Source organism: Haloarchaeobius lipolyticus, from assembly GCF_051208015.1.
Classification (GTDB): domain Archaea; phylum Halobacteriota; class Halobacteria; order Halobacteriales; family Natrialbaceae; genus Haloarchaeobius.
On sequence record NZ_JBPKGF010000004.1, the window covers coordinates 1 to 54,909 of the forward strand.

Here is a 54,909-nt window from a genome sequence, read left to right on the forward strand (position 1 = left end):
GTGGTCCCGGTCGTTCCGTCTGGCGGCGACCTCGACGCGGTCGTAGATGTCCTCACCATCGAGGTCGAGAACGTGTTGTGTGACGAACTCGTCCACGTCGTGGCGACTCGCACGGACTCCCAGCTCGCCGCGCTCGTCGGCGGTTGCGGTCCACAGCAATAGCGGAACGTCGGGATGATGTTCGCGGAGGAGGGTGACGGTGGTGAAGACCGTCTCCGTGCTCCGGGGCGTACAGTCACAGACGACGGCGTCGACGGGTGCCGTTTCGAGGGTCGAGACGAGGGCATCGAGGGTCGAGACATCGAGCACCGTCGTCCCATCGGGAGGGGTCGGCCACCGGTCGGGGTTCTCGCTCAGGAACCGGCATATCGTCCGCTCGTCGGAGTCGGGCTGGCCGCCCGCGGGGTCACTGGCTCGGGCGTCGCTCGTAGCGTCTCCAGTTGTCTCCTCGTCCGTCTCACCCATCGCAGATCTCGTCGACGATGGCGCGGAGCCGGTCGAACTCGGCCCGCATCTCGTCGTCGAGGGTGTCCCGCCCGGCGTCGGTACGGTCGTGGATCTCCTGGAACTCCAGTCCCAGCTGCCGCGTCTGCTCGTTCTCGAACAGCTCCTCCGCAGTGTAGTTCCTCTGGAGCACGCGAAGCTTCGAGCCGATGGCGAACGCGCGTCTGAGGTCGTCTTCCGGGAACGCCGCCCGTTGGACGAGACCGTCGACCGCATCGACGACGTTCTCGCGACGGACGGGCTTCCGGAGGTAGGTATCGAGGTCGAGCTCGGCCACGTCCCACTCCGGGTCGACCGCCGTCATCATCGCGATCGGCGCCGTCACGCCGCGTTCCCTGAACTGCTCGAGCGTCTCGTCGCCGGACATCGTCGGCATCCGCCGGTCGAGCAGGATGACGTCGACGTGTGGGCCGTATACCTCGAGCGCTTCGGACCCGTCGTGTGCCATCTCGATGGTGTACTCCTCCTGGAGCCAGAGTTTGATGGTGACGGCGAGGTCGACGTCGTCGTCTGCGACGAGGATGACCTGCTCGTCGGCGCGTTCGTCCCCCGCGACATCGGTGACCTGACCACCGTCCGGTGCCAACCGTCGCCCACGCCGTCGGCCGTCCGAATACATTAGTTGGTCACTATCGGACCACAACATATAAGGGTTGGCCTGAAATAACAGGAGAATCTGATTTCTGGAGCGTTCGGAGGTCGAACGACGAGTTTTGCTCGGCGCGCTCGGCTCAGTTCGACGCCACGGCGGACTCGTTCCCGCTCGACTCCTCTTGCTCGTACTCGACGGTCGTCGACCAGGTGCCGAAGATGTCGTCGTGCTTCTTGTCCTGGTCCAGCAGGTAGACCTTCACGTCGAGCTCGCCGTCCTCGAACTGCTTCAGACCGCCGGGGTGGACGTCGATGGTGTACTCCATGTTCTCGTCGAAATCGGTGTAGTCGGTCCGCTCGACGTACTCACCGTTTATCTCGACGATGAGGAACGGCTCCCCGCGGGCGTCGCCGGCGTCCACCGGGTCGACGTTATCCCACGAGGTGTTCCCGGTGACGTAGATGTCGAAGTCGGAGACGGCGCCGTCACCATCGGCGTCGACCTCGTTCACGATTTTCGCGCTCTTGAGGTGGTCCGTTCCGGTTTCGGCCTCCTGGAAGGGCCGGTTGACCGGACGCGGTTCGGAGTACGCTGCCGTGGTCGGGACGGCGGTCGCGGTCGGGGTCGCGGTCGGCGTGTACGGCTTGGTCGTCGTCCGGGTCGGTGTGTCCGTATCGGCGGTCGTCGTCTGAGGAGAGGTCGCCGATCTGGAGGGCTTCTCGGTCGAATCGCCGCCGGTGAGGCCACCCGCACAGCCGGCGAGTGCCACCACCACCACGACGAGGATTGTCGCCAGAGAGGTACGTCGCATACCAGTGAACATGGACGGAACCGTGTTGATTCTGGTCCCAATGTACTGTGGGCTAGCCTGCGTACCGATAGGTGACATCGTAACCGAGGTTCAAAGCCCGGTTTGATACTTGATTGACTCCTTATACGTTCGTCGCATAGGGTAGGTGATGAGACGAGCGAGAGTCGGAGTCACACTCCTGCTGACGGTACTGCTTATCGTCGGTACGGGCGGGACGACAGCCATCGCGACAGAAGAGCAAGCGGAGGGCCGGTTCGGCGTCTGCGTCGTCGGCGTCGACAGCCCGTGCAACGGGGAGGGCTGGGGCGCGTCGAGCGGCACCGAGGCGTCGACCGGTGACGCCGTCCTCCCGGACGGGAGCGACGCACCGCCGATGAACCAGTCCGAGGCCGTCGATGACGACGAGTCCGAAGCCGTCGACGAGCGGGAGAACGAGGTGAAAGACGAGCCGATTCCTACGGAGCCGTGGCCAATGCCTCCGGCCGGTGAGCCGATACCGACGGACCCCTGGCCAATGCCACCAACTGGGGAACCGATACCGACGGAACCGTGGCCCATGCCGCCCGCTGCTGAGCCACTCCCGCTCGACCCTGACGACCAGTGGGTCGACCGCGAGCCACTCCCAGCGAAGCCGGAGCCCAGACAGGACCCCGACGACGTGGTCATCTACTGCATCCGGGAGCCCTGTGAACTCCCGGCGACGCTCGTCGACCCGGTCCCTGGTCCAGCGCCGACGGTGGCTGACTCACCGTCGACCGTGGCTGACTCGCCATCGGTCGACGCGCCGAGTGCCGAGTACAGCCCCGCTGTCGAACAGACCGCCGACGGTGACGCATGGAGCCTCGGTTCTGAAGCGGCAACTGGCCAGGAAGCCGCAGCTGCTGGCCAGGAAGCAGCCTCTGCCTCACCCGCCCGTGACGTCACTGTCAGCGTCTTCGAGCGAGTTCGGGCCGCTCTGTTCCGCATCTTCGCGCGACTGTTCGCTATCCCCCTCTGAGGTCTCGGTCAGTGCCATCGGCCGTTCCAGCCGACCATCTCCAGCCCCCTTCAGTACCGCTTTGATACATCGGAATCCGAATACCTGCAGACGACCTTGATACACCAATGAGCCGCGTCTTCCCGTTCAAACGTCCCGTCACCCACGAGCCGGCCGGGTCGAAGCTCGTCGGGCTCACCGACGAGGTGGCCGACGAGGTGTTCGCGACCCTCTCGAGTGCCACCGCACGAGCGATTCTCGAGGCGCTCTACGACGAACCGCACTCGCCCACCGACCTGAAAGAGGTCACCGGGACGACGCTCCAGAACATCCACTACCACCTCACGAACATGGAGAACGCCGGCCTCATCGAGGTCGTCGAGACGTGGTACTCGGAGAAGGGCGCGCCGATGAAGGTCTACGCGCCCAGTTCGCGGGCGCTGCTCGTCATGGCCAGTAGCCACGAGGACCGTGGCATCCTGTCCGAACTGCTGAAGCGGGTGTTTGCAGTCGTCCTGTTCCTCGGCGCGGCGAGTCTCGCCCTCGGGCAGGCGCTGGACTGGCTCGCTGCGCGGGCACTCGAGGCCGCCGAGTCTCCGAGAGTCGCCCCGGCTGCGGAGGCGTTCGCCGACGGGGCCTCATCGGCGCCGCCGGCGACAGCCGCTGCCGAGTCGGTCGCCTGGACGCTCCCGCCAGAGCTGGCCTTCTTCTTGGGTGGACTCGTGGCGGTGACGTTGTTCTTGGCAATCAGCCGTCTGCGGTGACCCAGTCTGAATTGGATATCTTCCCTGATGCCGTATAATTCTCTATCGATCGGTCCTCAGAATGCGATTCGAACGTGAACACCGCCTCACTCTGACTCGAAGGGTTTATTGACATCTCTTTCTCCTTTGTGCCAATTTCGTTCCCATTGTATTGGAGACGCCCTTTGGCAGTTGTGTCACCTACTGCTGAGCCGGAATTTGAAACGAGAACGCGTACTAGCAGAGCACCGTTCGCCTGCTCGAGTGAAACATCCTCGACAATGAGGGAGGGAGATTCACCGCCACCGATACATCCTGCAGCGAAACCTGACATTCCTACTGCCACTGCATTGGTCATCAATGCTCTTCTGTTCATAATATTCATCGCAACACAATCTCCTGATTTGTATCGGTGGACATGATATTATATTACTTACAATTTTCCTTTGTCATTACAATTTCTTACGTCTCAACACTTGTGTACTCTGCTATGTTACTAATTGTAGAGGTTTTAGTGGTTTTAAAGAAGGTGGGTGCGACTTCGCAAGGGCACTTTCCGTCATAGTAATCGAGATAGCCAAACTCGAACCTAGACTTTGTTTCGATCTGCGGGGTGTGTCCTCGAACCTCGTGAAGATGGACGTCTTGCGTTCGATGAGGAACGTTCGTCCCTCGATACACCATTAGACTCGTATCTCAAAAGTATAAAACAAAATCAAACAGCAAGAATTTAAGTAGTAATTTGCCGCAATATACTGCAATGCCCGACGTATCCACGCTCGAACTGCCCGGCGACGACGGTGGTCCGGAACCCGCCGCGACCGACGGGCGCGTTCCGCCACCGATTCCCCCGGGCGACGCCGACGCGTGGTACGCGCCCGACGTCCGTGCGCAGGACTCGCTCGGACTGGACACCGTCGCGACTATCCGGGAGACGGACGGCCGCTTCGAGTACTCGGTCCGCGAACCGTCACTGGCCCCGGCCGAGCACGCCGTCGTCGACCGAATCCGCACCCACTTCGCCCGTGCGAACATCAGGCTTCCCCGGACCAGGGAGGGAACTGCGGCCCGGATGCGCGATGGACTGGAGCCGAAGTACGAGCACGTCATCGACCGGCTCGCGGTGGGGACGCCCGCCGCCCGACGACGGATACACTATCACGTGGTCCGGGACGTCGCGTGTCTCGGCCACCTCACGCCGCTCGCCCTCGACGACAGAATCGAGGTCGCAGACCCGAGCGGCGACCAGCTCTCCGTCCACACGACCGATTACGCACCCGCGCGGACCGATTTACCGCCGGACGTGCAACACCTCGACCGCTTCGCCAGCGAACGGCTCGCGACCTACGAGGTGTCCTTCCGCGGCTTCGACGTACCGGTCGTCCTGTACGAGGAGAACCTCATCGGCTCGGACGCCTTCGCGACGAAGTACGCCGTCCTCGAACCCGGGCTGCTACCGGGTGACGAAGCGCTCATCGAGGAGTGCAAGGACAGGATATGGGAGACGAACGTCGCCCACGTCGTCGACGACCGGACCGCGTTCATCCGCGAGCGAGCCGAACGGTTCCTCTCCCGCCAGCTGAGCGCGGTGAACGCGAGTGCCTGGTTCGACGCGACCGGTCATCGCCTCCGCGAAGCGATGGCCGACGCGGGGATGGGCGTCCCACCGGTCGATGGCCGGTACGACGAGGGAAGACTCGCGGACCTCATCTACTACGTCGTTCGCGACTACGTCGGTCAGGGCCAGCTCACCATCCCCATCCGCGACCCACATCTCGAAGACGTCGAGGCGAACCGCGTGGGCGAGCGAGTCAAGGTCGTCCCCAGAACGTCACTCGGTCACGACGGGCGGGTCCCGACGAACCTCGTCTTCGAAGACGAAGCCGCGTTCGTCAACGTCGTTACCCAGTTAGCCGCTGCCGACGGCGTCGAGCTCAACGCCTCGAACCCCTCCGCGAAGGTCAACCTCCGGCCCGCGGAGGTCGACGACGACGTGACAATCCGCTGTGCGGTCGCACTACCGGTCATCTCCGAGGATGGCCCCCACATCTCCATCCGGAAACAGGCACCGGACGCCCTCACGCCGATAGACCTGGTCCAGGCCGACTCCGTCTCGGTCGATCTCGTCACGTTGCTCTGGATGCTGTACGAGCACCACGGCGTCGTGCTCTTCTCGGGACCGACCGGCGCGGGGAAGACGACGCTGATGAACGCCCACATGCCGTTCGTCCCCTTCGACGACCGACCCATCAGCATGGACGAGGGTTCGCGCGAGGTTCGGCTCCCGCACGAGACCGGTATCTCGCTGACCACGCGGGACCACGAGAACGAGTTCAAGGCCGTGACGATGGCCGACCTGATGACGGAGGCGAACTACCTCAACCCCTCAACTGTGTAAATACAACGCAAACATTGCTTTAGCCCCTGACTGAGCGAAGTCTCCCCCAAATCCACTTCCCTACATCAATGCACCAATCTATCAGGCTCAACGTGAATCTCCAACACCAGTGGACGAATTTCGATGTAATCGAGTACATCGAGGTTGCCAGATCTTTTGTGTGATGCGTAGGGGAGTTCCACAGGTCTGAGAATGTTCCAGTAACGAATTGGGCCAAAATGGACAAACTACCAAATACTATTGTATATAATAGAGAAACAATTGCATCTGTAGTACGGAAAAATACAATCAGTACTCGTTCTGTCCCTGAACTCACGAATCGTCCATTGAGAGGAGATTGGCGAGGGTTCTTTCGCTTCCACCACCGGTGGAGCTTTGCCAAGTTGTTCCGGAAAGCCCTGTACTGGTCGAACATACGATAGGTGTGGGTTTCGACACATAATAATCTATGCCGTCTCCGCGACCGGTGGAGCGACGGCCTCTAAGCAACTGTCGGAAGGAACCACTACCTCATCGACTGGCGAGACCATGCCCGGTTAGAACATTGAGGTACGTCCAGAATGTGGCAATTTGGTGACCGCCTCTGCAAAAATGCTGGATTCCATCTCCGATTTGTCCACAGAAGCCTCTAGAAACTCACAGAATGTCTTCTAAGAGGGTCGCTGTCTCTCTGAAGGGTAACCATCGTCTGGCGACAGGAACCCGCTGTGGTACTGCTCAGCGATTTTGATGGATGGGTGGGTTCACTCCGATTTTCCGTTGGGGTGGAATTGAGAATACTGGCTGTATGGAGACCCAGCAAATCACAGAAAATGCTAGGGTAACCCACCGCCTCGATGCATTGAGTCGCATAGAATTGAGTTACTGTGCTATCTTGTGACCGAAGGGAACGATAGCATCCGGAAAAGAGAGAAAGGAAAGGGGACTACAGGGGATAGGATAGGGAGTGTTTGAATGTCTTTCTTCGCGAGGGAAAGGAAAGGGGACTACAGGGGAAAGAAGGAGAGAGTCGGCCTACGAGAAGGGCCGAATACTGAAAGTCAGGAGAACCAGTCCAGTGGAGTGGGTCAGAATGGGGCGATCATACCAACTGAGAGAATTCGACTCACGACGCTGGGGTTTACGAGGCCTCCGTTCCAAAGGAGGAAGTCGAATACGAAGTACGCCATTGCGACGCCTGCGATTATCCGGCCCGGATTCATAGTATACCATTAGTATCGGAATATAAAAAATTAATGCTTGTGATACTGTGGCCGTCATTGCGACGAAAGGAGGTGACGGCTAGCAAAACCTATTCTGAACCTGCCCCATACCGTCTCACACTCTCCTTGATGTCGGACTTTGCGAGTCGAAGGTACCGCTCGGTTGTGTCGATCTTAGCGTGACCTAAGAGCTTCTGGAGAGTTCGAGTGTCCATACCATTCTTCAGACTCTGTACCGCGAAACTATGCCTGAGAACGTGGGCAGTCACCTTCATCTGCTCTTGACCCGCAGCGTTGGTGTAGACAGGGGACTGTAAACCCGCGGCCTTAGCGGCTTTTTTCACCGTTCGACTCACCTGCTTCGGCGAAATCTGTTCAGTCTTATACGTCGGGAACAGATAATCGCTACCAGCAGTGACCAATGCCCGTCTCTCCACGTTTATCCACCGTGCGATCAACGTGTCCAGTGAAGGCTGATAGTAGACTGTTCGGTTCAGATGGGTTTTCTGAGCGTGAACGTTGATCGAGCGCTCGTTGGTGTCGACGTCCTGCAATCTCGTTTCTGCCAACTCCCCTCGACGAAGACCAGTCTGGTAGAGCAGACGAATTATTAGCTCATTCCTGAGGATCGGGGAGGGGGCATTCTCAGCCAACTTTTCGATTTCTTCCGGACTGAGATAGTACACTTCCTTCAGCTGTTGCTGCTTCTTCGAGTCGACCTTAAGCGCCTGCCAATCGGATACATCGAGGTCGGAGGCTGGGTTCTCGAACTCAGGGATTGGATAGTCCTCCTCCACCATCTCGCCCATCTCTTTGTAGAGGGTCGCAATCGCCCATCTCCGATTCCGTACCGTACCACCTGATAACCCGCTGTCGAGCTGGGAGCGAAGGAATACTCTCAGGTCACCGGTATCAGCTTCCCACAGTTTCTTCGGTTCCCGTCGACGATGATTCCGGTCGTATTCCCTTTTCCCCGGATTCTCCAACCAATCAGCCCACTCCTTTGCGGTGCGTGAGTAACTGTATGCAGTGCTTTCGGCCTTCTTAGTTTCCTGCCTGCGTTGGAACTCCTCCACAATTTCCAACGTATCCATCATTCTGCCCTCCAGTAGTATCCAGCGGAGGACCGAACACTACCAATTTTCTTATCTAACCCCTCCAGAGTCTCTTTGACGATACTCGTATCGGAGTTAATCTTCCCAGCTACTGTGCGGGGTGTTTCTCCTACTGTGGGTGGGTCTGGATCATGTTTGCTAGCCGGAGAATAGGTTTCGGGAGCAGTGGGTAGGATTTCGAGAAGTACCTGTTCGAAATCAAAGCGTGCCACGGAACTAGTTTCCCTGCCGATTGCGTCGATCTCATCCTTGACTTCCTCAACCATGTTTTCGATGTGGGTGAGGGAATGCAGCACTTCTTCATCGGCACCGGGAACCTCGTCCGTAGGTGTCGTCGAGGAACCAGACCCAGCAATCTCTCTCTGGACGGATAAGCGGATTAGGTGGCTAAGACTGTTATATTCGGGACTTTCAGCGGCTTCCTCCCATTCCTTTTTCACTGCTTCATCGATACGGAAAGCGACGGTAGTCTTCTCTCCCATCTGTCTACGGCTAGACACCCTTCCCCCATAGTGTTTGCGTTGTATGAACAGAAATGCTGAGTACTACCTCAATCCCGACGTGGAGGTCATCGCGGAGATAAACACGCCGGCTTCGTTCTCGACGTTCGCCGAGTCGCTCAACACCGGCCACGGCCTGCTGGGAACGACCCACGCAGAGAGCGTCGAGAAGCTCGTCAACCGCGTCGTCGAACAGGGCCTCCCGCCCTATCTTCTCCGGGAACTCGACCTCGTCGTCTTCCCGAAGCACGTCGGCGGCGAACGGTACGTCGGCGAAGCGGTCGAGTTCGTCTCGGCCGAGGCCTACGAGCGATGCAGCGGCCGCTGCGGCGTCGTCGAGAAGGCCGGAACCGAGGTCTACTGGAACCAGGTGTTCCGTCGGACCACGGAGGGGACGTTCGAGTTCGGATACGCAGACCCCGATCTCCACGACGTGACGACCTCCCGGTGCGACCTCCGGAGTTTCGAATCGCTGGCAGCCCGGACCAACCGCCCCGTCGCCGAGGTCGAAGCGGAGTTCCGGCGCAAACACCGGTACGTTCAGTACCTCGTCGAGACGGATTACAGCGACTTCGACGAGCTGTTCGGCTTCCTCTGTGACCTCCGGACGGACGAGACGGCGACGGTCGAACGGGTGCGAGCCGGGAGGTCGGCGTGAGCTACACCACGGAGCCTCGTCCGCGGGACGTCGGCGACGGCGATTCACTGAGTGCGAGCGTCCACCAGCCGAGCGACCGTACCCGTCTCCTCGACCGGCTCTGTTACGTCCTGTTCTCCCGCCACGCCGACCGTCGACGGCACGACGCCGACCGCGACCACTACCGCGGCACGGCCATCGAGGTACCGTTCGACCTCTACGTCTCCCGTGTGTACGCACTCTCGTGGCTCGCCGCACTGCTCGGATTCCTCGCTGGTTGCGGTCTGACGCTCGCGCTCGCGGAATCCACGGTCGCGACGGCGGCGGAGTTCCTCTCCCTGGGGACGCCGCTCGTCACGCCAGGGCTGGTTCCGAGCCTCCCGTCGCCGGTCGTGGCTTGCGGTGTCGGCCTCGGCGTCGGTGCCACGTCGAAGGTAGCGACACGGCGGCTCGGTGGGCGGTACCTGCGCTGGGTGGCGTCCGCCAGACGGGCCGACATCGACCGGACCCTCCCGAGCGCCGTCCGGTACCTGCGGGCGCTCTCGACCGGGAGCGACGACCAGCGAGCCATGCTCGGGAAGGTCGCGGCGAACCGGGAGGCGTACGGCGAGACGGCCGTCGCGGCACGGACGGTGCTCAACAAAGCCGAACTCACGGGGAGCCTCGACGCCGGACTCCGGATCGTCGCCCGGGATACGCCGTCCCGGGACACCCTCGCGCCGTTCCTGCTCAAGTTCCGCGAACACGCCGACCAGGGAACTGACGAGCTGACGAGCTACCTGCGGATGGAAGCGCGGATGCTCGGCCACCGCCAGACCCGCGACCGAGACCGGGCCGAAGACGTCCTCGAACTGCTCGCGGAGCTGTTCATCGTCCTGCTCGTCCTTCCGGCGTTGCTCGTCATCGTCCTCACCGTGATGAGTATCCTGACGCCGGGGTTGAACCAGCCGACGCCGTCGCCCGTCGGACCCGTCACACCGCGTGCGGTCCTCGTCTACGGGTCCGCCGGATTCGTGCTCGTGGTCGGCTGGTGTGCAGCGGTTCTCGTCGCACAGCTTCGGCCGCCGACCGGGTCACCCACCTACATTCGGCCACCCGGAGTGCTGGCGACGCTCGCGACGGCGACGACCAACCCGGCGAGCGCGGCCGTCGTCTGGGTCGTCCCGTCGCTCCTGTTCGGTCTCGTCGTCTTCGTCGCTGGTGAACGGCCGCTCTCGGCGGTCCTGCTCACGTACGTCGCGTACGCGCTTCCGGTCGGCCTCGTGGCGATTCGGCGAACCCGGGTCGACGACGCGAAGGACCGGGAGATAAAGGACTTCGTCCACGCGGTTTCCGGCCACGTCGCCCTCGGTCGGCCGTTCGCACAGGCGGTCGCGCTCGTCGCCCGGGACGTCGACCTCGGCGCACTCGACGCGGACGTCGCCGACCTGGCGTTCAACGCGAACCTGACGACGCGCGACGGTGACCTCCGAGCCGCAGCGCTCGCCCGGTTCGTCACCCGCGTCGGAACTCCGCTCGCGGAGCAGACGATGGGGCTCGTGACGGGCGCGCTCGATGCCGGGAGCGACGTCGAGACCGTCTTCGACACCCTCCAGACCGAGGTCGGTCGGCTCTACCACGAGAAGAAGTCGCTCCAGAACGCGATGTTCGTCTACGTCGCCATCGGCTGGACCGTGGCCCTACTCATCGTCGGCATCATGGTCGCGGTCAACACCTACGTTCTCGACAGCTTCGTCCAGCTCTCGACCGTCTCCACGCCCGGAAGCGGCTTCGTCCTCGATTCCGACGCAGTCCAGCTCGACCGCGAGCACTTCCGGTTCTTCGTCGTGACCCAGTCGACGATGCTCGCCTGCGGCTGGTTCGCCGGCGTCGCGAACCGCGGCTGGTACGACGCGCTCTTGCACTCGAGCGCGCTGGTGCTCGTGACGCACGTGGTCTTCCGGGGGGCCGGGATGATATGACCGGTGTCGCCGACGAACGGGGTCAGTCGAACGTCATCGGAGTGGCGCTCCTGCTCGGCATCACGGTCGTCGCACTCGGTGCACTCACGGCGAGCATCGGTGTCGCCGTGGAGGAAGGCGCTGCGTCCGCGGACGCCAGCCGCGTCATCGACGGGATGGACGCGGCGCTCCGCCCCGTCCAGGTGACGGGGTCCCACGTCGGCGACCTTCACGCGACGGACGGGCGTCTCCGAACCGTCTCCAGAACGGTCAGACTCCTCAACGACTCGGGGACCGTCGAATCGGTCGAGGCGGACGCGCTCGTCTACGAGTCGGGTGGTCAACGGGTGACCTTCCTCTCCGGCGGCATCGTCCGCGGCGACGGCCCCGGCGCACGGATGGCTCGCGCACCCCCGTTCGTCGCAGCGCCCGGAGACGGTGTTCTCGTCGTCGGCGTCGCGACCCTCGACGAACGAGCGGCGGTCAGCATCGGCGGACAGCCCGTCACACTCGCGACGAACGTCTCTCACAGCCGCCGGACGCTCCCCGAGGACACCTATCGTCTCGCCGTCGAGACGGAGACGCCTGCAGCGTGGCGGACTCACTTCGAAGAGATGGGAGCGACCGTCACGAGCCGCGATATCGACGGCGACGGCGTCGAGAGCACCATCGCGACGTTCGACGGCGACCGGGTCGCCTACTTCGTCGTCCACTCGATGCGGCTCGACGTCGGGGACGACGGGAGAGACGACGAGCGCGCCGAAGCCAGTATCGACAGACGCACCGGCGTCGGCGGTGATGACGCCCGGTCCCCGAGGCTGCAACCCCCGGAGAGGAACTCCGATGCGTGACGACCGTGGCGTCTCGCCGGTCGTCGCGAAGGCGCTCGAGACCAGTCTGGTCCTGCTGTATCTCGGTCTGCTCACCTCGACGCTCTACGCCGGCGTCGTTCCGGACTACCGCTCCAGTGCCGGGGACGAGGTCGCGGACCGAACCCTCTCGGCTGCCGCCCAGCGGATCGAGGTTGCGGTGCCACCGAACGTGTCTCGCGTCTCGGTTCGCCAGCGGGTCGACCTCCCGACGACGATCCGTTCGGAGCCGTACTCGATACGGGCCGACGGGAACCGACTGCTCGTCGTGCATCCGGACCCAGCTGTACACGACGAACTCCGGCTTTCGCTCCCAGACCACGTGCTCCGTGTCGAGGGGAACTGGTCGAGTCTCGAACCTGCGGTCGTCGTCGTCGAAGACGAGCCGGGCGGCGTGGTCGTCCGACTCGAGCGGGGTGATGGCGGATGAAACGACGTGATCGAGGGCAGGCGAACCTCATCGCGGTCGGCGTGGCCCTCCTCGCACTGACGGCCGTCCTGGGTGTGGCGCTGGCCGTCGCGGACGGGGCACTCGCGGGTGCAGACCGCGACGCCCCAGAGCAACGGTTGGCCGTCTCACTCTCGAACCGTCTCGTCGCCGCGGATGGCCCGTTCTCGACCCGGGCGAACGTCCTCGACAGCGTGGCGATCGAGGCGCTGAACGAGACGACGTTGGGTGAACGACTCCCCGTCGCTGCTGGACACGACGTAGAGATTCGACTGGACGACCGGTTGCTGGCCTCGTCAGGGGACGCGACGGGTGGGGCGACGGTCCGACGGATCGTCCTCGTCGAGCGCGAGACGACGGAGTCGGTAACGCCGACGTTCGCCGCCGGACGGGCGGTGACCCTCCCGAGACGGACCGACCGCGTCGTCGTCGACCTGCAGCCGCGGCCCGGAACGAGTATCACCACCGTTCGGGCGAACGGACGGGTCGTCCTGCACGACCCAGCCGGGTTGTCGGGTCGAATCGCGGTCCAGACCTCACGGTTCGAGACGACGCGGCTCTCGTTCGACTCGACCGGGACGCTCGCGGCAGGGGACGTCGAGGTGACGTACTTCCCGACGAGCACCACGAAGGCGATGCTGGTCGTGACGGTGGACCGAAGGGGTGACGGTCGGTGAGGGACGCGACTCGTGGACGGGCTCAGCTCTCGCTCCCCGCTGTCGAAGCGGGGATCGGCGTGTTGCTGGTGCTCGGCGTCGTTACGTTGTTCGCGCTCCCAGTCGCCGATGCCGACACGAGCGAAGCACAGCTGGACACCTACGCGACGGACGCGGTGACGGTACTCGCCGGCGAACCACCGAGACACGGCGGCTCGACGCGGCTGACCGAGGTGGTCGCGTCCGAGGCGGCCTTCGACCGGGAGCAAGCCGCGCTCGAACGCCGAGTTGGGCGTATCCTCCCGGACAACCTGCTCTATCACGTCGAGACCCCTCACGGGTCGGTCGGATACCGGGTCCCGGCGGGCGTCTCGGTCGGCGTCGCTACGGTTCCGACCGCGAACGGAGACGTGACCATCACGGTGTGGTACGTATGAACCGGCGAGCACAGCTCGTGCTGACGGCTGCTGGTGTCCTCGTCGTCGCGCTCGTTCCACTCGCCCTGGCGTACCTGCAACTCGGTGCACATCCAGACGTGGCGGCGGCTGAAGACCCCACACGCCCGGTTCATGACGGGGTTCGCGTCCTGGAGCGAGCCGTCCACGAAGCCGGAAGCGATGCGGGCGGGCGGCCGTGGGGCGACCGAGCGGCCGTCGTCGACGACGTCCGAACGGCGCTGGCACCCGAGTTCGCTGGGCTCGAAGCGTCACGAGTCGCTGCTGGCGTCGCCTACCAGGTGTCGGTCGACGGGTCTGCCGCGCGGGCGTGGGCCGCCGCGAACTGCCCGTCCGGGCCGAACCGGCGGTTCGGGGCCTGCGAGGCGTCACGGGGTGTTGTGGTGCAGGAACGAGCCGGTGAGACGACCGTCCTCGCAGTGGCGGTCGATCTCACCGTGACGACGGAAGAAGGCGTGTCGGCCGTGACCGTCGTCGTTCCCGTTGTCGACGAGAGTGGCGGTTAGCCGCCGAAAGCTACTCGTTGTACGTCTCGCGTATCCTGAGTACCCCCTTCTGGTCGTGAACGAGGACCGTATCGCCCAGATTCCCCCATATGGGCTCCCGCGAGCCCCAGTAGTAGTCGGTATCGGTGTCGATGCCCGGTCCGCTGTGAAGGGTGATGCGGGCTCCCGGCTCGAGTATCGTCCGGTCGGGGAAGGTGTACACGTCGCCGGCCTCGTTCTCCACGGTCCACCCGGCGATGTCCATCACCTCGAGCCCCGAGTTCTCGAAGGAGACGAACTCGTCGTCCAGACGCTTCACGTCCCGGCCCATCGGGTTGTTCTGTATCTCGTCGACGACGAGCGGGCTATGGTGTAGTTTTTCGTGACTGCTCATCGGTGCTCCCCGTCTAGTAGGTCGTGAACGGGCATATCGAGGAGGATGGCTCGACCGGTCGACCCGCTCGTCATCCCTTCGGCGCGTAACCCCCGGACAACCGCTATTCTCGCTGACGACGTAGAATCTGTATGGACCTTCCGTCAGGAGAGGGACAGCCGTTCCACATCTCCCACGACGAGACGCCTACTCCCACGCTCATCGCCGGGTTCTCGGGCTCTGGGCTCGCAGGGCTCGTCGCGGCGGAGTTCCTGGTACAGGAACTGGAGCTGGAGCAGATCGGGCACATCGTCGCGGAGACGCTCCCCCCGTTCACACCGTTCGAGGAGGGAGCCCCGAGACATCATTCGCGTCTCTTCGCCGACGGCGGGTCCGGAGTCACCGTCCTGGTCAACGACCTGTTCATCCCGCCGTGGGCGACTGACTCGTTCGGGAAGGCGATTCTGGAGTGGGCGGACCACAACGCGGTCGAGGAGGTGACGGTCCTCGCGGGAATCCCTGTTAAGCACGGCCCGACGGACCGTCTCGTCTACTACATCGCGACGGCGGATTACCGCGACGAACATCGGCTCCCGACCGCGCAGCTCACGCCGATGGGACGGGGCTTCCTGGAGGGCGTCAACGCGAGCCTGATGAGCAGGGGAATCGACTCCCCGCTCCGGGTGGGTCTGCTGGTCACGCCGGTCCGCTCGGTGACGCCGGACATCGACGCCGCGGTGCGACTCGTCGAGGCGACCAGCTCGCTGTACGGCCTCGATACGGACCCGACGCCGCTCGCGACGTTCGGGGCGGAGGTCGAACAGTACTACCACGACCTCGATGAGCGGAACCAGCGAGAGAAGGACCAGAAGCAGTCAGAAGACCGGATGTACATGTAATCTGCGCGGTGAGAGGTACGCTCATTCTCCCTCGATACCAGTAATTACGTATGGAACTCGTCTTTCCCGACCGGACGCAGCTACGTCGGGCGAGAGAACAGCTCGGACGCTGGATCGTCGACGGCCGTGACCGCGCGTTCTCGGACCTCTTCGAGGGTCCACACCCCGCCGTGACCGCCGCGGAACTCGCCGAACTCGACCGCATCGACTCGGCGCTCAGTCGGCAGACGAACATCGGAATCTGGGGTGCAGACGAGTACGGCATCATCACCGGACGAGCCCCCGACGAGGCACCTTACCGCGTCGTCTGTACCCTGCACCCGGAGATTCCTGGCGATGGCTATCGCGGTTTCGACAGTCTCGACGAATCGACCCGAGAACAGTTCAACGACGTGTTGTTCGAGTACTGTGAACGGGTTGCCGGCTACGCACAGCAGAGTCTGGAGGCGTTCCTCCGGGCCGATGAACGTCCCGAGTGACCGGCGGTTTGTGGCGCGTACCGGTTCACAGTTTGCGTCCCGGCCGTCACTCGTCGGTCGCGAGCGCGTCTTCCAGGTCGTCCGCTTTGCGCTCTTTCCGGTTCTTCTTCGTCTTCTCCTCGTGTTCCAGTTCCTCTTCGAGCTCCTGTTCTCTCTGTTCTTCCTCTTCGGCGTCGGCTTTCTCGTGCCGTCCCTTCGTGGTATCTGCCATACTATTAGAAGGGGAGCGACGAGCGTAACGGTGTCCTTGAACGGGTACGCTGGTTCCAGCGACGGGCGGTTTCACGTGGATTTTTTCGAATGCGAGAACTCGGAGAGGACGTCGAGATAGGCAGTTCCGTACGAGTCATCACGGAACTGTCCGGGCTCTATCTGGTGGCCTTCCGTCCAGTCGTTGAATGTCGCGACGTTCGCCCGTCCGGTTCCGTAACGCCCCGCGAGTTCTAGCAATTCTCGAAGGTGAGCAGGGGCGCGAGGGATGTACCGGTCGCCACCCCAGCACGAGTTGTGTCGGTCGTCGAATCCTGGATAGGTCATCGGGAAGTACGCCATGTCGTGTTCGTCGCAGAACGACCGCGTCGCTGAAAAGTTCGCTTCGACGTGTGCCCGGGCGGTTGCCCAGTCGGTGGTGCCGTCGTCGCCGAACGCGTTTATCCAGTTTGTCGCGCCGTCGAACTGCTTGTTCAGTTCCGCGTACTCCGCCCCGTATCCACCGATTGCGTGGTCGAAGAAGTCGCCGACGAGGAACGGTTCACGACCGTCGACGGTCAGTTGCTCTCTGAGATAGTCCACGAACGCGGCGTAGCCACCCATCTCCTCTATCGTCCGCTTCGCTTTCTTCGACGCTTCGCTGCCGCCCCACGCAAGGAAGTCGACGTCCCAGAAGGTCACCACAGGCCGGCCGTCGATCGTCGAGGCGTGTTCCGTCGAGAGGAGGTTCTCCCGGAGGAACTCGAAGTCCGCCTCGATGTCTCTGTCTCGCCTGAGTGCCTGACTGATGACGTAGAAGGGCTCGACCGAGAGGCCGTCGAGGGGGGTCCGTAGAAACGTCCGAAGTCGGTCGTAGTCTACTCGCGATTCACCGAAGTTGAACATGACCGTCGAGACGCCCGCCTCTCGAAGCCACGAGGCGTGCTGACTGCTGACCGTGGACGGAATGGGGTCGCCGTACTGGCCGAGTTCGGGATGGCAGACGTCCGTACACTTCCCGAACTTGTCGCCAGCGAACGGGATGTAGACGACGCCGAGGGTCAGGTCGGTCTCTTCTGGCTCGGTGGTGGTCTCTGTCGTCGTTTCCGACTCCCGAGTGGCGGTCATCGGCCGGGTAGATACCGAGGTCCTCGTCGTTCGGCTCGGCGTTCGAGAGACCGATTCCGACACCTGCTGTGAATCGTCGGTCGTCGAACAACCAGCGAGTCCCGAGGAGAGTGCCGCGAGAAGGGCCCGCCGAGTCGTTTTTTCGGAGACCATCGTCTCTCCCAACTGGCGTGAATAGACGGGAAAAGGTGTCGGCCCTGTCGGTCGACCGCTACTGCCGTGCCCTCGCCACCGACAGCGACGCGAAGAAGCCGTAGTAGGCGACGACGCCTGCCGCCAGGCAGAGCTGGTAGGCCCAGGACGGCCCCTGCAGGACCTGGAACAGGAGCGTCACGAGCGTGACCCAGGCGAGTGCGAACGCGAGGTCGACCGCCATCCCGGAGCCGTTCTCGGAGACGTGTTGGCGAACACGCGAGACGACACCAGTGGTCGAGGTTTCGCTGGTCATCTCAGTCGTCCGCGGGGGTGTTCGAGCTGTCGCTCACGACCTGTTCTGCGGACTCCATTCGCTGCATCGGCTCGGGACTGTGACACTGCCGGACGAGCATCTTGATGTCCTCCGGCGGGTCCTCCGTCGCCAGCGAGACGCCGATGATGACGAGGAAGACGACGGGCACTGCCACGAGTGCCGACGAGGTCGCGGGGATGACGCTCGCGAGCGCGGGCGAGAGCGTGTCGCCGTCGATGAAGCCGACGTAGCCGGGCAGGACCTCGTTGATGATGCCGAACAGCGAGAATCCGAGGCCGGTGAGCATCCCGGCGATGGCACCCTTTCGGTTGGTGTTCTCCCACCAGAGACCGAGGAAGAACACGGGGAACAGCACGGAGCCGGCGATGGCGAACGCCATGCTGACCAGCTCGCCGATGAGCGCCGGCGGGTCGAGTGCGACCACGGTGACGGCGGCACCGAGCGCGACGATGGTCGCGCGGCCGACGAGGAGCTGCTGGCGCTGGGTCGCGTCCTCGTTGACGATGTTCGTGTAGATGTCGTGGGCGGCGGCCGAGGAGGCTGCGATGAACAGCCCGGCGGTCGTCGCGAGCGCCGCGGAGACGGCACCGGCGGCGACGAGGCCGACGAGCCACTGCGGCAGATCCGCGAGCTGGGCGGTCAGCACGACGAGCACGTCGGACTGCGTCCCGGTGAACAGCGCGCCCTCTGGGCTGACGCCGGCCTCCTGGGCGAGGATGCCGCCGAAGGCGGCGTAGGCGGCGGTGCCCCAATAGAGCAGGCAGATGAAGAACAGTCCCCAGACGCAGGACCACCGGGCGGTCCGTTCGTTCTCGACGGTGTAGAACCGGACGAGCACGTGCGGGAGGCCGCAAGTGCCGACGATGAGGGTGAACGCGGTCGCCACCCAGACGAAGTAGGAGGCGTTCGCGAACGGCGCGGAGAACTCGGCCGAGAGCTGATTGGCGACGTAGGTCGCCTCGTTACCGAATTCGATGTACGGCAGTATCGTCGAGTAGCCCTGCGACCAGCCGACGGCGTAGAGTCCGACGAGGAACGCCGCGATGAGGATGACGTACTGGACGGCCATGTTCTTGGTCGCGCCGAGCATCCCCGACAGGGCCACGTAGACGATGGTGATGCCCATGAGGAGGATGACGCCGGTCTCGTAGCCCGTCCCGAACAGGTAGATGGCCATCAGGCCCATGCCGCGGCCCTGTCCGACCGCGTAGACGAAGCCGATGAGGATGGTGGTGAACGCGGCGATGGCACGGGCGCCGTCTGAGTAGAACCGGTCACCGACGAAGTCGGGGGCGGTGTACTTCCCGAACCGGCGGAACTGCGCGGCCATGAAGATGAGCAAGATGAAGAAGCCCGCCGTCCAGCCGACGAGGTACGCGAGGCCGTAGTAGCCCGCGAGGCCGACCAGGCCGGCTACGCCGAGGTACGAGGCGGCGGACATCCAGTTCGCGCCGATGGCCATCCCGTTCTCGATGTTCCCGATGGACCGCCCGGCGACCCAGAGGCCGTCGGTGTCGGCCACGCGGAAGACGTAGCCGATGCTCAGGAACAGGAGAAGCATCGAGGCGGTGATGAGCGCTGGGATGAGCTTGAAGCCGGCGTCGAGGCCGGTCTCGCCCATCTGGAGCAGGAGGTCGAACCTCACCGGTCTTCACCCCCGTCGGCGGCGACCGCTTGCTGGCCCGTCTCGCCGGCGTCGCCGGCGTGTTCGATACCGTACTTGTCGTCGAGGGCGTCACGCTGTTTCGCGTAGACGACCGAGAGCAGCAGGGCACCCGCCGGCGCGCCGATGGCGGTCAGGAAGAAGTGCAGCTGGAAGCCGAGAACGATGGTCTCGGTCATGAACCCCGGTGCGATGGCGGTCGCGGTCACCGGGCCGAAGACGAACAGGACCCAGGCGAGGAACGTGCCCCAGACCACCTTGAGGTGGTCGCGCATGAACGGGGTCGCCGGGCGCAGGATGTGTATCTTCTCGTCGAGGTAGTCGGTGTTCTTTTCGCGTGCTGCGGCTCCGCCGTCGGTCCGGAGAGGGGGGCCGTCGTCGTCGTGTGAACTGTCGTCAGCGTGTGAGTCGTTATCTGTCATGGTGGGTCGTGAACATCGGTCGTTCGTTTGCCGTACAGTACTGAGCTTCACGCGTCGAGACGGCCGCCTCGCTAGACGGCCGGGAAAACGCGGGGACCGCTTCCAGGCTACTGCTGGTCAGTCGTCGCGAACCTTCGCTGCGATTTCCTCGACGACGTCCGGGTTCCGAAGCGTCGAGGTGTTGCCGAGCTCGTCGCCGTTGGCGATGTCCTCGAGGAGCCGGCGCATGATCTTGCCGGAGCGGGTCTTCGGGAGTTCGGGCGTGAAGACGACGGCCTCCGGGCGGGCGATGGGACCGATGGCCTCCTCGACGCCCTGGATGATGGCATCGCGAAGCTCGTCGTCGCCGTCGTAGCCGTCTTCGGTGATGACGTAGGCGTAGACCGCTTCGCCCTTCAGGTCGTGGTCGCCGCCGACGACGGCGGCTTCCGCGACGCCCTCGACGCCGACGATAGCGGACTCGATCTCCATCGTGCCGAGGCGGTGGCCGGAGACGTTGATGACGTCGTCGACGCGGCCGAGAACGGTGATATAGCCGTCGTCGTCTATCTTCGCGCCGTCTTCCGGGAAGTAGACCCAGTCGTCCGGGTCGTCGCTGTCGGTGTCGGAGTACTCCGCCCAGTACTCGTTGATGAAGCGCTCGTCGTTCTGGTAGAGGGTGCGGAGCATCCCGGGCCAGGGCTTTTGAACGGTGAGGTAGCCGGCACGCCCCGGCTCCACCTCGTCACCGGCTCCGTCGACGATGCGGACGTCGAGGCCCGGCAGCGGCGGTCCCGCAGACCCGGGCTTCATGTCCTTGATGCCCGGGAGCGTGGTTATCATCATGCCGCCGGTCTCGGTCTGCCACCAGGTGTCGACGACGGGGCAGTCCTCGCCGCCGATGTGCTTGTAGTACCACTTCCAGGCCCGCGGGTTGATGGGTTCACCGACGGTCCCCAGCAGGCGGAGGCTGGAGAGGTCATGCTTCTCGGGGTACTGCTTGCCCCACTTCATGAAGGCGCGAATCGCGGTCGGCGCGGTGTACAGCTGCGTCGCCTCGTACTCCTCGACGATGTCCCAGAGGCGGTCCTGCTCGGGGTAGTCGGGCGTCCCCTCGTACATCATCGTCGTCGTCCCGAGTGCGAGCGGACCGTAGACGATGTAGGAGTGGCCGGTGATCCAGCCGATGTCAGCCGCACAGAAGTAGGTGTCCTCGGGCTTGACGTCGAGGACGGCCTGTGACGTCCAGGCGGCCCAGGAGAGGTAGCCACCGGTCGTGTGCTTCACGCCCTTCGGCTTCCCCGTGGTCCCCGAGGTGTACATCAGGAACAGCATGTCCTCGGCGTCTCGTTCGACCGGGTCGACCTCGGCCCCGGCCTGGGCTTCGACGAGCTCGTCGTAGTCGTGGTGATTCTCTGCCATCGGGTGGTCGTAGGTGTCGCCGAGCCGGTCGACGACGACCACGTCGGACACGTCGTGCTCGACGCCCGCCAGCCCGTCGTCGACCTTCTCCTTGTGCTGGAGCGGGTCGCCGCGGCGGTAGTAGCCGTCGCAGGTGACGAGATACTCTGAATCGGCGGCGTTCATCCGGGTCGCGAGCGCGTCGGCGGAGAAGCCCGCGAAGACCACCGAGTGTGGCGCGCCGATACGGGCGCACGCGAGCATCGCGATGGGAAGTTCTGGCACCATCGGCATGTACATCGTCACGACGTCGTCCTCCTCGACGCCCTGTTCTCGGAGCGCCGCGGCGAACTCGTTCACCTCGCGGTGGAGCTCCTCGTACGTGTAGCTCCGGTTTGCCTCGTCGACGGGTTCCCCGACCCACTCGATGGCGACCTCGTCGCCTCGTTCGTCGAGGTGTCGGTCGATACAGTTCGCGGATGCGTTGAGCGACCCGCCGGTGAACCACTCGAAGAACGGTGGGTTCGAGTCGTCGAGGACGGTGTCGTACTCGTCGTCCCAGTCGAGGAGGTCGGCCGCACCCTCCCAGCACTCGGGCCAGTTCTCCTCGAACTCGTCGTAGATGCCCGGATCGGAGACGTTCGCCTGTTCCGCGAACGACTCGGGTACCGGGAACCGCTCCTGTTCTGCCAGCCGTGCCTCAAGTTCCACGTCCGGACTGTCTCCTGTCATGAGCCGAGTTGACAAGGGTCGGATGCGAGTATAAGTACGCCAGCTAATTATCCTATCCTCGAACTCCCGGCCGATAGCGGCGTCGACGGACCACTTCTCGAAAACGGGCGGAAACGGGCCGGTCGTTTCACGGGTACCGCGACCGAGACGATGCTAGACAATTAGTGTCATGGGGTGTGTACAAGGACTACCCCTCCGGGCAAGGACCATCGGTCGCTGGGTACCAGTCATTGAGTATCAGTTAGTGGTTTCCGGTCACCAGTCACTGCTCTCGGGTCACCAGTCACTGCTCTCGGGTCACCGGTCGCCCGGCCGCTCTGCTTCGTCGAAGACGGCAGTGAACACCTTCTGCTGTGCCTTCCGCAGGTGGTTGTGAAGCGTCGGCGAAGCGACACCCATCGAGTCCGCGAGCTCCTCCGCGGTACTTCCCCGCGGCCACTCGAAGTAGCCGGCCAGGAAGGCGGCCCGCAGGACCGAACGCTGCTTATCTGTCATGTCCTCGTGGATGACCTGTTCGATTCTCGCACCGGTCTCTATCGGCTCGGTCACGTCCTGCTTGGAGACCAGTTCGGAGTCGGGGAACGCGTCCGTGAACGCCTCGACGACGGATCTGACGTCGGCGTGTCCGGAGAAGACGCTCTCGACGCGAGCGACGCCGTCGGCAACCCTGAGCGAACGGACGCTTCCACCGTGTCCCACGAGGGCCGGCGCCAGCGCCCGGTCGCCCACGACGAACTCCAGGAGCGCGTGGTCGCCGTAATCACGGACCAGCCTGGCGGTCTGTACTTCGTCGGCGCCTTCGACCTGCTCGAGCACGGCACCGACGCCAGCACCACGGACCGAGACGAAGTGAAGCAACGAGGACTCAGCCACCGGGACGACGCCCTCGACCGACAGCTCGCAGCCGAGGGCTGCCGAACAGTCGACGAGGAACGCAGACCGATCCGTGCTTCGGAACGTGAGTTCGACCCCGGTGTCCGCCAGCAAGAGCCGCTTCCGCTCGACCGCGGTGAGGGTACGACCGATTCGTCGGCCGGCGTCGGCGAGGACCCGGCGGATGTCGTCGTCGACGGTCGCCGTGGCGACGCAGAGGAAACCGTGGACGGTTTCGGGTGCCCGGAGCGCGACCACGCAGAGGGACGGAACGCCCCGTACGTCCGGGAGGATGACCGCGTCTCGCGCCGTCTTCGTGCCGCCCTCCGCCGCCGCGAGCCGCGACGAGACGTCCGCGCTTTCCAGAGCGGACTGGATGGTGTCCGATGGAGTGGGTGCCGTGCCCGAGTGGGACCGGGTGTTCCCGTCGTCGTCGCAGACCCACACCGCCTGGAAGCAGTCGGTGAGGGCGTCACAGGCCGCGGTCTCGACCTCCTCCCGCGTCGAGACGTCTTCGAGAGAGGCTCCCAGCGACGCGATACAGCGCACGAGGTCGGTGGTCCGGGAGTTGGTGGGCGCAGAATATCGCTGGTGGGCGTGTGCTCCCGGCTGGCCGTCTCGCGTGCCTGCCATCGACCCGGTGGAGAACGCCGAGAGGACGTCTCTCGCCGACGGCGAGTCGAGGTACGGGTCGAGGCTCTCGAGACTGTTCCAGCCACCGACTGCTTTCGTCACGGCTGGATCGATTCCTTCGTCGAGCAGTCGTCTGGCGTAATGGTGCCTGAGGTCCCGCGACGAGACCGCCTGCAACCGCTCGGAATCCGTCCGCTCTGCGACCGACCTGACGAGCATCTGCAACCGACGGGCACCGACGTCGAACAGCGGTTCGGACGGGTCACGGTCGTGCGAGTTCGCGAACTTGCGGAGGTCACTGGCTACCTCGGACGGAACGTACGCGAGGCGAGTCGTCGACCCGTCTGCTCCCTCCCCGACGGTGAGTAGGTGGTGCGTCTCGCCGCGGTGGTCCCGCCGCGAGAGGTCGTCCAGACACAGCCCCGCTATCTCGGTCGGTCTGAGCCCGACCCGGCCAGCGAGCGAGAGGACGAGCTCCTCCCGGTAGGTTCTCGTCGCGCGACGGAGTGTCTCGAACTCGGCTCGAGTCAGGAACTCCTCGTCCACCCGGTCGGGCATCGTCTGTTTCGCCTTTCTCGAAGAACGCGAATAAGTGTTGGGTCGGCCATCCGGTCACCGGAGTAGAGAGCTGCGGAGAGTCCATCGAGAGCGCTGCCACAGCTAGCTCTCTATTTCGTCTAATTCCCCATCTGCGAAATTCGCTGCCCCATGCGTCGAGCTCATTCCTCGCCGCGAGACGCGAGTTCGCCGACGACCTCCGGATTCCGGAGCGAGCTCGCGTCGCCCGGCGTCTCGCCGTTCGCGATGGCCTCGAGGTAGCGTCGGAGTATCTTCCCCGAGCGGGTCTTCGGGAGTGCGGCGGTGAACGTCACCTCGTCGGGGACCCCGACCGGTCCGATAGTCTCCTCGACACCGTCGCAGATGCGTTCGTGGAGGGACTCGGTCCCTGCGACGTTGGCGGCGGGACTGACGTATGCGTGGACCGTCGTTTCACCGTGGTCGTTCCTCCCCCCGACGACCGCGGCTTCCGCAACCCCGTCGACGGCGACGATGGCGGACTCTATCTCGGCGGTACCGAGCCGCTGTCCAGCCACCGTGACCACGTCGTCGAGGCGGCCCAGCACGGTGATGTAGCCGTCCTCGCTCGCGACCGCACCGTCGCCGGTCCGGTAGCACCAGTCGCTCCCGTCGGGCGCCGCGTCGCCGGTCGCGAGCTGTCTCCGAGCCCAGCCGGTCCCCTCGCAGAGGGAGGCGGGCTGGCCCGGCCACGGTCTGGTGACGACCAGCTGCCCGGACTCGCCCGGTTCGACCCGTTCTCCGAACTCGTCGACGACGGCGACCTCGATGCCGGGAAGTGGCCGGCCGACGCTCCCCGGTCGCATCTCGTCGACGCCGGGGAGCGTGCTGACCATCATGCCGCCGGTCTCGGTCTGCCACCAGGTGTCGACGATAGGGCAGGTTCCACCGCCGATGTGGTCGCGATACCACTTCCACGCCGTCTCGTCGATGCTCTCACCCACGGTCCCGAGCAGGCGGAGGCTGGACAGGTCGTGACTCGCGGGATGGTCCGCGCCCCACTTGACGAACGCCCGGATGGAGGTCGGAGCCGTGTAGAACACGTCGACCTCGTGGCGTTCGAGTATCTCCCAGAAGCGGTCCTTCTCGGGCGGGTCCGGGGTACCCTCGTAGAGGACCGTCGTCGCACCCAGCGCGAGCGGGCCGTAGACCACGTAGGAGTGGCCGGTGATCCAGCCCACGTCGGCGGTACACCAGTAGGTGTCCGTGTGGTCGAGGTCGAGAACCGCGTGCGTGGTCCACGCGACGTGTGCCAGATAGCCGCCCGTGGTGTGGCGGACCGCGGTCGGTTCGCCCGTCGTCCCCGAGGTGTAGATGTAGAACAGCAGGTCCGAAGCGCCTCGGGGGACTGGCTCGACGACCGCCCCCTCGTGGGCAGCGATACAGTCGGCGTAGGAGTGGTGGTCCCCCGGATAGTCGCCGGCGCCGAGCCTGTCGACGACGACCTGCTCGACCTCTCGCGAGACCGAGAGGCACGCGTTGTCGGCGGTGCTCTTCAGGTCGACCGCGTCGCCGCGGCGGTAGTAGCCGTCACAGGTGACGAGCAGGCGTGAGCCGGTGTTCTGCATCCGGGTCGCCAGCGCGTCGGCCGAGAAGCCCGCGAAGACGACGGAGTGCGGCGCGCCGATGCGGGCACAGGCGAGCATCGACACGACCAGGTCGGGAAGGACGGGCATGTACAGCGTGACGACGTCGTTCTCCCCGACGCCGAGGTCGCGCAGTGCCGCCGCGAAGGCGTTCACCTCCTCGTACAGTTCGCGGTACGTGTACGTCCGCGTCTCGTCTAGTTTGCCCTCCCATTCCAACGCGACGGCGTCGCCCCGTCCCGCCTCGACGTGCCGGTCGACGCAGTTGTACGAGGCGTTCAGTCGGCCACCCGGGAACCAGTCGACGGTGTCACCCTCCTCGAGGACCGCGCCGTAGTCGGTTTCCCAGTCGAGGAGCGCCGCCGCTCGGTTCCAGCACGCGGGCCAGTCGCGTTCGAACTCTTCGTAGACGTCCGGGTCGCTGACCGCCGCCTGTTCGACGAACGAATCGGGCGGCGACTGCGGCTCGGCGGACCCCGGCCCCTCGTGGGGCGCGCTCCCATCGGCCATTCGTCTCTCACGTGGAGGCAGGTGGCAAAAAGTCGTTCGCCTGTTGCCAACGTGGGTGGGGAGGACGAGTCGTGGCCGGTCCACGAATCGACGCTCTGTCGCTACCTCGCCTCCGGCTGACCGTCCTTTCCCGCTCTTCACGCCATCGTCTCACCAGAGGTGCTCTCGTTCCGCGATGAACGGAACACGTTTGCCCGCCGCTCCCGTCGTACAGACGAGTGAATGACCGCCGACTACACGCTGGATCCAGTCCGAATCCGCGTCTCGACAGCTGCCGGCGCGAATCCCGAAGGTGGGACCAGCGCCTACCTGTTGCCCGAACGCGGCGTCCTCGTCGACCCCGGCCCGCCGGGTGACACCGCCTGGGAGACACTCGTCGACGGTATCGAATCCACGGGACTCGCAGTCGACGACGTCGACCACGTCCTCGTCACACACTGGCACGGCGACCACATGGGGAACGCGCCGCGACTCGCCTCGGCGGCGGACGCCGACCTCTGGTTGCACGAGCGAGACGCCCCGCTGGTGGCGGACTACGCGGCGGAGCGCGCCCGCCGGCTCGAGCGGGACGCCGAGACGCTCGAGCGATGGGGCGTCCCACAGCCACGGACCGAACACCTGCTCGCGACCGATTCGTCCAGCCCAGTGCCGGAGACGGCTCCGGTGCACGAGCTGCAGGACGGAGACGAGGTCGCCGGGCTCGAAGCCGTGCACACGCCGGGACACACCGCGGGTCACGTCGCGTTCGTCCCGGCTGGAGCCCCGTCGTCCGGCACACAGGGCTTCGTCGGGGACGCCGTGCTGGGGACCATCACGCCGAACGTCGGCGGCGGCGACACCCGGCAGAAAGCGCCACTTGAAGCCTACCGTGAGACGCTCTCCCGACTCGACGCCCGGGTCACGGCCGCCAGCCCCGGCCACGGCGAGGCGTTCGAGCTGGGACCGCGAATCGCGGCCATCCGTGGGCACCACCGCGAGCGAGCCGCCCGAGTGCTCGCCACGCTCGCCGAGAACGAACCGGCGACTCCGTGGGCGGTCGCGACGACCCTGTTCGGTGATATGTGTGGCATCCACGTCAAGTTCGGCGCCGGCGAGGCGTTCGCGCACCTGCGCGATCTCGCCGAGCAGGGAGTCGTCGAGCAGGTGGGAGACTTGCCGCTCCGGTTCGAGCTGTCGTCCGGCGTCGAAGCTGCGAGTGGGACACTCGACGCGGTCTGGACGACTGACTGAACTGCGACCAGGAAGAGGCGGGTCGGTGTTACTGTGTCGGCCCGGACTCCTCGTACGGCTGGACGACGACGAACCCGCCAGGCTGGGTGAAGTCGAGCTGGTAGGTCTCGCCGGAGGACTTCCCGAAGAAGCTCTTGAGGTTCCGGTCGGTCTTGTATCCCGGCGAGACGGAGCTGCTCCAGGCGACGGTCGCCTGCGGGTCGGTCGTCACCGGCGTCTCGAGCACGAGCGGGTCGCCGTGGGTGGTGATGGCGACGTGTCCGGGCCCCTCGAGGAAGACGTTGAACAGGCCGCCGGTCTGGAAGCCCGCGATGCTATCGATGGTCCGGATGTCCCACGTCACGCTGTTCTCGAACGCCAGCACGTCGTTCCCGTTGACGCTTATCTCCTCGCCCTCGTCGAGACTGAGGACCTGGACCTTCTTCCCGCGGTCGGCCAGGTACAGGTTCCCCGACCCACTCGCCTGCATCATCACCGAGCCCTCGCCGGTCGCTTTCGACTTCAACATCCCCGTCAGACCGCCGGCGGACTTGCGTTCGAAGGAGATGTCACCCGTGTAGGCGACCATCGACCCGGCTTTCGCCATGACGGTCCCGTCCAGATGGACGTCGAGCAGTTTGTCGTTCTCGAGCTGGAAGACATCGCCGCCTTCTTTCGGTGCGTTCTCGCGCTTGAACTGTTCGAGTTGCATGATGGTGAGCGGTCGCGTCGTCGACGCGACTCGGACGGTAATCCGACCCCTGATAGGATAAACGTATCCGCGCCGTCACCGCATCTCGGTTCTCGAAGCGGCAGAACCGCCTCGCTCACTAACCGACCGCCCGCTCTCCACCGACCCGTACTCACCGAACGTATCGGTTGGGAAGGGGGTATTCCCGGCGATGCCGATTCTGTATGTGAAGCACAATGAGGTCATTCTCGCGACGCGAGTACCTGGCCGCGCTGGGCGCGGGTGCAACAGGGCTCACCGGCGGTGTTCTCGGTGGTAGAAAGGTCGATGTCTACCAGACACAACAGCAGTTCCGCCCCGTCTTCCGTGAGGGGCTGGACTACGAACGTAAACCCAACGGGGACGTCGAGTTCTGGGACCCCGATACGAGCACCTACTTCAGGTCCCGGGGCGACGACCTCGAATTCGACTCGCCGTTCACGCGCTCGCGCGACCGCCCCAGCAAGAACTCGTTCGAGTTCAGTATCTTCGGTGCACCTGGCAGCGTCATCGACGAGCTGGACCTCGAGAAGCGAGACGACAAGATAGAGTTCCGCCTCTCGGTCCTCGGCGAGGCCATCGACGTCGAATGGGACGGGACGGAACACGAGTTCACCGCCTACGACGGTGCGCTGGCCTTCGAACGCGACTCCGACGGCGAGATAGAGTACTACGGGGAGAACTTCGCCTTCCAGATGCGCGAGCAGGAGATCGACATCCGCGGCCTGTTCCGGTTCGACTACGACGGTATCGACGACCTCGAACTGCGCGACCTCGACAACGACTTCCGGTCCGACTCCGGACAGTTCCGGACGGCCTCCATCGGCGTCGACATCGATTACGACCGCGCGACCAAGGAGTTCGAGGCGAAACGGTACGCCTGAAACCGTTCGCGATGACTCCCCCTCGACACGAGCTCCTTCCATGTAGGCTGGACACGAGACCCTTCCATGTAGGGGGTGGACTGGTAACACCGCCGGCCATTAGCGACTCTGTATGGTCCTCCCGCCACATTCTGGTGATTCGACGTGACACGGAACGTCGCGCTGGTCGTCCTCGACACCGTCAGGAAGGATTCCTTCGACGAACATGCGCCTCGCTTGCGCGGGATGGCCGATACGTCGTTCGAGCAGTGTCGGGCGGCCAGTTCGTGGAGTCTTCCGAGTCACACGAGTATGTTCACCGGGACGCTACCGTCGGAGCACGGAATCCACGCCGAAGCATTCGACGCCTCGTTCGACTTCGGCGACGTCGACCGGGAGGACACGTTCCTCGGCCGGCTCCCAGACCACCGGACCGTCGGCCTCAGCGCGAACTCCTACATCAACACGGCCTTCGGCTTCGATGCGTGGTTCGACGACTGGGGCGACTACTCCATCGGCTCGCACACCGGAGAATCGCTGTTCACCGAGGGTATCTCGGTCAACCAGTTCATGAAGGAGTCCGACGAGCCGAACGCCCTTCGCCGGTACCGGGACTTCCTCCGGACCTGCCTCTCGCACGAGCACCCCGCGAAGAGCGCTGCGAACGGCGTCTGGACGCTGGTCGGCGACCACGTCAAGCGACTCCCGGTCCCCGAGTTCGTCGACGACGGCGCGTCGAACATCACGAAGCGGGCCGTCGAGCAGGCCGACGAACCGGGCCCGTTCTTCCTGTTCGCGAACTACATGGACGCCCACACGCCGCTTCGAAACCTCGTCCAACACGACACGAGCATGCACGACGTGCCCAACTCCTGGAGCTCGAAGGAGATAGACAAATGGGAGTTGAACGTGGACGGCGCTGCGACCGAAGAGTACACGCAGAACTACCGTGACGTCTACGCCGCGGCCATCGACTACCTCGACCGGACGCTGGCACGGGGTATCCAGAAGTTACAGGCCACGGCGGACCGGGAGACGACCGTCGTCGTCGTCTCCGACCACGGCCACAGCCTCGGCTACGAGGCCGACGGCCACCTGTTCCACCACACCGGGAGCATGACGGAAGGTATCGTCCACACCCCCTGCGAGATTATCAACCCACCCGAGGGCTGGCCGGAGCGCGTCGACGAGTACCTCTCTCACCTGTCGCTCGGCGACCTCGTCGTTGCGCTCGCGAACGAGGAGCCGTTCGACGAATCGCTCACGGACGAGCGCGTCGTCTCTGAGACCATCGGACTACTCGGCGGCGAGAACGCCACCTGGGACCGCGACTTCTCCGACGAGGAGCTCGCGCACTGGAACCGGATGATGCGCGTCGCCTACGAGGGCGAAACGAAGTACCAGTGGAACTCGCTCGGCGACCGGGTCGAGTACGAGCTGGACCACGGCCGGCCCGGGTGGCAGGCCGAGCGAGCGACCGGGGTCGAGATTCCCGACTGGGCGCGGGCCGCCTTCGAGACGCCACTCGACGAGTACAAACGCGAGGCAGCGGCGACGACGCAGGACGACGACTTCGACCCCGAGGTCGAACAACAGCTGAAGGAACTGGGTTATCTGTAACCCGCGAGCCGGTCGCAGTGGGGCAGCCCCCAACTCCCGTAGGCACAACCTAGAAAGGAAGGTACCCGAAAATACCGATATCGAGATGTTTCTGACGCGCGGACAGGATGGGGAAGGCGACGGGCGGATAGTGACCCGTAGACACCGTCACCGTCGGCCGCCCCGCCGGCAGCGCCAGCAGCGCCAGCAGCGCCAGCCGGGCCGGGGCGACGGTGGCAGTGGGGGGTGCTCGTCGTAGTGCACGTCTGCATGGTCCTCGGGCACACCTATCCGCCCGACGTCCGCATCAAGAAGGAAGCGAAGTCGCTGCTCGCGGCCGGTCACGAGGTCTCGTTGCTCTGCCGGGCGCGCGAGGACGAACCCGCGCGCGAGACGGTCGACGGTATCGACGTCGTCCGGCTCACGGAGGACAGCCGGCTCGACACGGCCGGCCGGCTCGCCAGCGCCGCCTGTAACATGCTGGTCGACGTCCACCCGCGGTGGGTCAAGGCGCTGTTCTCTCTGATCCGCGAGAAGAGCGCAGACGTCATCCACGTCCACGACCTCCCGCTGGTCCGCGACGGTATCCTCGTCGGTGACCGCATGGACGTCCCGGTCGTCGCCGACCTCCACGAGAACTACCCCGAGGCGGTCCGCCAGTGGCGGAAGCCGCACACTCCCGCGTCTCTGCTCAGGAGCCCGATGATCGCCCTGCACTGGGCGTTCAAACCGACCTGGCGCTACAAGCGCATCGAGCGCCACCGCGTCCGCGAGGTCGACCGGCTCGTGACCGTCACCGAGGAGGCCGAGTCGCACTACCAGCGCGACTGTGCGGTCCTGCCCGATCGGACCACCGTCGTCTCGAACACGGTCGACCTCGACACCTTCGTCGGCGACGAGGAACCGAAGCCGGGCTTCGAGGACGAGTTCGTCGTCGGCTACGTCGGCACGTTCGGCGCTCACCGCGGCCTGACGACGGTCGTCGAGGCGATGGCCGACGTGGTCGACGAGGTTCCCGACGCCCGGTTCCTGCTCGCCGGGGCAGGCTCGGACCCGTACGAGGAGGAGCTCCGCGAGACGGTCGCGGCGGCCGGCGTCGAGGACCACGTCACCTTCACCGGCTGGATAGACTTCGACGACTTCCCGAACTACATGGCGACCTGTGACGTCTGTCTCGTCCCGCACGAGTCGACGCCGCACACGCGCACGACGGTCCCGCACAAGCTGTTCCAGTACATGGCGATGGAGCGTCCCGTCCTCGTCACGGACCTGTCTCCCCTCGCTCGCGTGGTGAAGGACGCCGACTCGGGCGTCGTCGCCCAGCCCGGTGACTCGGATTCCATCGCCCGAGCACTGGTCGAACTCGCCGAGAATCCCGACCGGACCGCCCAGTACGGCCGGAACGGTCGGGAAGCGGTCGAGGACCGCTACAACTGGGAACGCACGGGTGAAACGCTCGTGGCGATGCACGAGCGACTCGCGGGACTGCGAGACGCCTGAACCGACGAAAACTGCTCTCCCTGCCTACGCCAGCGGTCCGTCCAGCAGGTTCGTCAGCGCCATCACGTACGAGCCGGTCTCGTAGGAGCCCTTGTACATCTGGTCGGCGACGTCCATCCGCCCGGTCGTCGTGACGAACCGCATGGGGACGCCGAGCCCGGACAGCTCGACGAGGTCGGCGTCGAGGTCGTTGTTCCCGTATATCCACGCCATCGCCCGTGCGACCTCGCGGTCGTAGGACTTCTCTCCGCCGGCGGCGTAGTAGGCTGCGACCGCGTTGACGAAGAACGTCTGGTGACACTCGTACAGGTAGCGCCAGTGGTGTGGGCGGCGGCCCCAGCGGTCGGTCTTGAAGTCGCCCCACAGCTCGGGAACGCGGCCGACGTTCTCCCAGATGAAGGCGCCGTCGTCGCGCATCCGCTCCGTGACGGTGTGGTCGAGGACGATCTCGAGGCTGTCGAGGTAGCCCCTCTTGCCCGTGACCTCGATGGCGCGGGCGAGCCCCCAGATGGTGTACATCTGGTTCTGGTGTCGTCGGGTGGTCGGGTTGTCGAACTGGAACGTCCCGCGCGAGGGGTCGAGGCGCTCGTTCATCTTCCAGAGGGCGTCGTCGATGGCCGCGAGCACGTCCTCGTCGCCGGTGTGTTCGTACAGGTACGACCAGCCGAACGCGAGCAGGCTGTCCTCGGAGTGGTCGAAGTCGAACGCCTCGCGCGAGTACTCGAACAGCATTTCCGCCGTGTCGAGGTAGTCGGCCTCGAACACCCGGTCGGCCAGCGTGAAGCCCATGATGAGCGGGCCGATTCCGTAGCTCGGCATCCCGATACGGCTCGGGTCGTCGTCGAGTTTCCCCTCGAAGTACGAGAGTGCGTCTTCGAGCTTCTCGTCGTACTCGTCGGTCGCCTCGTCGGAGACCCGCCAGCGCATCGCACCCATCACGGCGAAGGGAGCGTAGCGCCACTGGATGCTGTCGTCGCGAGTCCACTCGAGGTCGGCTGGAGAGCGGACCGTCCCGTTCGGTGGCCGTTCCCCGTCGAAGGCGTAGTCCAGCCCACGGATGAACTTCGACTCGTGTTCGTCCCAGAGACCGTTCTCGGCGGTGGGGCGGAACAGGCAGTCCAGGCCCTTCTTTAGCGCGCCGTCGTAGTCCTGCGGCGAGACGCCGAGCACGAGGTAGCCGGCGTCGTCCCACCGGTCCCGCTCGGTCAGCTCATCGGTCAGCCGCCAGGAGAGGTCGACCAGCGGCGTCTGCAACGAGTTCGGGAGGGACTTCGAGAGGATGTACGCCTTGTACGGTAGCTGGAAGACGAGGTCGTAGTCCTCGAGCGCCCAGCCCGGCGAGACGAGGTCGAGCACCTCGGCGGGCTCGAAGTACCGGTACCGATTGCGGCCCGTCGTCGCGTACGGAGAACGCATCGTCGGGACCGAGAACGTGAACAGCCCGTCGGGCGAGACGACCCGGCGAATCTCCTCGGTCAGCGCCTCGATGTCGAGGAACTTCCAGTCGTACGGGCCGATGGAGACCGCCCCGTCGAAGTAGTCGTCGGGGAAGGGGAGCTCGGGCGCCTCGGGGTCGGCCACCTCGTAGCGGTCGACCTGCTCACCGAGGATGTCCTGGGCGTGGTCGATGGCGTCGTCCGAGAAGTCGACGCGGGTCACCTCGTCGGCGGCGAGGCCGGCGGTGACGTTCGACTCGGAGCCGATATCGAGCACGTGCTCGCGCTCGCCGAGCTGGTCCCATGCCTTCAGGCGTTCTGCGTCACGGAGGTACTGGATGACCGGCGGGGCGGGGGGCTGTTTGACCCACCGCTGCAACACCTTATCGCGCATTGGTTGACGCGAGATTGGTACGACGGGCCGATAAGTGGGGAACCAACAATGTTCGACTCAGCGCTGGCCGGGGACGTGCGATCAGCGAGAACCAGACTCGTGCAATCAGCGGGGACTAAGGACGTACAATCAGCGGGGACTAAGGACGTACAATCAGCGGGAACCAGGGTCCTGTAGTCAGCGGTAGCCGAGGTCGCGCAACCGCTCGGCGACGGCTTCGTCGACGTCGTCGTCCTCCTCGTCGCCCCGCAGCTCGACGTCCTCGAGCGCGACGTCGAACTCGTCGCGGGCCCACGCTGGAACCCCGTCGTCGGCGTCCGCTCGCGACTGCCAGCACGGGTTCGCCGGGTCGAGGTCGAGGACGTACTCGCCGCCGAGGCTGTCCCACTCGTACTTCGTGTCCCCCTCGTAGGCCACGCGGATACGGCGGTTCCAGTACTCGGGGTCGGTCTCCTCCAGTGGCTCGTTGCCAGGCGTGATGGCGAGCACCTCGGCGGGAATCCGGTCCCGGGTCACGTCCCGGAGGTCGCCGCTGGCGAGCCCTGCCAGCAACCGCCGGAGGTCGAGATGCGAGACGTGGTCGGTGACGACGGTGTCCTCGGTCCCCGCTCCGGGCGCGTTCAGGACCAGTAACGGCACGTGGAGCACGCCCTCCGTGAGGCTCGTGATGTGCCCGAGGTGGCCGTCGTCCGCGTCGAGCGCGAGGTTCTCGCCGTGGTCGGCCGTGACTATGACGGTCGTCTCCCGGTCGGTTGCCGCCTGCACCTCGTCGACGAGACGCGCGACCTGCCTGTCGAGGTACTCGACGGACGCGCCGTAGACCTCACGGTAGCGCTCCAGTTCCTGTTCCGTTTCGGCCCCGGGGTCGACCGCGTCCCACGTCATCAGTTCGTCCGAGCGCCAGCCGCGGGGCACGTCGTACAGGTCGCGCTCGTACCGGAGGGTATCGCGGTGAGGCTCGTGGCCCTCCATCAGGTTGACGAAGGCGAAGACGGGCCCCTCGCGTTCGCGTTCGCGTACTCTGGAGACGAGTGCTCGGCGCGCGGAGACTGCTCCATCGTCGAACGGCGCGGGGAACTCGACGGGCCCGGTGTCCCAGAGCTGGTCGACCTGTGCCGCGACCGCGTTCGCCAGGCTCTCGGCGGGCCGGTCGTGGGTCAGACAAGCACGGAGCACGTCGAGGTAGCGCGAGGCGCCCGGCTCCGTCTCCTGCTTCGTGAACGTCGGCACGTCGAGCGCGTCCGGGAACCGGTGGTCGCGGGTGACGTCGACGAACCCGTCGAACAGGTGGTCGAAGCCGTAGGCCGAGCCCGCGTAGACGTTCGCGCTGACGCCGAGGAACTGGTGGTCGGGCAGGTCGGCGCGGATGGTGTCGTCGGGGTCCAGGGCATCGAGTCGCGGGCGAGCAGCGGTCGCCCCGTGCTCGGAGGGGAGCTGTCCCGTCAGCATACTCGCGTGGCTCGGGACGCTCCAGCAGCTTGCTGCCCGGCAAGACTCGTATGAGACGTCGGCTCGCGCCCGGAGGCGGGTCGCGTACCGGTCGAAGACGTCCTTCCGGACGGTGTCGAGACAGACGACGACGATGTTGCGCTCCATGCGACAGTATCGTTTCCGGAAAGGTGGACCGGCGACTAAAACGTGTGACCTAGTGGAGCTGACGGCCGGGGAGCGGTGCCGCTGCCTACCAGCCGCCTTCCGGCTTGAACTTCTTGGGTATCTGCGAGAGGGTGATGGTCTCGACGTCGCTGTCGGCGAGGTAGGAAGCGAACTTCTCGAACTGGGCGGACGTCACGTCCAGTTCCCCGTCGCCGCCGATGCCGTGGAAGGTGAGGATGGAGAGGTCGTTATAGAGACCGGCGAGGTCGATCATCGACCGCGCGCGCGGGATGTTCGACGCGTCGCCGCGCGAGATGGTCATCGCCTCAGTGACGTAGCCCATCGCAGCGTTCCGGGGGCCGAAGAAGCTCATGCCCATCTCGTGGTGCTTGCTCGCGAACTGCGCTATCTTGTCCGTGTACAGGCCGTACGGGTACGTCAGCGTCTTCGCACCCTCCTTGAAGCCGTGGTCGACGAGCCACTCCTTCGCGCCCACAATCTCGCGCTCCGCCTCGAGACGGCCCGCGTTGAGCAGGTTGGCGTGGCTCGCCGTCTGTGACGCGAACTCCCAGCCGTAGTTCTTCATCTCGTCCATCTGCTTCATGTTGAGCATCCCCTCGTTGCCGATATGGTTGGTGACGACCGCTGAGGTGGCGGGGATGTCGTACTGTTTGAGCGTCTTGTACGCGTGCGTGTAATCGGAGGCGTGTGCGTCGTCGAAGACGAGTGCGACGTAGCCCTTGTCCGGCGACGGGACCTTCTTCAGGCTGTCCAGGGCGATCTTGCCACCGGAGCCACCGCCCTTCAAGGTGATACGCATCTTGGTGACCTTCCCGAGGTTGGGCAGACCGGAGAGGTTCGTCGCACCGAGGTCGAGGCGCTGCCAGAACCCGCTCGTCGTCTTCCGGATGGACTTCGCGAACGTGACCGAGTCGCTCTCACTCTCGTTGAACATCTCGATGGAGAGGACGGCGTGCTGGTTCGCCTCCAGCTTGACCGCCATCGAGAGGTTCGTGTTCGACAGGTCGGTGTCGACCGGACGCTCGATGACCGGTTCCTTGTTCGTGCGCGTGAGAAGTGCGGCCTGTTCGGAATCCTTGTAAGTGCCGCTCTCCAGCGCTTCGAGCTTGCCGGCTTTGACCGTGAACTTCGTCAGGTCGGTGAAGTCCTCGAACACTTCTGCCTTCTCGGACTGTTTGTTCCCGCTTTGCTTCGTCGTCGTCTCGGTGCCTGCAGTGGTGGTTCCGGTCGTCCCCGTGGCGGTACTGGCGGTGGAGGGTCCGGAGCTGTTGTTCGTGCAGCCAGCGAGACCAGCCAGCGAGCCGAGGCCGATGGTCTTCAGGGCACGGCGTCTGGTGGTGTCGTCTACCATCAGGTGAAAACATGATTGCTACCCATACTATAATGCGGCCAATAAGCGTCGGTTCGCGGGAGAGAATCGGTGATCGAACGACCCCACCGCGACAGCTCCTGAGACCGGTTTCTAAGCCAACAGAACCGACGTTATGCGCACCATACCGGTGGCCGTCGAGGTCACCACAGCTCCGTCCCGAGCAAGCGGCCGCGAACCTCGTCGTTCGCCAGCACCGTCACGCCGTAGACGCCGCCGCCGATGCCGACGAGTGCGAGCAGGCCGAGCTTGGTTTCGAGGGGGAACCAGCCGGCGAGACCGGCGACGACGACACCCATCGCGACCGATGCGAGTACCTGCCAGCCGATAGTGTGCGGATTGATTCGCACGTCGATGTACCGCCGGAGGAGGACGACCTGTGACACGGCGGCGACCGCGGCCGTCGTGAGGGTCGCGGCCGCGGCTCCGATCATCCCGAACTCCGGGACGAGTAGGACGTTGAGGCCGACGTTCGCCGCGAGCGAGAGGACGTTGGTCCAGAAGACGTGGTCCGGCCGGTCGATACCGAACAGCGTGTTCTGGGTGACCTGCTGGACGGCGGCGGCCACCTGCCCGACGAGGAGGACGACGAGCACGAGCGCGCCCTGGTCGTAGCCGTAGAGCGTCCCGAGCAGCTCCTCCCCGAGGACGAGAGCGCCGACGATCGCCGGGAGGACGAGCACGAGTGCGAACGACATCGCGGTCGAGAACGCCGTCTCGATCATCGAGATGCGGCCGTCCTCGTGCCAGCGAGTCATAGAGGGGGCGAGCGCAGAGCCGAGGACCTGCGCCGCCAGCAAGGTCACGGCGCTGATCATCCAGACGGTCTCGTAGATGCCGACCGCGGCCTTCGAGGCGAAGTAGGCGAGGACGAGGGTGTCGGTCCAGTTGTACGCCAGCGCGCTGACGTTCATCCCGGCGGTGTACTTCGAGAAGTCGAACAGGCTCTCGGCCGCCTCACGGGTCGGGATTGTGAACCGGGCCTCGAGCATCGCGTACGCCGAGAGCGACCGCGAGAGGTTACCGACCATGTGGCCGAAGACGAGGGCGATGACGCCGAAGTCCAGCAGGAGGAGTGCGACGCTCACGGCGAGGCGGACGACCTGGTTGAGAAGGTCGACCACGGCCGTCAGTTCGACGCGGTCCTCACCGCGCAGGGCGGCCGTCAGCAGGTTCCCGCCGACGCTCAGTGCGACCGCGGCGACGGCGAGGGGGACTGCAGCCGCCAGCCCGACGTACTCGTCGAGCCGTGGGCCAGCGAGCACGAGGACGGCAGCGGTCAGGAGGAACGGCGGCACGTGCAGGAGCAGCGCACTGGAGAGGTAGACGCTCCGCCCGGCGGTATCGACGGCCTGGTTCATCCGTTTGACCGTCGCGCCGGCGAGCCCGACCTTCGCGAAGACGCCGGTCACGCTCACGACCGTCACGAAGGTGAAGTAGATGCCGAGCCCGTCGGCGCCGATCTGGTCGGCGAAGTAGACGACACTCGCGAAGCCGAGCGCCTGCGAGAGGACGCGGGCACCGAACAGGGAGATGCTGGCGCGGTCGACGTCACCCACCCGGCTCACCCCACATCCGAATCACCAGTCCCCGCACCCGGTTCACCAGATCCACCACCCGGTTCACCAGGCCCACCACCCGGTTCACCAGACCCTGCAGCCGACTCGCACCTCTCGTCACCCACGGGTCGTGGCAGTGCGACCGCATCATTACTGGTTCGTGGAACGACACCGTCTTCGTCCTTCCGTCGAACTGTGTAGGATTGCGACGTCGGCACACACCAGCAGCTCCGCTTCGATAACGGAACCCGAACAGTTTCGACGACAGAACTAAACGCGGCCCGGCGGAACCGAGGGTCGAATGCACGTCTGTATGGTCCTGCGGAAGACGTTCCCGCGGGACGTCCGCGTCGAGAAAGAGGCCAAGGCGCTCGCCGCGGCCGGGCACGACGTTACGCTCGTCTGCAAGAACGACGCGGACCAGCAACAGCGCGAGACGGTCGGTCCCATCGACGTCCACCGCTTCGCGGAGTGGACCGGGTCGTCGCTCACCCGCCAGCGCCGGAGCCTCTCGTTCCTCGCGACGGGACACCACGACTTCTGGGCGGACGCCATCCGGTCGGTTCACCGAACCTCCCCCATCGACGCTATCCACGTCCACGACCTTCCGCTGGTCGAGACCGGCCTCGACGTCGGCGACGAATTCGACGTCCCGGTCGTCGCGGACCTCCACGAGAACTACCCTGAGGCGATCAGGCAGTGGCGACGGATGCACGCACGAGAGGACGTGCTCACGCAGCCGGCCCTCCTCGCGAAGTACCTCTTGCGGCCGGTTCGTCGGTACAAACGCATCGAGCGGCGGGCGGTCCGGCGGGCGGACCACGTCCTCGCGGTCTGCGAAGAGGGCCGTCGGCACTATCTCGAGGACTGCGGGGCCGAACCGGAGTCGGTCAGCGTCGTCGGGAACACGGTCGACCTCGACCGCGACTGGTTCGATGCGGATGCCGAGCCAGTCTCCGGCTACGAGGACGAGTTCGTCGTCGGCTACGTCGGCAAGTACGCGCCGCACCGCGGCCTCGAGGCGGTGGTCGAGGGGTTCGCCGAGGTGATGGAACGGATCCCGAACGCCCGGCTCCTGATGGTCGGAGCGCCCGGCAACGACCGCTACGGCGAGCGGTTCGACCGGCACTGCGAGCGTCACGGCGTCGTCGACGCGACGACGTTCACCGGCTGGGTGGACTTCGAGGCCGTGCCGAACTACATGGCGGCGTGTGACGTCTGTCTCGTCCCGCACGCCGATACGCCGCACACGAACACGACGGTCCCCCACAAGCTGTTCCAGTACATGGCGCTCTCGAAGCCCGTGCTGGTCTCAGACTGTCCACCGCTGAAACGTATCGTCGAGGACGCCGACGCAGGGCTCGTCGCCGCGGCCGGCGACCCGGATGCGATGGCAGACGCGATGGTCGAACTCGCGGAGGACCCGGCTCTGTCACGTCGACTCGGGGAGAACGGTGCGTCCGCTGTACGGACGACGTACAACTGGCGGCACGATGCGGAGACGCTGGTCTCGGTGTACGAGTCGCTACCGTAGGCACTGGGCGACGGGACGACCCCGAAAGAAATCGCCTCAGCGACGTTCGAACAGTTCTTCCATGACCTTACTCAGCCCTGCTCGCATGTGCTCGTGGAACGTCGGGGGTGAGATGTCGAACGACTCCGCGACGTCGCCACCGTCGGCCTCCCTGGGCCACTCGAAGTAGCCGGCGTGGAAGGACGCCTCGAGGATGGCGAGCTGACGGTCGGTGAGCCGCTCTTCGAGGCTGTCCCAGTACTCGCCGAGCGTCGCCGAGTGCCGTTCGACGCGCTGTTTGGCCCGCAAGCTAGCGTCGTCGAAGTCGCCCTGCAGGTGGCCGACGAGGTCGGCGATGTCGGCGGTCGAGGAAGTCTCGACGATGAGGGTATAGATTCCGTTCTCTATCGTCCCGCTGTTGACGGTCGCTCCCCGCTCGGCGATCGAGAGCATGGGCGAGCCACGGTCGATGGCCGCCTCGAATCGGCACCGGTCCTCCGTGGACCCGAGAACGTTGACGTTCTCTACCTGCTCGTGGTCCTCGAGGACGGTGGTGACCGTCTCCGCACTGACCGACTGTCCCTCGACGAAGAGCTTCAGTCCGTCGCCAGCGGTCGTACTTCCGGTCACCTCGAGCGTCCCGTCGGTCTCTCGCGAGAGTGCCGCAAGCGGTGCCCGGGAGTCGGTGACCTGGAGACGAAGTTCCGTCGCGTACTCGCCGTGCAGGAGCTCGCGCGACTCGACTGCGTTGAGCGCGTACCCCAGCGTCTCCCCCAGGAGGGAGAACGCGTCCCGCTCCAGTTCGGTGAAGGCGTTCGGCCGCGAGGCGTGGACGACGAGCGCGCCGTATCGGGCGTCGCGGTAGGTCAGCGGCAGTGCGAGGTACGAGTCGAGTCCCTGTGCCGCGCCGACTTCCTGGAGTGGGTCGCTTTCGTCGCGCTGGACGACCGGGCCGTTTCCGTCGAGCGCGTCGCCGACGGTACTGCGCTGGAGGGCCGTCCGGTCGAGTTCTGCGACGTCGTCCAGGAATTCGTCTGCCCCGGCCCCCGCACGGGGCTGGATGCGCCCGTCGACGCCGCGGTCGACGACCCAGGCGAGGTCGTAGAAGCGGGCGTCGGCGAGTTCGCGACAGACGATGTCCTCGACGTCCTCGCGCCGGGAGACGTCGAGTAGAGAGCGCACTATCTCGCGGATGAGCCGGCCGATGCTGTTGAGCTGTTCGAGCTGTCTGTTCCGTCGCTCGACCTCCTGCTCGGAGAGCTTCCGCTCGGTGATGTCGTGATGTGCGACGAGCAGTAACGTCTCTCCACCCTGCTCGAACCGGATGGCTCGCATCGTGAACCAGCGACGTTCGGTCTCGCTGTGACACGGGTACTCGTAGGCGAACGTGTCACGGTCACCGTCGTACACGTCGTGGAGACCGTTCGCTATCTGCTCTGCGTCTCGGGAGCTGGACTGTTCGCACACCTCGACGTAGTTCTCGCCCAGCATCCCGGGGTCGTCGTCGAACCCGTTGTCCTGAGCGAATCTGCGCCACGTTTCGTTGGTGTAGACGATCGTACCGTCGGTATCCAGTACCGCGATCTGGGTCGGGAGGGCGTCGAGTGCGGCCGAACCGAACGATCGTGTATCGAAACTCTGGTACTTACTGTCGGCTGTTTCGACGTCTGTGTCGGTCGTGTCAGGATTCTCCATTTGGTTGAATCGTTCCCCCGTGTTAGAATCGAACTGGCCCACGGTGGCCCCCATCTCTTTGGGAGTATATTCATTACACGTAGGAGAGGGAAAAGGCTTAGGCCGGCGTCTGCAGGGGACCTGTAATGTGCAAGGTGGACTCGTCAGATTCGCTCGTCGACCCCGACGTTCAGGTTCCACTCGTGTCGGCCAGATACTGTTTTAGTACCACCTGACCTATACGTCACGTGAAAGCGACAACGGGACGTACACTTCTACTCGTGCTGTTCGTTCTCGTCGCTGGCTGTCTCGGCGGACAGCCGTCGACGGAAGGGAACGGAACGTTCGCAGACCCGGCGAACGACCAGCTCGGCTGGGAGAACGGCTACTGGTACAACGAGCCGATCTCGGTGGACCAGAGCGATGGGCTCTCCCAGGCGGAACTGGACGCCTGGCTGGCGCGGTCGATGGCGCGGGTCGAGCACCTCCGGCAACTCGAGTTCGAGCGGCCGGTGAAAGTCGAAGTCATCACCCGTGAAGAACACCGCAAGCGGACGGCGAACGAGACCAGCGAGGATGATACTCCGAGCAAGAACAGGTGGAACGACGAGGTGTGGGCCGCCCTGTTCATCTCCGAGGAGTCGAATCCCATCGAGACGGAGTTCAAGAACGTGAGCGGCTCCGCCGTCCTCGGCTTCTACAAGGCCGGCTCTGACACCATCGTGATCGTCACCGACGATCCCGAACAGTCGACTGTCAGCAACACCACGTTCGTCCACGAACTCGTCCACGCGCTCCAGGACCAACACTTCGACATCAAGGCCGTGAAGAAGGGCGCGACGACGCAGGACAAACAGCTCGCCTCCAACGGGCTCATCGAGGGCGAGGCGAACTACGTCGAGGCGCTCTACCTGGAACGCTGTAAGGCAGGGACGTGGGAGTGCGTGAAGTCACCGAAGAAGGCGTCGGGCGGGTCGAGAGGTGACGTCAACCTCGGCATCCTCGTCACCATCTTCCAGCCCTACTCTGACGGGCCGTGGTTCGTCCACCAGCAGGTCGAATCGTCGGGCTGGGGGGCGATGAACGAACTGTGGAAGTCACCGCCTGTGTCGTCGAGCGCCATCATCCACGGCGACGGGATCACGTCGCCGGTGAACGTGACCGTCGAGGACCGGGCACGGAACGGCTGGAAGACCTTCGAGCACGGGACCGACACGGTGGGCGAAGCGTCTATCTTCACCATGTTCTGGTACCAGCAGCGCCAGTACAACATCACCGCCACCGACACGTCCAACTTCGGGACGAAGTCGGGCACGTACGACACCTACGACTACCGGAGCCAACCGTCGACCGGCTGGGTCGGTGACGCGGTCCTGCCCTACCAGAAGGACGGCGAATACGGCCACGTCTGGGTGACCGAATGGGCCACCGAGGCCGACGCGGAGGAGTTCCGGACAGCCTACGCGGCCGTCATCGAGGGTCACGGCGGCAACGAGGTCGGGCAGGGGACGTACGTCATCCCCAGCGGAGGATTCGCCGACGCGTACAGGGTCGAGCGGTCGGGAACGACGGTCACGGTGGTCAACGGCCCGCGGCTGTCGGACCTGAACGACATCCGGCCCTGAGCGGACTGGTTCACTCCCGGTCTGTGCACTCCGGCGACGCCGACGGGTCGTCGGTTGGCACCGGGGAGTCAGCTGGAGCGTCGTCCCGCTTTGAGGAGTCGGCCGGAGCGTCCCGTCCCGGAGAGTCGGCGAGAACGTCTGTCAGTCCCCACTCCTCGGCCCGTCTGGCGGCCTCTTCTTCCGCCTGTCGCTGGATCGCCGCTATCTTCGAGTCGTCCGAGAGGAACGCCTCGACGGGGTCGAGGTCGTCGCCCACGGGTTCGGCGTCGAGCAGTGACGTGGGGGCCGCGTCCCGCGTCCTGTCCGCCAGTTCCGTCTCGCCCGCCAGTCGGTTCGCGGGGTCGTCCGGTGAGACGCGAAGCGACTCCGTCTCGTGGGCGCTCGCGAGCGACCCGGACGGAACCTCGTACAGTTCGGCGCTGTAGGGGCCGGTCCCCGCGAGGGTAGTCAGTGCCTCGACGCCGCCGCACTCCGCGCCGAGATGGTACGCCAGCACCGGCACTCCGGCCTCGAGGGTGACGATGCCTGCACCCTCGTCGTCGAAGAGGAGCGAGTGCTGGGGCTCGAGCAACAGATAGCCGTCGAGTTCGCGGTCCAGTGCGGTCCGGAGCGGGGTGGCCGGTGAGTCGACGACCCGCGACTGGACCAGTTCGCCACGTGGCAGCCTCACGGTTGCTGAGGGACGACGGCGCTCCGGAACCGGTCGGCGACGTCTCCGGGCTCCTCGTCCCGAACGTCTATCGCCGTCGCTGCCTCGCGGAATGCCCTGGCGGCCGGGCAATCGGGGGCGTGCGCGAGCAGTGGCTCGCCGGCGTCGCGGGCTGCCCGCGCCTCGTCGGCGTCGGGGACGCTCGAGAGGACCGGGCCGTCGAAGTAGCGCTCGGTCTGGCTCCGTATCGACTCGACCGCGTCCTGGTCGTGGACGCGGTTGAACAGTACCCCTGCGCCGCCCGTGCCGTAGGCTCGCGCGTACTCCTGAACCTTCAGCCCGTCGGAGAGGGCGGGGACGGTCGGCTGGAGGACGACGACCATCCGGTCGGCGAGCACGACGGGCAGGATGGCGCTCACGGAGCCGATGGCGGCGGGCGAGTCGAGCAGGAGGACGTCCGTGTCCGCGGCGAGCTCTGCGACGACGGTCCGGAGCCGTGTCGGGTCAGCCGCCCGGAAGTCGGCCAGGGACGTGCCGCAGGGGACGACCCGCATCCCGAACCGGTCGTACGTCGCATCCGAGACGGTGTGGTCCCCGTCGGAGAGGAGCAGGTCGTGCAGCGTCGCGTCGGCGTCCTCTAACCCGGTGTGGAAGAGCAGGTTCGCGAGGCCTGTGTCCGTGTCGACAACCGTCACGTCGTGCGATTCGGCGAGTGCCATCCCGAGCGCCAGCGTCGCGGTGGTCTTGCCAGTCCCACCCTTCCCGCTGGCGACGGCGATGGCCTCGACCATTGGGTTCTCTAGCTCCGATATCGGACTTAAGTGTTTGCTTATAACCGAGAAAGTAATGGCGTGGTAGAGCGCCTCGGCCGTCCCGGGCGGTCAACAGCCGACCGTGACCTCTTTCCGGAGGTCGTACGTCGCGTTGTCGCCGTCGTCGTCCAGTATCTCCACGTGGAAGCGGTACACTCCCTCGTTCTCGACGGTCATCGTGACCTCCCGGCCCGTCGCGTCGTCGATTCAGTAGGCGGTGAACTCCCCGCGGATTCCACCGTCGTAGACGAGTCTCGTCGGCGAGTCGGCCCCGTCGAGCACGACCGAGGCGATTGTCGGCGTCAGTTGTGACCCCCAGTGAGTGATCGGCTGGCGCCAGGCGACCGCGAGGCCGTCGCGGTTGGACGCCATCGTGGTTAAGGCAGTATTAGGTGGCTGAAATAGTTATTGTCCCAGCACGTTCGGCGGGGGAGAAAGGGGCGAGAGGCGAGGACGCGGTCGCTCGAACGTAGATGCTTCGGAAGAAAGGGGGAACGTCGTCTCAGACCGGGCGGCCGCCTTCCGACGTGCCGACGAGGAGCGCACCGGCGGCCATCGCGAGCGACGCCGCGCCACCGAGGAGGATGGGGACGTTCGCGCCCGGTGTACCGAGGTACAGCAGGATGGCCGAGCTCACGAGGAGCAGGACCGCGCCGAGGGTTACTTTGGTGGTGTTCATTGTTTGACTAGAGATACGGGGGAAGCAGATTAATTCTTTCGCCTACGACCTGGGCGAGAATAATGGTACCGAATGACGTGGTTCGTGTTAACTGCTCTCGTCATAGACCGTGAACGATTGTGGGTGCGGTCCGACACGCTTTCACGCCGTCGCAGCGAATCCGGCGCTATGACCGACGACGCCTTCCAGGACGCACCCCAGCTGCGGACGCAGGCCGACTACCAGTTCGGTCGTGGGGCGGGCGACGCACTCTTTCCCCCGGACGACGACCTGACGGTGAAACGGACCTCTTCGGGCCGGCCGGAGCAGATACTCGCCGACGCCGGTCGACTCGTCAGCTACGGGACCGACGGCCGCTTCACGCTCGGTATCGAGGGAGGGCGACGGCTCGCCGACGCGTTCGAGGAACCGACCGGCCGCGTGGTCGTCGGCGACGACTCGGAGCCGTTCGTCCGCGACGGCAAGAACGTGTTCGCGAAGTTCGTGCGCGAAGCGGACGGTGCCATCAGACCCGGCGACGAGGTCCTCGTGACCCACTACGAGGGGCACTTGCTCGCGGTTGGACGCGCCGAACTCGCGGCCGAAGCGATGCTCGATTTCGACTCCGGGATGGCCGTGGCGGTCCGTGACGGCGCCGGCGAGTAGGTTTTCTGGCATCCGCGCCTCCGTGCTAGCATGGGAACCCGTCGAGCGACGCCCAGCGCCACGCCGTCAGAACAGACCGCAGACGAGAGCGGAGAGCACGACGATACGGGCAGGCGCGACGACACCTGTGGGAACGGCGACGCCGGCGGCAACGACGATACCGGGCCGTGGCGGTGCCCGGCCTGCGGAAAGCGGTTCGAGTCGGGGTCGGCCTGCCGCGCGCATCTCCGGCACGAGGGTCTCGTCGACTGACGCGCCGTCGCGGCGGTCATCCGACGCAGGCCGCCGCGTCTGCGCTGGAATGCTGATATCCGGTTCTTCGAGGTTCACTCCGCCGGCGGTGGCGTGGCGACCGTCGTCGTTTCGCCGCCGTCACGGTACCAGTCGACGGTCCGTTCGATACCGTCCTCCAGTGGCGTCGCCACCACGCCGAACGTCGTCGCGTACTTGCGGTCGTCGACGAGGTAGGGCTGGTCGTAAGCGTACCAGCACTCGCGCAGGCGACGGTAACGTCGGGAGAACGGCGCGAGTAACAGCGCTCGCCACCGGGAGAGCTGCCGAATCTTCGGCTCCGTATCGGCGGCCGCCGCTGCCAGTTCGACGAACTCACGCGGCGTGACAGCGGGGGCGGTCGGTGCGTGCCACACCTGCCCGTGGGCCGCGGGAATGTCCGCGACGGTGACGAGCGCCCGAGCTGCGTCTTCGGCGTACGTAACGGCGTGAGTCACGTCGGGGTCGCCGAGGACGAGTGCGGACTTGCCGGCGAGGAGGCGGCCGAACACGTGGTCACCGAATGGCGAGTCGCGGACCGACGGACCGAACAGGTCGCTCGTCCTGACGACGACGGCGCTCACCCGGCCGGCGGCGTGCGCGGCGAGCAGTCCTTCCGCGGCGTCGGCCTGTGCCGTCCCCCAGCGTCCGACCGCGAGTGGTTGCATATCCTCGCGGAACGGCGTCGCCGAGGGTCCGTAGGCAGCCAGGGTGTCCGCGAGGACGACGGGGACGCCGTTCGCGGCTGCTCCCTCGACGATGCTCTCCAGAAGCGCGACGTGGTCGGTGGGCTTCACCGGTGGTGTCGTCCGCGGACAGACGAACACCGCACTCGCGTCGGCGAGTACGCGTGTCGTGACCGCCGGGTCGGTCAGGTCGGCGTCGACCACCGGGACCTCTGGTGGATAGGTGGTCCGCTCTTCGTTCCTCTCTCGTCTCTCCTCGTCCTCTACGACACGGACGAGGCGCCCCTGTGCGCGGAGTTCGCGCACGACGGCTCCCCCCAGTGGACCGTTTCCGATGACCACGTCCATGGGGGAGATACGCGCCCGAGCAGGATGAACCACCCCGGTGAGACCCAGGTGATAGCCCCGGGTAACCGACAGATGGCGTGGTTCGTCATCCTTTTGCCGATACGCCGTGACGTTCCGGGTATGTTCGGAGGAGGCGGCGGGATGAACCCGCGCAAGATGAAGCAGATGATGAAGCAGATGGGTATCGACGTCGAGGAGGTCGACGCGGAGGAGGTAATCATCCGCACCGAGGAGTTCGACCTCGTCTTCGAGGACGCCCAGGTGACCAAGATGGACGCTCGCGGACAGGAGACCTACCAGATCGTCGGAACGCCCGAGGAGCGCGAACGCGGCGAAGGCGGGAGTGCCGGCGCGGTCGAGTCCGGTGACACCGAGGACGCCGGCCCGGAGATTCCGGACTCCGACGTCCAGATCGTGGTCGACCAGACCGGTGCGAGCCCCGAGGACGCCCGACAGGCGCTCGAGGATAACGACGGCGACCTCGCAGCCGCTGTCAGCCAGCTGCAGTGAGCGTCCTGCTCGTCCACGAGGACCGAGAGTACCTCGTCCCACCGGGTGACGAGCTCCAGACCGACCTCGGTGTCCTGCAGGTCCCCGAGGACGTCGAGCCCGGGCAGACGCTCGAGACGCATCTCGGGACGGAGTTCCACGTCCGCCCGCTCCGCGGTCCGGACCTCTTCTCGCACTTCGAGCGGACCGGCGCGCCGATGATGCCTCGCGACATCGGCATCATCCTCGGTGAGACCGGCGTCGCCGAGGGCGACCGCGTCCTCGACGCCGGCACCGGTACCGGCGTCCTGTCGGCCTACATGGCCCGCGCCGGAGCCGCTGTGATGACGTTCGAGCGCGACCCCGACTTCGCGGACGTGGCCCGAGAGAACATGCGCCTCGCCGGTATCGACGACCGGGTCGACGTCCGAACCGGCGACGTGACCGAGTTCCTCGACGAGCTCACCGAGAAGCAGTTCGACGTCTGCACGCTCGACACCGGCGACGCAGCCACCGTCGTCGAACACGCACCAGACCTGCTCGTCCGCGGGGGATTCCTCTCGGTCTACTCCCCGTTCGTCGAGCAGACCCGCGAGGCCGTCGAGGCCGCACGCGAGGCGGGACTCTCGAACGTCACGACCTACGAGACCATCCAGCGAAAGATGGACTTCGACGAACGCGGTTCGCGGCCGAGCACCCGGGGCGTCGGCCACACCGGCTACCTCACGTTCGCTCGGAACGACTGAGAACGGGATGTTCGACCGGTTCGGGATGTTCGACCGGTTCGGGATGTTCGACCGGTTCGGGACGCTCGATTGGCCCTCGGGCGTCATAACCCATCGTCCGGTGGTCCAGTGGACGCTCGTCGGTAGCCATCTCCGGGGCGTGGGCAGCTGGCGAACCCGGCCGGGATATCGGGAGCACGAATAGTCGCCACTCTCACGATTCACATCCCTGGTATATCTACTCGTGAGTCTGTTGGACGTCGTTCGACAACACGTTCCCGAGAATCGTCTGCAATCCCCGCCGAATCCGCTGTGAAGCAGCGTTATCGCTGATACCGTACTCGTCCGCGAGCTCGCCGAGCGTGACCTTGCGTGGAACGTGCCAGTACCCTCGTTCGAACGCCGCGGTGACGAACTCGAGCTGTTGTTCCGTCAGATCCGATTCGGGGGTCGACGGCGTCGGATTGTACAGGCCGAGCAGGTCGAAGCCGACGTCCTCACTCCGGCAGGCCTCCCTGAACGATTGCATGTCTTCTCTGGTACGGAAGTGGAGTCTGAACTTCCAGGCTTCGACCGTTCCGGTGGCTCTCAGGATGTCGGCGCCGGACTCGACGAGTGACCGGACGATGGAGTCGATGTCGTTGCTCCACAGGACCTGGAACAGGTGGCGTCCTTCCGTCTCCGACAGCACGCTGGCATCGAGGACGAGCGGATCCCCCGAGAGGAACTCGACGACAGCATCCGGGTCGGCCCCGTCGACCCAGAACAACGGTAGAATCCCCGATTCCATCGGGACGAGCCGTTCCACTTCGACCGCGATGTCGGGGTATCGGTCGAACAGCTGACCCAGGGCGAACTGGTCGGCGGGAACGGAGATGTCGATGATGACTGTCATTCGTGCTGGACGACGGCCGGCTTCGAACCGGGTCGATGCGTTACATTACGTATTTGTCAATTATCTCGTTTTCGCCTGTCCGTTGCTCGTGTTCTATCTGGTCATCGATTGCTCAGATAGCTAGATGAGTCCCTATGTCCTTCGCTACCCTATCTTCGCATGCAATGGCAGAAGCAGAGTTCACGAAGAAGCCGACAGAGCAGCTCGACGAGACCACGACGTGGCCGGAGCTCGCCATCTCGCTGTACGACCGGCTCACCGGTCGCGGGGCCGCCATCACGTACCAGTTCGACGAGATGAAGGTGATGGTACCGAGCAAAGCTGGAAAGGGCGCGAAACACGCCGAGTGGGTGATCGACGGCACGCTCACCATCACCACCTCGGAGAAGTGACGCTCGCCGAACATACCGAGGGAGCCCAGCTCTCGGTCGATGCTGACCTCCGGCTCAGCGTCGGGTCGGAGACGGTCTCGATGTACGGCTACGGCCGGACGGTCGTCGTCGAGGTACCGAGCATCCGGGCGGCCCGGGCGTTCCGCCGGGCGAGCCGACAGCCACCCGTGGAACGACTGTTCGACGCACTCAAGGCGAGTGGGGGGTCGCTCGACTTGCGCGTGAATGGAGTCAGCGTCGCCGGGTTCGACCACCGGAGCAAGTCGGGACCGCTCTCGCGGGTTCTGGGATTCCGGCCCGCGACGGTCTACCCTGAAGGGATACTCATGGCAGTTCTCCGCCGGATTCCGCCGCGATAACGAGGTCGAACGACCCGTTCTCGCGTCCGGGGTACTCGTTCTCGAGGAGACCGTTCGTTCTCGCGGTCGAAGTTACTCGCTCCAGCCGCAGGGACCGCTCGTTCTCGCCGCCAGGTCCGTCAGCAGATCGGCTTCGGGTCCACACCAAGCACAGACAGCGAATCGACGTAGTCGTCGTAGGCGAGCCGTATGACGTACTCGGCGACCATCCGAGCGCGCTCCCAGTCCTCGTCGCTCTCGCAGAGGGAATCGAGGAGCGAGAGACCGGCGTCCATCGATTCTTCGGTCTCGGCGCGAAGGTCGCGGAACAGGTCGGCGCCGGCCTCGTCGCCCTCGTTGACGTAGAACGAGATCATCTGCAGGTGAGTCTTGCTACTGACGAGCCCTCTGCCCACGAGGCCGGCGGCGGCCCGCTCGACCGCGTCCTCGCGGTCGCGGAGGTAGCTGTGCATCGGGCCGACGCTATCGGGTTCGACGCGGATTCCCAGTCGCTCGACCACGCGGTCGTAGTGCTCGGCCTCCTGCGCGGCAACGGCATCGAAGACGTCGCTGGCATCGGGGTCGGACTCGGACGCCGCCCAGGACCCGAACGTCTCCCGGGCGAGGTACTCGCTCATGGCGGCGGCACGGAGGATAGAGGGCTCGTCCAGTTCTGCATCGGTGAGGGCGACGAGGAGCTTGGCGGAGCCGAGTCGGTCGAGCTCCGTCGACTTCGCCGATTCGACGGCGGCGCGGAAGGCGGTCGCGTCCATGCCGGAGAGACGGCGGCTCGTCGCTTGAAACTTGGCGTGGCCGGTGGGTGATTTATACCCGTCTCACCCGTACTGCTCGCTATGAATTCCCAGCAGGCGGCAGACGGGGAACCGTCCTCGGTCTCGCCAGCCGAGCTCCACGAGTGGCTCGTGAGGGGGACGCCGTTCACGGCCCTCGATGTCCGCGACCGGGACGAGTTCGAGGCGTGGCACGTCGACGGCCCCGCCGTGACCGCCCGGCAGGTGCCACACATGAAGTTCCTGCAGGCGCAGGTGAAGGGGACCGCGGCGGCCCTCGTCGATGGCCTCCCAGAGCCGGTCGTCGTCGTCTGTGCAGAAGGCGAGGCGAGTGCGCACGCCGCCGACCTGCTCGTCGACGCGGGGGTGGATGCCCGTAACCTCGACGGTGGGATGGACGCCTGGGCATCCCTGCTTGTCGCCCGCGACCTCGGCGAGGATGGTGCGGTCGTCCAGTACGACCGGCCGTCGAGCGGTTGCCTGAGCTATCTCGTCGTCGACGGCGACGAGGCGGCGGTGGTCGACCCACTCCGGGCGTTCGCCGACCGGTACGTCGCGGAGGCCCGGGAACGAGGCGCGGACCTCAGATACGCCATCGACACGCACGTCCACGCGGACCACGTCTCGGGCGTCCGGGCGGTCGCGCTCGCGAGCGACGCAGAGCCGGTCGTCCCGGAACTCGCCCGCGAGCGAGGACTCGCGTTCGACGCGCGCCCCGTCTCCGACGGCGAACGGCTCCCGCTCGGCGACTCGGAGCTGACCGCCGTCCACCTGCCGGGGCACACCACCGAGATGACCGGGCTCCGGTACGACGGCGTACTGTTCGGGGGGGATTCGCTGTTCCTCGACGGGGTCGCCCGGCCCGACCTCGAACACGGTGACGATGGTGCCCCTGACGCGGCCCGCCGACTGCACCAGACGCTCCACGAGAGGCTCCTCCAGTTGCCCCCCGAAACGCGCCTCGCACCCGCGCACTACGCCCCCGGGACGGAGCGAGCGGCCGACGAAACCGTCACCGCGACGCTCGGTGACCTCAAGACCCGGCTCGAGGCACTCGCCCGCGACGAGGAGGAGTTCGTCGACCACCTGCTCGCCGACGCGACGCCGCGACCGAACGAGTTCGAACGCATCATCGCGGTCAACCTCGGCCGAGACTCGCTCGACGAGGAGGCCGCCGCTGCCATCGAACTGGGGCCGAACAACTGCGCGGTCTCACGATGACGGACGACGACGCAGTCGAGGCGAGCGACGAGCCGATGACGGTCGAGCGAATCGTCGGGGACCTCCGGGCGCTGGGAGTCGAGCTGGGCGATACGGTACTCGTCCACTCCTCGCTACGGTCGCTGGGCTGGGTGTGCGGCGGCCCCGTCGCCGTCGTCGATGCGCTCATCTCGGCGGTCGGCGAGACGGGGACGCTCGTGATGCCGACGCACTCGAGCGACTACTCCGACCCCTGCCACTGGGAGAACCCGCCGGTGCCGGACGACTGGGAGGAGATCATCCGCGAACGGATGCCGCCGTACCGACCTACCGTGACGCCGACCCGGGGGATGGGGGCGATTCCGGAGACGTTCCGGTCGTATCCCGACGTCCTGCGGAGCCGACACCCGACGGTCTCGTTCGCGGCGTGGGGCGCGGACGCGGAGACCGTCACGGCGGACCACTCGTACGACGAGCCGCTCGGCGAGGCGTCGCCGCTCGCCCGAATCTACGATATCGGCGGACGCGTCCTGCTGCTCGGGGTCGGATACGACCGGAACACCTCCCTCCATCTCGCGGAGTACCGTGACGACCACCCCAAGCAACTCCAGGCGAACGGTGCCCCCGTTCTCGAAGACGGTGAACGGACGTGGCTCCAGTACGCGGACGTTGAACTGCACGACGACGACTTCCCGGCGGTGGGTTCGGCGTTCGAGAAGTCGTGTCCGGAGGCCGTGACCACCGGCCTCGTCGGCGACGCGAGCACCCGACTGCTCCGACAGCGCGAACTCGTCGACTTCGCCGCGGACTGGTTCTCGGAGGAGAGACCGGAGAGTCTGAACTGAGTCGGCGTCGTCAGTCGTCGCCCGCCGCGGGCGAGTTCGTCATCGCCTCTGCGTCGTTCTCGATGCTCGGTGGGTAGATGCCACGTTCGAGTTTCAGGTCGGATTGCGGCCGTGCCATGCAGGTCAGAGCGTACTCCTCTTTCTCCTCGTCGGTGAAGCCACGGGCCGCGGGCTGGGTGACCTCACCCTCGTGGATCTTCGCCGAGCAGGCCAGACACATCCCGACGCGGCAGGAGTACTCCTGTGCGATGCCCTCCTCGATGCACCGTTTCAGGATGGTCTGCGTGTCGGAGACCGTGATGACGTCGTCGGTCCCCACGAATTCGACGGTGTAGTCGGTCATGCAGGCGACTTCACCAGTCCGGACCAAAACTCTTTATCCACATTGTGAGTCCCGCTGGCCGACAGAACGAGGTGGCAAACGTTTTTTCACTGCGGTGAACACCCACAGCCATGACTACGCACACGTGTGACGTGGCGGTCGTCGGGGCGGGGACCGCCGGGTGCTACGCTGCTGCGACCATCGCTCGCGAGGGCTACGACGTCGTGGTCGTCGAGCGAAAGGACGCAGAGGAAGCGGGACACATCGCCTGCGGCGACGCGCTGAAGGGTGCGGACGCGTTCCCCGAGGCGATTCCCAAGTCCCAGATACAGCCGGCGTTCACCAACACCGGCGTCGACCACGGCCGGTTCGAGATTCCCCAGGAGGACACGGTCCTGGAGATTCCCGTGCCGGGCGAACTCGCGGTCATCGACCGTTGGCAGTACGGCCGACTCATCATCGAGGGGGCGGGCGACGCCGGCGTCGACTTCCACTACGATACCGTCGTCCAGGACGTGACGCAGGACGCGGACGGGACCGTCACTGGCCTGCGCGCGATGCGAAAGGGACAGCCCGTCGAGTACGAGTCGGACATCGTCATCGACGCGGCCGGCTCGCTCTCGCTTCTGCAGGACAAGGTCGAGTTCGACGGCTCGACCTTCGACACGAACGTCAACTACTCGCAGTTCTGTTCGGCCTACCGCGAGATCGTCCACGTCAAGGAGCCGGTCGAGTGGGACGACGCGCTCGTCTTCAAGCCGACCGAGCGCGCCGCGGGCTACCTCTGGTACTTCCCGCGCACGGAGACGGAGATAAACGCCGGACTGGGCTTCCAGATGACCGAGGAGCCGATGAAGCTCGTCGAGGACCTCAAACGGGACCTGCGGAACCGCCCCGAGTTCGAAGGGGCCCGCGTCGAGGACAAACTCGGCGCGGCACTGCCGACCCGCCGACCCTACGACTCCGCCGTCGCCCCCGGTTACATGGCCGTCGGCGACGCCGCGGGCCACGTCAACCCGACGACCGGCGGCGGCATCGCGGGCGCGGCCTACGCGGGCAAGTACGCGGGCGAGCAGGCCGTCACCGCCATCGAGGAGGGCGACGTCGGCGAGGCGAACCTCTGGCGGTACAACGAGCGCGTCATGGACCACTTCGGCGGCCGATTCGCCGCACTCGACGTGTACAACATCCTCTCGACCGCGGTCGACGTCGACGACCTGATGGGCCTGATGGCCGCCCTCCCGGGCGAGAAACTCGCCGAGGCGCTGTACGAGGGCTCGACGAAGATGAGCACGATGTTCAAGCTCCAGCTCGCGGTCAAGAGCTTCGGCTACTGGTCCGAGATATACCAGTTCTACAGGACGAAACAGTGCGCGGACGAGCTCCTCGCCCACTACGAGGAGTACCCCGACTCGCCGACCGACTTCGGCATGTGGCAGTCCCGCCGGGACTCGTTGATGGAGTCGGTCTACGAGACGACCGGTGCCGAGGC

The 54,909-nt window shown here is 65.4% G+C and carries 54 protein-coding genes and 2 pseudogenes (1 of these 56 only partly in view); 27 read left to right on the top strand and 29 right to left on the bottom strand.

Annotated elements, in window-relative coordinates; genetic code table 11:
• The 3 genes from ACSC1Y_RS12285 to ACSC1Y_RS12295 all read right to left on the bottom strand — a co-directional run.
• Positions 1-465, bottom strand: a 465-nt coding sequence (locus ACSC1Y_RS12285) for a response regulator (protein ID WP_435335165.1), incomplete at its 3' end; no start/stop codon positions are given.
• Positions 458-1,123 carry a response regulator transcription factor gene (locus ACSC1Y_RS12290; protein ID WP_435335167.1) on the bottom strand — a complete coding sequence of 222 codons (666 nt, stop codon included), beginning with the start codon at positions 1,121-1,123 and terminating at the stop codon, positions 458-460. The genes ACSC1Y_RS12290 and ACSC1Y_RS12285, both read right to left, overlap by 8 nt.
• Before the next feature lie 112 nt (positions 1,124-1,235).
• On the bottom strand, positions 1,236-1,907 hold the full coding sequence (locus tag ACSC1Y_RS12295) for a hypothetical protein (protein WP_435335168.1): 672 nt from the start codon (positions 1,905-1,907) through the stop codon (positions 1,236-1,238).
• Positions 1,908-2,055: 148 nt separating this feature from the next.
• Here ACSC1Y_RS12295 and ACSC1Y_RS12300 point away from each other — a divergent pair, with 148 nt between their 5' ends.
• Positions 2,056-2,904, top strand: coding sequence for a hypothetical protein (locus ACSC1Y_RS12300; RefSeq protein ID WP_435335169.1), 849 nt, complete (start codon positions 2,056-2,058; stop codon positions 2,902-2,904).
• A gap of 107 nt (positions 2,905-3,011) precedes the next feature.
• Entirely contained in the window at positions 3,012-3,647 is a 636-nt protein-coding gene (locus tag ACSC1Y_RS12305; RefSeq protein ID WP_435335170.1) for an ArsR/SmtB family transcription factor, read from the top strand.
• Here the strand turns inward: ACSC1Y_RS12305 and ACSC1Y_RS12310 are convergent.
• A complete protein-coding gene (locus tag ACSC1Y_RS12310) occupies positions 3,631-4,011 on the bottom strand; it encodes a hypothetical protein (protein ID WP_435335171.1) in 381 nt (126 codons plus the stop codon). The genes ACSC1Y_RS12305 and ACSC1Y_RS12310 overlap by 17 nt on opposite strands.
• A gap of 375 nt (positions 4,012-4,386) precedes the next feature.
• Here ACSC1Y_RS12310 and ACSC1Y_RS12315 point away from each other — a divergent pair.
• Positions 4,387-6,012, top strand: a pseudogene (locus tag ACSC1Y_RS12315) (type II/IV secretion system ATPase subunit); the annotation flags it as partial.
• Between the two features lie 1,303 nt (positions 6,013-7,315).
• On the opposite strand, the gene ACSC1Y_RS12320 reads toward ACSC1Y_RS12315, so the two are convergent.
• Entirely contained in the window at positions 7,316-8,323 is a 1,008-nt protein-coding gene (locus tag ACSC1Y_RS12320) for a tyrosine-type recombinase/integrase (protein WP_435335172.1), read from the bottom strand.
• On the bottom strand, positions 8,320-8,823 hold the full coding sequence (locus ACSC1Y_RS12325) for a hypothetical protein (RefSeq protein WP_435335173.1): 504 nt from the start codon (positions 8,821-8,823) through the stop codon (positions 8,320-8,322). The genes ACSC1Y_RS12320 and ACSC1Y_RS12325 overlap by 4 nt, the downstream gene beginning before the upstream one ends.
• 64 nt (positions 8,824-8,887) lie before the next feature.
• Between ACSC1Y_RS12325 and ACSC1Y_RS12330 the strand changes: the two are divergent.
• The 7 genes and pseudogenes from ACSC1Y_RS12330 to ACSC1Y_RS12360 all read left to right on the top strand — a co-directional run.
• Positions 8,888-9,499, top strand: a pseudogene (locus ACSC1Y_RS12330) (secretion system protein); the annotation flags it as partial.
• A 47-nt stretch (positions 9,500-9,546) separates the two neighbouring features.
• Positions 9,547-11,439, top strand: a complete 1,893-nt coding sequence (locus ACSC1Y_RS12335) for a type II secretion system F family protein (protein ID WP_435335780.1) — start codon at positions 9,547-9,549, stop codon at positions 11,437-11,439.
• Positions 11,436-12,269: a DUF7289 family protein gene (locus ACSC1Y_RS12340; RefSeq protein ID WP_435335174.1), complete on the top strand. Its 834-nt coding sequence runs from the start codon at positions 11,436-11,438 to the stop codon at positions 12,267-12,269. The genes ACSC1Y_RS12335 and ACSC1Y_RS12340 overlap by 4 nt, the downstream gene beginning before the upstream one ends.
• The gene (locus tag ACSC1Y_RS12345) at positions 12,262-12,717 is read left to right on the top strand and encodes a DUF7266 family protein (protein WP_435335175.1); all 456 of its coding nucleotides are present in this window, start codon (positions 12,262-12,264) and stop codon (positions 12,715-12,717) included. Before ACSC1Y_RS12340 ends, ACSC1Y_RS12345 begins: the two co-directional genes overlap by 8 nt.
• A complete protein-coding gene (locus tag ACSC1Y_RS12350) occupies positions 12,714-13,412 on the top strand; it encodes a DUF7263 family protein (protein ID WP_435335176.1) in 699 nt (232 codons plus the stop codon). The genes ACSC1Y_RS12345 and ACSC1Y_RS12350 overlap by 4 nt, the downstream gene beginning before the upstream one ends.
• The gene (locus ACSC1Y_RS12355; RefSeq protein WP_435335177.1) at positions 13,409-13,828 is read left to right on the top strand and encodes a DUF7262 family protein; all 420 of its coding nucleotides are present in this window, start codon (positions 13,409-13,411) and stop codon (positions 13,826-13,828) included. Before ACSC1Y_RS12350 ends, ACSC1Y_RS12355 begins: the two co-directional genes overlap by 4 nt.
• The gene (locus ACSC1Y_RS12360) at positions 13,825-14,352 is read left to right on the top strand and encodes a DUF7261 family protein (RefSeq protein WP_435335178.1); all 528 of its coding nucleotides are present in this window, start codon (positions 13,825-13,827) and stop codon (positions 14,350-14,352) included. Before ACSC1Y_RS12355 ends, ACSC1Y_RS12360 begins: the two co-directional genes overlap by 4 nt.
• A gap of 10 nt (positions 14,353-14,362) precedes the next feature.
• On the opposite strand, the gene ACSC1Y_RS12365 is transcribed toward ACSC1Y_RS12360, so the two are convergent.
• A complete protein-coding gene (locus tag ACSC1Y_RS12365; protein ID WP_435335179.1) occupies positions 14,363-14,725 on the bottom strand; it encodes a lamin tail domain-containing protein in 363 nt (120 codons plus the stop codon).
• 131 nt (positions 14,726-14,856) lie between these two features.
• Between ACSC1Y_RS12365 and ACSC1Y_RS12370 the strand changes: the two genes are divergently transcribed.
• Positions 14,857-15,603 carry a proteasome assembly chaperone family protein gene (locus tag ACSC1Y_RS12370; protein WP_435335180.1) on the top strand — a complete coding sequence of 249 codons (747 nt, stop codon included), beginning with the start codon at positions 14,857-14,859 and terminating at the stop codon, positions 15,601-15,603.
• A gap of 50 nt (positions 15,604-15,653) precedes the next feature.
• Positions 15,654-16,082 carry a DUF7539 family protein gene (locus tag ACSC1Y_RS12375; protein ID WP_435335181.1) on the top strand — a complete coding sequence of 143 codons (429 nt, stop codon included), beginning with the start codon at positions 15,654-15,656 and terminating at the stop codon, positions 16,080-16,082.
• Positions 16,083-16,128: 46 nt separating this feature from the next.
• Here ACSC1Y_RS12375 and ACSC1Y_RS12380 read toward each other — a convergent pair whose 3' ends face one another.
• The 8 genes from ACSC1Y_RS12380 to ACSC1Y_RS12415 form a co-directional block, all read right to left on the bottom strand.
• Positions 16,129-16,293 carry a hypothetical protein gene (locus ACSC1Y_RS12380; RefSeq protein ID WP_435335182.1) on the bottom strand — a complete coding sequence of 55 codons (165 nt, stop codon included), beginning with the start codon at positions 16,291-16,293 and terminating at the stop codon, positions 16,129-16,131.
• 71 nt (positions 16,294-16,364) lie between these two features.
• On the bottom strand, positions 16,365-17,399 hold the full coding sequence (locus ACSC1Y_RS12385) for a glycoside hydrolase family 71/99 protein (protein WP_435335183.1): 1,035 nt from the start codon (positions 17,397-17,399) through the stop codon (positions 16,365-16,367).
• A gap of 211 nt (positions 17,400-17,610) precedes the next feature.
• Positions 17,611-17,847, bottom strand: coding sequence for a DUF8119 family protein (locus ACSC1Y_RS12390; protein ID WP_435335184.1), 237 nt, complete (start codon positions 17,845-17,847; stop codon positions 17,611-17,613).
• Between the two features lies 1 nt (position 17,848).
• Complete coding sequence (locus ACSC1Y_RS12395) at positions 17,849-19,489, bottom strand: VC_2705 family sodium/solute symporter (RefSeq protein WP_435335781.1); 1,641 nt, start codon at positions 19,487-19,489, stop codon at positions 17,849-17,851.
• A 20-nt stretch (positions 19,490-19,509) separates the two neighbouring features.
• A complete protein-coding gene (locus tag ACSC1Y_RS12400) occupies positions 19,510-19,953 on the bottom strand; it encodes a DUF4212 domain-containing protein (RefSeq protein ID WP_435335185.1) in 444 nt (147 codons plus the stop codon).
• Positions 19,954-20,070: 117 nt separating this feature from the next.
• Complete coding sequence (acs, locus tag ACSC1Y_RS12405; protein WP_435335186.1) at positions 20,071-22,065, bottom strand: acetate--CoA ligase; 1,995 nt, start codon at positions 22,063-22,065, stop codon at positions 20,071-20,073.
• Positions 22,066-22,362: 297 nt separating this feature from the next.
• The gene (locus tag ACSC1Y_RS12410; protein WP_435335187.1) at positions 22,363-24,129 is read right to left on the bottom strand and encodes a bacterio-opsin activator domain-containing protein; all 1,767 of its coding nucleotides are present in this window, start codon (positions 24,127-24,129) and stop codon (positions 22,363-22,365) included.
• A 161-nt stretch (positions 24,130-24,290) separates the two neighbouring features.
• Positions 24,291-26,243 carry an acetate--CoA ligase gene (locus ACSC1Y_RS12415; RefSeq protein WP_435335188.1) on the bottom strand — a complete coding sequence of 651 codons (1,953 nt, stop codon included), beginning with the start codon at positions 26,241-26,243 and terminating at the stop codon, positions 24,291-24,293.
• Between the two features lie 222 nt (positions 26,244-26,465).
• Here ACSC1Y_RS12415 and ACSC1Y_RS12420 point away from each other — a divergent pair, with 222 nt between their 5' ends.
• Positions 26,466-27,473, top strand: a complete 1,008-nt coding sequence (locus ACSC1Y_RS12420) for an MBL fold metallo-hydrolase (protein WP_435335189.1) — start codon at positions 26,466-26,468, stop codon at positions 27,471-27,473.
• 28 nt (positions 27,474-27,501) lie between these two features.
• Here the strand turns inward: ACSC1Y_RS12420 and ACSC1Y_RS12425 are convergent, their stop codons facing one another.
• Complete coding sequence (locus tag ACSC1Y_RS12425; RefSeq protein WP_435335190.1) at positions 27,502-28,164, bottom strand: AIM24 family protein; 663 nt, start codon at positions 28,162-28,164, stop codon at positions 27,502-27,504.
• Between the two features lie 215 nt (positions 28,165-28,379).
• Between ACSC1Y_RS12425 and ACSC1Y_RS12430 the strand changes: the two genes are divergently transcribed.
• From ACSC1Y_RS12430 to ACSC1Y_RS12440, 3 genes are all read left to right on the top strand, one after another.
• Positions 28,380-29,066, top strand: coding sequence for a hypothetical protein (locus ACSC1Y_RS12430; RefSeq protein WP_435335191.1), 687 nt, complete (start codon positions 28,380-28,382; stop codon positions 29,064-29,066).
• 144 nt (positions 29,067-29,210) lie between these two features.
• On the top strand, positions 29,211-30,665 hold the full coding sequence (locus ACSC1Y_RS12435) for a sulfatase-like hydrolase/transferase (RefSeq protein WP_435335192.1): 1,455 nt from the start codon (positions 29,211-29,213) through the stop codon (positions 30,663-30,665).
• Positions 30,666-30,914: 249 nt separating this feature from the next.
• The gene (locus ACSC1Y_RS12440; protein ID WP_435335193.1) at positions 30,915-32,144 is read left to right on the top strand and encodes a glycosyltransferase family 4 protein; all 1,230 of its coding nucleotides are present in this window, start codon (positions 30,915-30,917) and stop codon (positions 32,142-32,144) included.
• A 24-nt stretch (positions 32,145-32,168) separates the two neighbouring features.
• Here the strand turns inward: ACSC1Y_RS12440 and ACSC1Y_RS12445 are convergent, their stop codons facing one another.
• The 4 genes from ACSC1Y_RS12445 to ACSC1Y_RS12460 all read right to left on the bottom strand — a co-directional run bounded on the left by ACSC1Y_RS12445 (position 32,169) and on the right by ACSC1Y_RS12460 (position 38,519).
• Positions 32,169-33,974: a methyltransferase domain-containing protein gene (locus ACSC1Y_RS12445; RefSeq protein ID WP_435335194.1), complete on the bottom strand. Its 1,806-nt coding sequence runs from the start codon at positions 33,972-33,974 to the stop codon at positions 32,169-32,171.
• Positions 33,975-34,151: 177 nt separating this feature from the next.
• Complete coding sequence (locus ACSC1Y_RS12450; protein ID WP_435335195.1) at positions 34,152-35,570, bottom strand: sulfatase-like hydrolase/transferase; 1,419 nt, start codon at positions 35,568-35,570, stop codon at positions 34,152-34,154.
• Positions 35,571-35,655: 85 nt separating this feature from the next.
• A complete protein-coding gene (locus tag ACSC1Y_RS12455) occupies positions 35,656-36,942 on the bottom strand; it encodes a polysaccharide deacetylase family protein (protein WP_435335196.1) in 1,287 nt (428 codons plus the stop codon).
• 161 nt (positions 36,943-37,103) lie between these two features.
• Positions 37,104-38,519 (bottom strand): oligosaccharide flippase family protein, encoded by a 1,416-nt coding sequence (locus tag ACSC1Y_RS12460; RefSeq protein WP_435335197.1) that lies wholly within the window; start codon positions 38,517-38,519, stop codon positions 37,104-37,106.
• A 313-nt stretch (positions 38,520-38,832) separates the two neighbouring features.
• On the opposite strand from ACSC1Y_RS12460, the gene ACSC1Y_RS12465 reads away from it, so the two are divergent.
• Positions 38,833-40,053, top strand: coding sequence for a glycosyltransferase family 4 protein (locus ACSC1Y_RS12465; protein WP_435335199.1), 1,221 nt, complete (start codon positions 38,833-38,835; stop codon positions 40,051-40,053).
• 36 nt (positions 40,054-40,089) lie between these two features.
• Here ACSC1Y_RS12465 and ACSC1Y_RS12470 read toward each other — a convergent pair whose 3' ends face one another.
• Positions 40,090-41,727: a bacterio-opsin activator domain-containing protein gene (locus ACSC1Y_RS12470; protein ID WP_435335200.1), complete on the bottom strand. Its 1,638-nt coding sequence runs from the start codon at positions 41,725-41,727 to the stop codon at positions 40,090-40,092.
• 227 nt (positions 41,728-41,954) lie between these two features.
• Between ACSC1Y_RS12470 and ACSC1Y_RS12475 the strand changes: the two genes are divergently transcribed.
• The gene (locus tag ACSC1Y_RS12475) at positions 41,955-43,331 is read left to right on the top strand and encodes an Hvo_1808 family surface protein (protein ID WP_435335201.1); all 1,377 of its coding nucleotides are present in this window, start codon (positions 41,955-41,957) and stop codon (positions 43,329-43,331) included.
• A gap of 10 nt (positions 43,332-43,341) precedes the next feature.
• On the opposite strand, the gene ACSC1Y_RS12480 is transcribed toward ACSC1Y_RS12475, so the two are convergent.
• From ACSC1Y_RS12480 to ACSC1Y_RS12495, 4 genes are all read right to left on the bottom strand, one after another.
• Positions 43,342-44,001, bottom strand: a complete 660-nt coding sequence (locus tag ACSC1Y_RS12480) for a DUF8054 family protein (protein WP_435335202.1) — start codon at positions 43,999-44,001, stop codon at positions 43,342-43,344.
• Complete coding sequence (locus ACSC1Y_RS12485; RefSeq protein WP_435335203.1) at positions 43,998-44,771, bottom strand: nucleotide-binding protein; 774 nt, start codon at positions 44,769-44,771, stop codon at positions 43,998-44,000. The genes ACSC1Y_RS12480 and ACSC1Y_RS12485 overlap by 4 nt, the downstream gene beginning before the upstream one ends.
• Positions 44,772-44,999: 228 nt before the next feature.
• Complete coding sequence (locus tag ACSC1Y_RS12490) at positions 45,000-45,164, bottom strand: hypothetical protein (RefSeq protein WP_435335205.1); 165 nt, start codon at positions 45,162-45,164, stop codon at positions 45,000-45,002.
• A 130-nt stretch (positions 45,165-45,294) separates the two neighbouring features.
• On the bottom strand, positions 45,295-45,471 hold the full coding sequence (locus tag ACSC1Y_RS12495; protein ID WP_435335206.1) for a hypothetical protein: 177 nt from the start codon (positions 45,469-45,471) through the stop codon (positions 45,295-45,297).
• A gap of 168 nt (positions 45,472-45,639) precedes the next feature.
• On the opposite strand from ACSC1Y_RS12495, the gene ACSC1Y_RS12500 reads away from it, so the two are divergent.
• Both ACSC1Y_RS12500 and ACSC1Y_RS12505 read left to right on the top strand, forming a co-directional pair.
• Entirely contained in the window at positions 45,640-46,116 is a 477-nt protein-coding gene (locus ACSC1Y_RS12500; RefSeq protein WP_435335207.1) for a PUA domain-containing protein, read from the top strand.
• 30 nt (positions 46,117-46,146) lie between these two features.
• Positions 46,147-46,368, top strand: a complete 222-nt coding sequence (locus ACSC1Y_RS12505; RefSeq protein ID WP_435335208.1) for a hypothetical protein — start codon at positions 46,147-46,149, stop codon at positions 46,366-46,368.
• 74 nt (positions 46,369-46,442) lie between these two features.
• Here ACSC1Y_RS12505 and ACSC1Y_RS12510 read toward each other — a convergent pair whose 3' ends face one another.
• On the bottom strand, positions 46,443-47,420 hold the full coding sequence (locus ACSC1Y_RS12510) for an NAD-dependent epimerase/dehydratase family protein (RefSeq protein ID WP_435335209.1): 978 nt from the start codon (positions 47,418-47,420) through the stop codon (positions 46,443-46,445).
• Positions 47,421-47,540: 120 nt separating this feature from the next.
• Between ACSC1Y_RS12510 and ACSC1Y_RS12515 the strand changes: the two genes are divergently transcribed.
• Entirely contained in the window at positions 47,541-47,930 is a 390-nt protein-coding gene (locus ACSC1Y_RS12515) for a nascent polypeptide-associated complex protein (protein WP_435335210.1), read from the top strand.
• Complete coding sequence (locus ACSC1Y_RS12520) at positions 47,927-48,655, top strand: tRNA (adenine-N1)-methyltransferase (protein WP_435335212.1); 729 nt, start codon at positions 47,927-47,929, stop codon at positions 48,653-48,655. Before ACSC1Y_RS12515 ends, ACSC1Y_RS12520 begins: the two co-directional genes overlap by 4 nt.
• A 217-nt stretch (positions 48,656-48,872) precedes the next feature.
• Here ACSC1Y_RS12520 and ACSC1Y_RS12525 read toward each other — a convergent pair whose 3' ends face one another.
• On the bottom strand, positions 48,873-49,529 hold the full coding sequence (locus ACSC1Y_RS12525) for a helix-turn-helix domain-containing protein (RefSeq protein WP_435335214.1): 657 nt from the start codon (positions 49,527-49,529) through the stop codon (positions 48,873-48,875).
• Positions 49,530-49,693: 164 nt separating this feature from the next.
• Here ACSC1Y_RS12525 and ACSC1Y_RS12530 point away from each other — a divergent pair, with 164 nt between their 5' ends.
• Positions 49,694-49,921, top strand: a complete 228-nt coding sequence (locus ACSC1Y_RS12530; protein WP_435335216.1) for a hypothetical protein — start codon at positions 49,694-49,696, stop codon at positions 49,919-49,921.
• Positions 49,918-50,280 (top strand): hypothetical protein, encoded by a 363-nt coding sequence (locus ACSC1Y_RS12535; RefSeq protein WP_435335217.1) that lies wholly within the window; start codon positions 49,918-49,920, stop codon positions 50,278-50,280. The genes ACSC1Y_RS12530 and ACSC1Y_RS12535 overlap by 4 nt, the downstream gene beginning before the upstream one ends.
• Before the next feature lie 119 nt (positions 50,281-50,399).
• Here the strand turns inward: ACSC1Y_RS12535 and ACSC1Y_RS12540 are convergent, their stop codons facing one another.
• Positions 50,400-51,032 carry a rubrerythrin family protein gene (locus ACSC1Y_RS12540; protein WP_435335218.1) on the bottom strand — a complete coding sequence of 211 codons (633 nt, stop codon included), beginning with the start codon at positions 51,030-51,032 and terminating at the stop codon, positions 50,400-50,402.
• 81 nt (positions 51,033-51,113) lie between these two features.
• On the opposite strand from ACSC1Y_RS12540, the gene ACSC1Y_RS12545 reads away from it, so the two are divergent.
• On the top strand, positions 51,114-52,271 hold the full coding sequence (locus tag ACSC1Y_RS12545) for an MBL fold metallo-hydrolase (RefSeq protein ID WP_435335219.1): 1,158 nt from the start codon (positions 51,114-51,116) through the stop codon (positions 52,269-52,271).
• Positions 52,268-53,095: an AAC(3) family N-acetyltransferase gene (locus ACSC1Y_RS12550; RefSeq protein ID WP_435335220.1), complete on the top strand. Its 828-nt coding sequence runs from the start codon at positions 52,268-52,270 to the stop codon at positions 53,093-53,095. Before ACSC1Y_RS12545 ends, ACSC1Y_RS12550 begins: the two co-directional genes overlap by 4 nt.
• A gap of 10 nt (positions 53,096-53,105) precedes the next feature.
• On the opposite strand, the gene ACSC1Y_RS12555 is transcribed toward ACSC1Y_RS12550, so the two are convergent.
• Complete coding sequence (locus ACSC1Y_RS12555; protein ID WP_435335221.1) at positions 53,106-53,438, bottom strand: 2Fe-2S iron-sulfur cluster-binding protein; 333 nt, start codon at positions 53,436-53,438, stop codon at positions 53,106-53,108.
• Between the two features lie 110 nt (positions 53,439-53,548).
• Between ACSC1Y_RS12555 and ACSC1Y_RS12560 the strand changes: the two genes are divergently transcribed.
• On the top strand, positions 53,549-54,909 hold the 5' portion of the coding sequence (locus ACSC1Y_RS12560) for a geranylgeranyl reductase family protein (RefSeq protein WP_435335222.1). Its footprint extends 10 nt past the window's final position; 1,361 of the gene's 1,371 nt are visible here — the first part of the coding sequence; the start codon lies at positions 53,549-53,551; its stop codon lies off the right edge, out of view.

Excerpts from the sequence above, each read along its gene's own strand:
- ACSC1Y_RS12440 (WP_435335193.1), top strand. The coding sequence starts at position 30,915 with ATGGTCCTCGGGCACACCTATCCGCCCGACGTCCGCATCAAGAAGGAA.
- ACSC1Y_RS12495 (WP_435335206.1), bottom strand. The coding sequence starts at position 45,471 with ATGAACACCACCAAAGTAACCCTCGGCGCGGTCCTGCTCCTCGTGAGC.
- ACSC1Y_RS12505 (WP_435335208.1), top strand. The coding sequence starts at position 46,147 with ATGGGAACCCGTCGAGCGACGCCCAGCGCCACGCCGTCAGAACAGACC.
- ACSC1Y_RS12515 (WP_435335210.1), top strand. The coding sequence starts at position 47,541 with ATGTTCGGAGGAGGCGGCGGGATGAACCCGCGCAAGATGAAGCAGATG.
- ACSC1Y_RS12365 (WP_435335179.1), bottom strand. The coding sequence starts at position 14,725 with ATGAGCAGTCACGAAAAACTACACCATAGCCCGCTCGTCGTCGACGAG.
- ACSC1Y_RS12375 (WP_435335181.1), top strand. The coding sequence starts at position 15,654 with ATGGAACTCGTCTTTCCCGACCGGACGCAGCTACGTCGGGCGAGAGAA.
- ACSC1Y_RS12540 (WP_435335218.1), bottom strand. The coding sequence starts at position 51,032 with ATGGACGCGACCGCCTTCCGCGCCGCCGTCGAATCGGCGAAGTCGACG.
- ACSC1Y_RS12510 (WP_435335209.1), bottom strand. The coding sequence starts at position 47,420 with ATGGACGTGGTCATCGGAAACGGTCCACTGGGGGGAGCCGTCGTGCGC.
- ACSC1Y_RS12310 (WP_435335171.1), bottom strand. The coding sequence starts at position 4,011 with ATGAATATTATGAACAGAAGAGCATTGATGACCAATGCAGTGGCAGTA.
- ACSC1Y_RS12325 (WP_435335173.1), bottom strand. The coding sequence starts at position 8,823 with ATGGGAGAGAAGACTACCGTCGCTTTCCGTATCGATGAAGCAGTGAAA.
- ACSC1Y_RS12550 (WP_435335220.1), top strand. The coding sequence starts at position 52,268 with ATGACGGACGACGACGCAGTCGAGGCGAGCGACGAGCCGATGACGGTC.
- ACSC1Y_RS12380 (WP_435335182.1), bottom strand. The coding sequence starts at position 16,293 with ATGGCAGATACCACGAAGGGACGGCACGAGAAAGCCGACGCCGAAGAG.
- ACSC1Y_RS12340 (WP_435335174.1), top strand. The coding sequence starts at position 11,436 with ATGACCGGTGTCGCCGACGAACGGGGTCAGTCGAACGTCATCGGAGTG.
- ACSC1Y_RS12360 (WP_435335178.1), top strand. The coding sequence starts at position 13,825 with ATGAACCGGCGAGCACAGCTCGTGCTGACGGCTGCTGGTGTCCTCGTC.
- ACSC1Y_RS12350 (WP_435335176.1), top strand. The coding sequence starts at position 12,714 with ATGAAACGACGTGATCGAGGGCAGGCGAACCTCATCGCGGTCGGCGTG.
- ACSC1Y_RS12445 (WP_435335194.1), bottom strand. The coding sequence starts at position 33,974 with ATGCGCGATAAGGTGTTGCAGCGGTGGGTCAAACAGCCCCCCGCCCCG.
- ACSC1Y_RS12525 (WP_435335214.1), bottom strand. The coding sequence starts at position 49,529 with ATGACAGTCATCATCGACATCTCCGTTCCCGCCGACCAGTTCGCCCTG.
- ACSC1Y_RS12530 (WP_435335216.1), top strand. The coding sequence starts at position 49,694 with ATGGCAGAAGCAGAGTTCACGAAGAAGCCGACAGAGCAGCTCGACGAG.
- ACSC1Y_RS12425 (WP_435335190.1), bottom strand. The coding sequence starts at position 28,164 with ATGCAACTCGAACAGTTCAAGCGCGAGAACGCACCGAAAGAAGGCGGC.
- ACSC1Y_RS12370 (WP_435335180.1), top strand. The coding sequence starts at position 14,857 with ATGGACCTTCCGTCAGGAGAGGGACAGCCGTTCCACATCTCCCACGAC.
- ACSC1Y_RS12390 (WP_435335184.1), bottom strand. The coding sequence starts at position 17,847 with ATGACCAGCGAAACCTCGACCACTGGTGTCGTCTCGCGTGTTCGCCAA.
- ACSC1Y_RS12450 (WP_435335195.1), bottom strand. The coding sequence starts at position 35,570 with ATGGAGCGCAACATCGTCGTCGTCTGTCTCGACACCGTCCGGAAGGAC.
- ACSC1Y_RS12470 (WP_435335200.1), bottom strand. The coding sequence starts at position 41,727 with ATGGAGAATCCTGACACGACCGACACAGACGTCGAAACAGCCGACAGT.
- ACSC1Y_RS12295 (WP_435335168.1), bottom strand. The coding sequence starts at position 1,907 with ATGCGACGTACCTCTCTGGCGACAATCCTCGTCGTGGTGGTGGTGGCA.
- ACSC1Y_RS12430 (WP_435335191.1), top strand. The coding sequence starts at position 28,380 with ATGAGGTCATTCTCGCGACGCGAGTACCTGGCCGCGCTGGGCGCGGGT.
- ACSC1Y_RS12545 (WP_435335219.1), top strand. The coding sequence starts at position 51,114 with ATGAATTCCCAGCAGGCGGCAGACGGGGAACCGTCCTCGGTCTCGCCA.
- ACSC1Y_RS12420 (WP_435335189.1), top strand. The coding sequence starts at position 26,466 with ATGACCGCCGACTACACGCTGGATCCAGTCCGAATCCGCGTCTCGACA.
- ACSC1Y_RS12500 (WP_435335207.1), top strand. The coding sequence starts at position 45,640 with ATGACCGACGACGCCTTCCAGGACGCACCCCAGCTGCGGACGCAGGCC.
- ACSC1Y_RS12305 (WP_435335170.1), top strand. The coding sequence starts at position 3,012 with ATGAGCCGCGTCTTCCCGTTCAAACGTCCCGTCACCCACGAGCCGGCC.
- ACSC1Y_RS12320 (WP_435335172.1), bottom strand. The coding sequence starts at position 8,323 with ATGATGGATACGTTGGAAATTGTGGAGGAGTTCCAACGCAGGCAGGAA.
- ACSC1Y_RS12385 (WP_435335183.1), bottom strand. The coding sequence starts at position 17,399 with ATGACCGCCACTCGGGAGTCGGAAACGACGACAGAGACCACCACCGAG.
- ACSC1Y_RS12290 (WP_435335167.1), bottom strand. The coding sequence starts at position 1,123 with ATGTATTCGGACGGCCGACGGCGTGGGCGACGGTTGGCACCGGACGGT.
- ACSC1Y_RS12555 (WP_435335221.1), bottom strand. The coding sequence starts at position 53,438 with ATGACCGACTACACCGTCGAATTCGTGGGGACCGACGACGTCATCACG.
- ACSC1Y_RS12400 (WP_435335185.1), bottom strand. The coding sequence starts at position 19,953 with ATGACAGATAACGACTCACACGCTGACGACAGTTCACACGACGACGAC.
- ACSC1Y_RS12345 (WP_435335175.1), top strand. The coding sequence starts at position 12,262 with ATGCGTGACGACCGTGGCGTCTCGCCGGTCGTCGCGAAGGCGCTCGAG.
- ACSC1Y_RS12415 (WP_435335188.1), bottom strand. The coding sequence starts at position 26,243 with ATGGCCGATGGGAGCGCGCCCCACGAGGGGCCGGGGTCCGCCGAGCCG.
- ACSC1Y_RS12490 (WP_435335205.1), bottom strand. The coding sequence starts at position 45,164 with ATGGCGTCCAACCGCGACGGCCTCGCGGTCGCCTGGCGCCAGCCGATC.
- ACSC1Y_RS12300 (WP_435335169.1), top strand. The coding sequence starts at position 2,056 with ATGAGACGAGCGAGAGTCGGAGTCACACTCCTGCTGACGGTACTGCTT.
- ACSC1Y_RS12465 (WP_435335199.1), top strand. The coding sequence starts at position 38,833 with ATGGTCCTGCGGAAGACGTTCCCGCGGGACGTCCGCGTCGAGAAAGAG.
- ACSC1Y_RS12410 (WP_435335187.1), bottom strand. The coding sequence starts at position 24,129 with ATGCCCGACCGGGTGGACGAGGAGTTCCTGACTCGAGCCGAGTTCGAG.
- ACSC1Y_RS12395 (WP_435335781.1), bottom strand. The coding sequence starts at position 19,489 with ATGGGCGAGACCGGCCTCGACGCCGGCTTCAAGCTCATCCCAGCGCTC.
- ACSC1Y_RS12455 (WP_435335196.1), bottom strand. The coding sequence starts at position 36,942 with ATGGTAGACGACACCACCAGACGCCGTGCCCTGAAGACCATCGGCCTC.
- acs (WP_435335186.1), bottom strand. The coding sequence starts at position 22,065 with ATGACAGGAGACAGTCCGGACGTGGAACTTGAGGCACGGCTGGCAGAA.
- ACSC1Y_RS12485 (WP_435335203.1), bottom strand. The coding sequence starts at position 44,771 with ATGGTCGAGGCCATCGCCGTCGCCAGCGGGAAGGGTGGGACTGGCAAG.